57 protein-coding genes and 3 pseudogenes (1 of these 60 running past the window's edge) are annotated in these 57,671 nt (G+C 44.7%); 48 read left to right on the plus strand and 12 right to left on the minus strand.

From position 1 onward, the window contains the following. The first annotated feature begins 442 nt into the window (after positions 1-442). From BP97_RS41700 to BP97_RS0113990, 7 genes and pseudogenes are all read left to right on the plus strand, one after another. Positions 443-742: a GNAT family N-acetyltransferase gene (locus BP97_RS41700; protein WP_081824151.1), complete on the plus strand. Its 300-nt coding sequence runs from the start codon at positions 443-445 to the stop codon at positions 740-742. Positions 743-903: 161 nt separating this feature from the next. After that, complete coding sequence (locus tag BP97_RS0113965; protein ID WP_028549659.1) at positions 904-1,491, plus strand: GNAT family N-acetyltransferase; 588 nt, start codon at positions 904-906, stop codon at positions 1,489-1,491. Between the two features lie 296 nt (positions 1,492-1,787). Continuing rightward, positions 1,788-2,204: an NUDIX hydrolase gene (locus BP97_RS0113970; RefSeq protein WP_028549660.1), complete on the plus strand. Its 417-nt coding sequence runs from the start codon at positions 1,788-1,790 to the stop codon at positions 2,202-2,204. Between the two features lie 142 nt (positions 2,205-2,346). Further along, positions 2,347-2,903 (plus strand): annotated as a pseudogene (locus tag BP97_RS36240) (histidine phosphatase family protein). Positions 2,904-3,321: 418 nt separating this feature from the next. Continuing rightward, a complete protein-coding gene (locus BP97_RS0113980; protein ID WP_028549661.1) occupies positions 3,322-3,774 on the plus strand; it encodes a MarR family winged helix-turn-helix transcriptional regulator in 453 nt (150 codons plus the stop codon). A 27-nt stretch (positions 3,775-3,801) separates the two neighbouring features. Continuing rightward, positions 3,802-4,320 carry a spermidine/spermine N(1)-acetyltransferase gene (locus BP97_RS0113985; RefSeq protein ID WP_028549662.1) on the plus strand — a complete coding sequence of 173 codons (519 nt, stop codon included), beginning with the start codon at positions 3,802-3,804 and terminating at the stop codon, positions 4,318-4,320. A 138-nt stretch (positions 4,321-4,458) separates the two neighbouring features. Then, positions 4,459-5,076, plus strand: a complete 618-nt coding sequence (locus tag BP97_RS0113990) for an FMN-binding negative transcriptional regulator (RefSeq protein ID WP_028549663.1) — start codon at positions 4,459-4,461, stop codon at positions 5,074-5,076. Positions 5,077-5,276: 200 nt separating this feature from the next. Here the strand turns inward: BP97_RS0113990 and BP97_RS0113995 are convergent, their stop codons facing one another. Further along, positions 5,277-6,128, minus strand: coding sequence for an aldo/keto reductase (locus BP97_RS0113995; protein WP_028549664.1), 852 nt, complete (start codon positions 6,126-6,128; stop codon positions 5,277-5,279). Between the two features lie 463 nt (positions 6,129-6,591). On the opposite strand from BP97_RS0113995, the gene BP97_RS0114000 reads away from it, so the two are divergent. The 3 genes from BP97_RS0114000 to BP97_RS0114010 all read left to right on the plus strand — a co-directional run bounded on the left by BP97_RS0114000 (position 6,592) and on the right by BP97_RS0114010 (position 8,711). After that, positions 6,592-7,398, plus strand: a complete 807-nt coding sequence (locus tag BP97_RS0114000) for an SDR family NAD(P)-dependent oxidoreductase (protein WP_028549665.1) — start codon at positions 6,592-6,594, stop codon at positions 7,396-7,398. A gap of 89 nt (positions 7,399-7,487) precedes the next feature. Further along, on the plus strand, positions 7,488-8,222 hold the full coding sequence (locus BP97_RS0114005; RefSeq protein ID WP_028549666.1) for an SDR family NAD(P)-dependent oxidoreductase: 735 nt from the start codon (positions 7,488-7,490) through the stop codon (positions 8,220-8,222). A gap of 69 nt (positions 8,223-8,291) precedes the next feature. Beyond that, the gene (locus BP97_RS0114010) at positions 8,292-8,711 is read left to right on the plus strand and encodes a MarR family winged helix-turn-helix transcriptional regulator (RefSeq protein WP_028549667.1); all 420 of its coding nucleotides are present in this window, start codon (positions 8,292-8,294) and stop codon (positions 8,709-8,711) included. Positions 8,712-9,023: 312 nt separating this feature from the next. Here the strand turns inward: BP97_RS0114010 and BP97_RS0114015 are convergent, their stop codons facing one another. Continuing rightward, positions 9,024-9,935 (minus strand): AraC family transcriptional regulator, encoded by a 912-nt coding sequence (locus BP97_RS0114015; protein WP_028549668.1) that lies wholly within the window; start codon positions 9,933-9,935, stop codon positions 9,024-9,026. A gap of 293 nt (positions 9,936-10,228) precedes the next feature. Between BP97_RS0114015 and BP97_RS0114020 the strand changes: the two genes are divergently transcribed. Then, entirely contained in the window at positions 10,229-11,230 is a 1,002-nt protein-coding gene (locus BP97_RS0114020) for an aldo/keto reductase (protein WP_028549669.1), read from the plus strand. Positions 11,231-11,321: 91 nt separating this feature from the next. Then, on the plus strand, positions 11,322-12,302 hold the full coding sequence (locus BP97_RS0114025) for an aldo/keto reductase (RefSeq protein WP_028549670.1): 981 nt from the start codon (positions 11,322-11,324) through the stop codon (positions 12,300-12,302). A gap of 10 nt (positions 12,303-12,312) precedes the next feature. On the opposite strand, the gene BP97_RS36245 is transcribed toward BP97_RS0114025, so the two are convergent. Continuing rightward, a complete protein-coding gene (locus BP97_RS36245; protein WP_051620576.1) occupies positions 12,313-12,819 on the minus strand; it encodes a PIG-L family deacetylase in 507 nt (168 codons plus the stop codon). Between the two features lie 496 nt (positions 12,820-13,315). Here BP97_RS36245 and BP97_RS0114035 point away from each other — a divergent pair, with 496 nt between their 5' ends. Continuing rightward, positions 13,316-13,921: a DUF6630 family protein gene (locus BP97_RS0114035; RefSeq protein WP_231506304.1), complete on the plus strand. Its 606-nt coding sequence runs from the start codon at positions 13,316-13,318 to the stop codon at positions 13,919-13,921. A gap of 93 nt (positions 13,922-14,014) precedes the next feature. On the opposite strand, the gene BP97_RS0114040 is transcribed toward BP97_RS0114035, so the two are convergent. Further along, positions 14,015-15,154 carry a Gfo/Idh/MocA family protein gene (locus tag BP97_RS0114040; protein ID WP_028549672.1) on the minus strand — a complete coding sequence of 380 codons (1,140 nt, stop codon included), beginning with the start codon at positions 15,152-15,154 and terminating at the stop codon, positions 14,015-14,017. A gap of 236 nt (positions 15,155-15,390) precedes the next feature. Here BP97_RS0114040 and BP97_RS0114045 point away from each other — a divergent pair, with 236 nt between their 5' ends. After that, positions 15,391-16,272 carry an AraC family transcriptional regulator gene (locus tag BP97_RS0114045; protein WP_028549673.1) on the plus strand — a complete coding sequence of 294 codons (882 nt, stop codon included), beginning with the start codon at positions 15,391-15,393 and terminating at the stop codon, positions 16,270-16,272. Positions 16,273-16,337: 65 nt separating this feature from the next. Here the strand turns inward: BP97_RS0114045 and BP97_RS36250 are convergent, their stop codons facing one another. Continuing rightward, positions 16,338-16,616, minus strand: coding sequence for a hypothetical protein (locus BP97_RS36250; RefSeq protein WP_028549674.1), 279 nt, complete (start codon positions 16,614-16,616; stop codon positions 16,338-16,340). Positions 16,617-16,794: 178 nt separating this feature from the next. On the opposite strand from BP97_RS36250, the gene BP97_RS0114055 reads away from it, so the two are divergent. The 17 genes from BP97_RS0114055 to BP97_RS0114130 all read left to right on the plus strand — a co-directional run bounded on the left by BP97_RS0114055 (position 16,795) and on the right by BP97_RS0114130 (position 33,431). Next, complete coding sequence (locus BP97_RS0114055) at positions 16,795-17,346, plus strand: GNAT family N-acetyltransferase (protein ID WP_036745877.1); 552 nt, start codon at positions 16,795-16,797, stop codon at positions 17,344-17,346. Positions 17,347-17,383: 37 nt separating this feature from the next. Next, positions 17,384-17,893, plus strand: coding sequence for a GNAT family N-acetyltransferase (locus BP97_RS0114060; protein ID WP_028549676.1), 510 nt, complete (start codon positions 17,384-17,386; stop codon positions 17,891-17,893). A 198-nt stretch (positions 17,894-18,091) separates the two neighbouring features. Further along, positions 18,092-18,766, plus strand: a complete 675-nt coding sequence (gene pnuC / locus BP97_RS0114065) for a nicotinamide riboside transporter PnuC (protein WP_028549677.1) — start codon at positions 18,092-18,094, stop codon at positions 18,764-18,766. Then, positions 18,766-19,770 carry an AAA family ATPase gene (locus BP97_RS0114070; RefSeq protein ID WP_028549678.1) on the plus strand — a complete coding sequence of 335 codons (1,005 nt, stop codon included), beginning with the start codon at positions 18,766-18,768 and terminating at the stop codon, positions 19,768-19,770. Before pnuC ends, BP97_RS0114070 begins: the two co-directional genes overlap by 1 nt. Positions 19,771-19,804: 34 nt before the next feature. Then, entirely contained in the window at positions 19,805-20,695 is an 891-nt protein-coding gene (locus BP97_RS0114075) for an NUDIX domain-containing protein (protein ID WP_028549679.1), read from the plus strand. Continuing rightward, the gene (locus tag BP97_RS0114080; protein WP_028549680.1) at positions 20,695-21,255 is read left to right on the plus strand and encodes an NADAR family protein; all 561 of its coding nucleotides are present in this window, start codon (positions 20,695-20,697) and stop codon (positions 21,253-21,255) included. Before BP97_RS0114075 ends, BP97_RS0114080 begins: the two co-directional genes overlap by 1 nt. 1 nt (position 21,256) lies before the next feature. After that, on the plus strand, positions 21,257-21,457 hold the full coding sequence (locus BP97_RS41025) for a TIGR02452 family protein (protein WP_036745878.1): 201 nt from the start codon (positions 21,257-21,259) through the stop codon (positions 21,455-21,457). Positions 21,458-21,486: 29 nt separating this feature from the next. Then, entirely contained in the window at positions 21,487-21,825 is a 339-nt protein-coding gene (locus tag BP97_RS41030; RefSeq protein WP_051620577.1) for a TIGR02452 family protein, read from the plus strand. A gap of 192 nt (positions 21,826-22,017) precedes the next feature. Beyond that, complete coding sequence (locus tag BP97_RS0114090; RefSeq protein WP_051620608.1) at positions 22,018-22,995, plus strand: ABC transporter ATP-binding protein; 978 nt, start codon at positions 22,018-22,020, stop codon at positions 22,993-22,995. Continuing rightward, positions 22,992-24,119 carry an ABC transporter permease gene (locus BP97_RS0114095; RefSeq protein WP_028549682.1) on the plus strand — a complete coding sequence of 376 codons (1,128 nt, stop codon included), beginning with the start codon at positions 22,992-22,994 and terminating at the stop codon, positions 24,117-24,119. The genes BP97_RS0114090 and BP97_RS0114095 overlap by 4 nt, the downstream gene beginning before the upstream one ends. Positions 24,120-24,298: 179 nt before the next feature. Continuing rightward, on the plus strand, positions 24,299-25,849 hold the full coding sequence (locus tag BP97_RS0114100; RefSeq protein ID WP_051620578.1) for a response regulator: 1,551 nt from the start codon (positions 24,299-24,301) through the stop codon (positions 25,847-25,849). A gap of 6 nt (positions 25,850-25,855) precedes the next feature. Continuing rightward, the gene (locus BP97_RS0114105; protein ID WP_156043216.1) at positions 25,856-27,655 is read left to right on the plus strand and encodes a cache domain-containing sensor histidine kinase; all 1,800 of its coding nucleotides are present in this window, start codon (positions 25,856-25,858) and stop codon (positions 27,653-27,655) included. A 163-nt stretch (positions 27,656-27,818) separates the two neighbouring features. Next, positions 27,819-28,733, plus strand: a complete 915-nt coding sequence (locus BP97_RS0114110; protein WP_231506311.1) for an ABC transporter permease — start codon at positions 27,819-27,821, stop codon at positions 28,731-28,733. After that, positions 28,727-29,587, plus strand: a complete 861-nt coding sequence (locus tag BP97_RS0114115) for a carbohydrate ABC transporter permease (protein ID WP_028549686.1) — start codon at positions 28,727-28,729, stop codon at positions 29,585-29,587. Before BP97_RS0114110 ends, BP97_RS0114115 begins: the two co-directional genes overlap by 7 nt. 93 nt (positions 29,588-29,680) lie before the next feature. Further along, complete coding sequence (locus tag BP97_RS0114120; RefSeq protein ID WP_156043224.1) at positions 29,681-31,198, plus strand: extracellular solute-binding protein; 1,518 nt, start codon at positions 29,681-29,683, stop codon at positions 31,196-31,198. A gap of 24 nt (positions 31,199-31,222) precedes the next feature. Further along, the gene (locus tag BP97_RS0114125; protein WP_051620579.1) at positions 31,223-32,047 is read left to right on the plus strand and encodes a phytanoyl-CoA dioxygenase family protein; all 825 of its coding nucleotides are present in this window, start codon (positions 31,223-31,225) and stop codon (positions 32,045-32,047) included. A 277-nt stretch (positions 32,048-32,324) separates the two neighbouring features. Continuing rightward, complete coding sequence (locus BP97_RS0114130; protein WP_051620580.1) at positions 32,325-33,431, plus strand: response regulator; 1,107 nt, start codon at positions 32,325-32,327, stop codon at positions 33,429-33,431. A gap of 91 nt (positions 33,432-33,522) precedes the next feature. Here the strand turns inward: BP97_RS0114130 and BP97_RS38850 are convergent, their stop codons facing one another. Continuing rightward, the gene (locus tag BP97_RS38850; RefSeq protein ID WP_051620581.1) at positions 33,523-34,425 is read right to left on the minus strand and encodes a helix-turn-helix transcriptional regulator; all 903 of its coding nucleotides are present in this window, start codon (positions 34,423-34,425) and stop codon (positions 33,523-33,525) included. Positions 34,426-34,562: 137 nt separating this feature from the next. Here BP97_RS38850 and BP97_RS0114140 point away from each other — a divergent pair, with 137 nt between their 5' ends. The 3 genes from BP97_RS0114140 to BP97_RS36275 all read left to right on the plus strand — a co-directional run bounded on the left by BP97_RS0114140 (position 34,563) and on the right by BP97_RS36275 (position 38,681). Next, positions 34,563-35,399 carry a phytanoyl-CoA dioxygenase family protein gene (locus BP97_RS0114140; protein ID WP_028549690.1) on the plus strand — a complete coding sequence of 279 codons (837 nt, stop codon included), beginning with the start codon at positions 34,563-34,565 and terminating at the stop codon, positions 35,397-35,399. Between the two features lie 15 nt (positions 35,400-35,414). Then, complete coding sequence (locus tag BP97_RS36270; protein WP_051620582.1) at positions 35,415-36,356, plus strand: NHL repeat-containing protein; 942 nt, start codon at positions 35,415-35,417, stop codon at positions 36,354-36,356. A 138-nt stretch (positions 36,357-36,494) separates the two neighbouring features. Further along, complete coding sequence (locus BP97_RS36275; protein WP_231506305.1) at positions 36,495-38,681, plus strand: family 78 glycoside hydrolase catalytic domain; 2,187 nt, start codon at positions 36,495-36,497, stop codon at positions 38,679-38,681. A gap of 96 nt (positions 38,682-38,777) precedes the next feature. Here BP97_RS36275 and BP97_RS0114155 read toward each other — a convergent pair whose 3' ends face one another. Continuing rightward, positions 38,778-39,491 (minus strand): SDR family oxidoreductase, encoded by a 714-nt coding sequence (locus tag BP97_RS0114155; RefSeq protein ID WP_028549691.1) that lies wholly within the window; start codon positions 39,489-39,491, stop codon positions 38,778-38,780. Between the two features lie 437 nt (positions 39,492-39,928). On the opposite strand from BP97_RS0114155, the gene BP97_RS0114160 reads away from it, so the two are divergent. The 7 genes from BP97_RS0114160 to BP97_RS0114190 all read left to right on the plus strand — a co-directional run bounded on the left by BP97_RS0114160 (position 39,929) and on the right by BP97_RS0114190 (position 45,099). Next, positions 39,929-40,387 (plus strand): MarR family winged helix-turn-helix transcriptional regulator, encoded by a 459-nt coding sequence (locus BP97_RS0114160; RefSeq protein ID WP_028549692.1) that lies wholly within the window; start codon positions 39,929-39,931, stop codon positions 40,385-40,387. Between the two features lie 120 nt (positions 40,388-40,507). Then, on the plus strand, positions 40,508-41,464 hold the full coding sequence (locus BP97_RS0114165) for an acetylxylan esterase (RefSeq protein WP_028549693.1): 957 nt from the start codon (positions 40,508-40,510) through the stop codon (positions 41,462-41,464). A gap of 126 nt (positions 41,465-41,590) precedes the next feature. Further along, positions 41,591-42,184: a class I SAM-dependent methyltransferase gene (locus BP97_RS0114170; protein ID WP_028549694.1), complete on the plus strand. Its 594-nt coding sequence runs from the start codon at positions 41,591-41,593 to the stop codon at positions 42,182-42,184. Positions 42,185-42,425: 241 nt separating this feature from the next. After that, entirely contained in the window at positions 42,426-43,556 is a 1,131-nt protein-coding gene (locus tag BP97_RS0114175) for an MBL fold metallo-hydrolase (protein ID WP_028549695.1), read from the plus strand. A gap of 45 nt (positions 43,557-43,601) precedes the next feature. Continuing rightward, complete coding sequence (locus BP97_RS0114180; RefSeq protein ID WP_036745880.1) at positions 43,602-44,174, plus strand: sulfurtransferase TusA family protein; 573 nt, start codon at positions 43,602-43,604, stop codon at positions 44,172-44,174. A 23-nt stretch (positions 44,175-44,197) separates the two neighbouring features. Then, a complete protein-coding gene (locus BP97_RS0114185; RefSeq protein WP_028549697.1) occupies positions 44,198-44,596 on the plus strand; it encodes a DsrE/DsrF/DrsH-like family protein in 399 nt (132 codons plus the stop codon). Between the two features lie 119 nt (positions 44,597-44,715). Next, a complete protein-coding gene (locus BP97_RS0114190; protein ID WP_028549698.1) occupies positions 44,716-45,099 on the plus strand; it encodes a DUF302 domain-containing protein in 384 nt (127 codons plus the stop codon). On the opposite strand, the gene BP97_RS41705 is transcribed toward BP97_RS0114190, so the two are convergent. The 4 genes and pseudogenes from BP97_RS41705 to BP97_RS41415 all read right to left on the minus strand — a co-directional run bounded on the left by BP97_RS41705 (position 45,044) and on the right by BP97_RS41415 (position 48,487). Next, positions 45,044-45,328: a hypothetical protein gene (locus tag BP97_RS41705; RefSeq protein WP_442952366.1), complete on the minus strand. Its 285-nt coding sequence runs from the start codon at positions 45,326-45,328 to the stop codon at positions 45,044-45,046. The genes BP97_RS0114190 and BP97_RS41705 overlap by 56 nt on opposite strands. Positions 45,329-45,339: 11 nt before the next feature. Beyond that, positions 45,340-46,199, minus strand: a pseudogene (locus tag BP97_RS38855) (protoglobin domain-containing protein). A gap of 146 nt (positions 46,200-46,345) precedes the next feature. Beyond that, positions 46,346-48,013, minus strand: coding sequence for a putative bifunctional diguanylate cyclase/phosphodiesterase (locus BP97_RS36285; RefSeq protein ID WP_051620585.1), 1,668 nt, complete (start codon positions 48,011-48,013; stop codon positions 46,346-46,348). 30 nt (positions 48,014-48,043) lie between these two features. After that, on the minus strand, positions 48,044-48,487 hold the full coding sequence (locus BP97_RS41415) for an STAS domain-containing protein (RefSeq protein ID WP_081824163.1): 444 nt from the start codon (positions 48,485-48,487) through the stop codon (positions 48,044-48,046). Between the two features lie 243 nt (positions 48,488-48,730). Between BP97_RS41415 and BP97_RS0114210 the strand changes: the two genes are divergently transcribed. From BP97_RS0114210 to BP97_RS0114240, 6 genes and pseudogenes are all read left to right on the plus strand, one after another. Further along, positions 48,731-50,338 carry an extracellular solute-binding protein gene (locus tag BP97_RS0114210; protein WP_028549699.1) on the plus strand — a complete coding sequence of 536 codons (1,608 nt, stop codon included), beginning with the start codon at positions 48,731-48,733 and terminating at the stop codon, positions 50,336-50,338. A gap of 208 nt (positions 50,339-50,546) precedes the next feature. Then, positions 50,547-50,663: pseudogene (locus BP97_RS41035) on the plus strand (sugar ABC transporter permease); the annotation flags it as partial. Positions 50,664-50,833: 170 nt separating this feature from the next. Beyond that, positions 50,834-52,027, plus strand: coding sequence for an ROK family protein (locus BP97_RS0114220; RefSeq protein ID WP_028549701.1), 1,194 nt, complete (start codon positions 50,834-50,836; stop codon positions 52,025-52,027). Between the two features lie 455 nt (positions 52,028-52,482). Continuing rightward, positions 52,483-54,030 (plus strand): ABC-F family ATP-binding cassette domain-containing protein, encoded by a 1,548-nt coding sequence (locus tag BP97_RS0114230; RefSeq protein WP_028549702.1) that lies wholly within the window; start codon positions 52,483-52,485, stop codon positions 54,028-54,030. 278 nt (positions 54,031-54,308) lie between these two features. Continuing rightward, positions 54,309-54,878 carry a D-sedoheptulose-7-phosphate isomerase gene (locus BP97_RS0114235; protein WP_231506306.1) on the plus strand — a complete coding sequence of 190 codons (570 nt, stop codon included), beginning with the start codon at positions 54,309-54,311 and terminating at the stop codon, positions 54,876-54,878. Next, a complete protein-coding gene (locus BP97_RS0114240) occupies positions 54,878-55,858 on the plus strand; it encodes an ROK family protein (protein WP_028549704.1) in 981 nt (326 codons plus the stop codon). Before BP97_RS0114235 ends, BP97_RS0114240 begins: the two co-directional genes overlap by 1 nt. 107 nt (positions 55,859-55,965) lie before the next feature. Here the strand turns inward: BP97_RS0114240 and BP97_RS0114245 are convergent, their stop codons facing one another. Continuing rightward, positions 55,966-56,883, minus strand: coding sequence for a dihydrodipicolinate synthase family protein (locus tag BP97_RS0114245; protein WP_028549705.1), 918 nt, complete (start codon positions 56,881-56,883; stop codon positions 55,966-55,968). A gap of 231 nt (positions 56,884-57,114) precedes the next feature. Here BP97_RS0114245 and BP97_RS0114250 point away from each other — a divergent pair, with 231 nt between their 5' ends. After that, positions 57,115-57,671, plus strand: the 5' portion of a protein-coding gene (locus BP97_RS0114250) for an HAD family hydrolase (protein ID WP_028549706.1). It continues 226 nt past the right edge of the window; the window shows 557 of its 783 coding nt (coding positions 1-557); the start codon lies at positions 57,115-57,117; its stop codon lies beyond the right edge, outside the window.

The raw sequence follows: 57,671 nt of genomic DNA on the forward strand, positions 1-57,671 counted from the left end.
ATAGCTTCGCTTGTTATTCGAGATCATAGTCTCAACCAGCCTCAAACATGTTTCTACAAGTAGGGGGTGAACAGTTTAGCTTACGAGATCACGGTCCCACGGGCAGTTACGTTCGACCCCGGCTACCGTTTACTAAACCTCTTAAATGCAAAGAGGTCAACCAGTAAAAACTGGCTTATTTCATAATACGAACTGGCAGTTGAGCGCAAAGCGCAATGATTCTCTTAAATGTGTTACAATACCTCAAATAATGTAAATTAATGTAATAAGTGGGGGGTATAAGAAATGGATATTTCAATAAAACTTTACGAAAGACCAACTAGATTTGGTAACCCTATTGTGGAAAAGATCAATCAAATAATAAGTTCGTTGACAGGTGTTTGGTTTACTGAGGACACATATAAAGATTTAATGTTTCAAGATTTACTCTGTGCTGAGAGTGATGGAAGTTACATCCTTTATAGTCTTTACAAGTGTAGAGGGCTCAATTTCTATATCATTAATGGGCACTGATCCGATGCTTCATCGTAAGGGATTCGGTTCCGAATTATTGTTTCATTTGTTTGATCACGCAAAGAAGATGGGATTTAATAAAATCGTTGCATTAACGGTACCGCCAAGCACGAAGCCAGCGTACCAGCAAACTGTTGATTTCTATATAAAACATGGTTTTATTATTGAAAAGGAATACACCGAGCTATGGCAAAGTGGAACAATTCAGCTAATGAAGTTACTGAGCTAACGGGTACAATAGCGCAATAATCAGGGAGTAGACCGCCGTTGCATCTGCTTCCTTTTTCGTCGAAGTAACGGGAGGATAACAACAATCACATATAGAGTAAACGGTAGATTTTTTTGCAGGTTGCCCGTGCTAGATAACTCTAAATATAGAGGAGATATATAATGCTGATACATAAGGGAGCTGTTCCGCTAAAAACAAAACGACTGGTTTTACGTCAGTTTACATTGCACGACAAATACACGGTATACCATAACATGACAAGTGATGCTCATATGACAAAATATTTGTCGTGGGATACTCACGAATCGCTGGATACAACGATTGAAATGCTTACCAGATGGATAACAGGATACGAGAATCCTGAATTTTACCGCTGGGCGATTGAGTATGAAAATGAGGTAGTAGGTTCAATTCATTTGCTTGACATATCAAATAAGTCAAGCCGATGCGATTTGGGTTATTATATCGGTTCGAAATGGTGGAATATGGGTATTGTTACGGAAGCGGCTGATGAAGTTATAAGATTTGCCTTTGAAGAACTCGGCATGCATAAAATTGTTGCATGGCACCATTCGGATAATGCTGCATCTGGACATGTTATGAAAAAGCTTGGATTGATTTTAGAAGGGACACTAAGAAAGGATACACGATTGAAGAACGGTACATATAGCGATGTAAAAACCTACGGATTATTACTGGAAGATTGGAATACGGAGCGTAGTAACAGATTATACAATGATAAATTATAACAGAGCTTCATCACCTTAAGATAGGTCAAAAAGGTTTAGTTGTTTACAGAGGAACATTGATTATCGATTTAATAATTGATAATGATAAAAAAGATAAATGGTCTATAATGGATTAGCCTAAATGCTTCCATCCTCGTTAAGTGACATGACTAATCAAACAGGAAATAAAAGAGAAGTTCTATCAGATACATTATGGTGAACAGTACCACAAGTCATTGAAGTAACGTGCAAGATAGTTTAGTAAGATTATCGAATAATTGTATACTCGAAATTAAAGAAAAAAAGGGGATCGGCTCATGCAAGGGTACAACGTTCTAATGATATACAGTAAAGATATGGATCAGCTGCTAATGTGCAAACGATTAAAGAACCCCTATAAAGGTTTAAGTAATCTGGTTGGCGGCAAAATCGAGAGTGGAGAAACGGGGATTGAAGCTGCTTACAGAGAACTATTTGAAGAAACCAGCATTTCAAAAGAGGATGTTACTTTGCATCATGTAATGGATTTCAAATATTATTTGCATGATTGTTATGTGGAAGTTTATGTCGGTAAATTGAAGCTTGATGTCATGGTCTCTGGGGATGAAAATGAACTTTATTGGTCTGATTTGAATCAAGATTTTTTCGACATGACCCTATTTGCAGGTGAAGGAAATATAGGACATATGATTGAACAGGTGAAGATGAGCAAAAGTTTATTTCTAACTGATTGAACTCTTTCCGCTCAACTAACGGAGAACGTTAGTTAAAACAAATCAAAGAGCAGGTCACTGAGTTTTACACTATATCAAGAAGCCATATCAAATGTACTTCACAAAGGAGTAGATCATGGAAGAAGTTACAACAAAAATATATATGGTACGACATGCTGAATCAAAATATGTGCCGGGGGTAGAAAGGACTCGGGGGTTAACGGATAAAGGTATTTTGGACTCAAAAATAGTTGCTGACATTCTACAGGATGAGATCGACGTTGTGGTATCTAGTCCATATCAAAGAGCGATACAAACGGTAGATGAGCTAGCAAATAGATTGAACTTAAGATTGAATTATATGAAGATCTCAGAGAGCGCAGAATGGCGGAAGAAGGATATTTTGATAAAGAGGGAAGAAATATAATAAAATCAACTGAAGAATTATACATAAGCCCTGATCTGGCCTTCCAAGGAGGGGAGTCAAATAATACAGCACAGTCCAGGGGAGTCAAAGCATTGAATGAAGTTATCAATAAATATATGGGGAAACGGATCGCTGTAGGTACCCATGGGAACATAATGACGATTATGATGAGCTATTTTGATCCTAAGTACGATTTTACGTTTTGGAAAAGTACTTCTATGCCAGATATATATAGGATTGAATTTAAAGAAAATTCTTTAATTAATGTTGAGAGACTGTGGCCTGGAATGTGATGAAATTCCAAGTTCTTTCAGCTAGCGGGCCAAGATAGTTGAAAAGTAGCAGCGGTGGTGTAGGACATGATTCCATTGGATTCGATGCGATCTGGAAAGGTTGTTGATTTACATGTACACTGGAGAAAGTACCAATCGACCTAGAGATGAAAATCAATCTTGAACCGTTCGGTAAACAAACTCTGTTCCCTGTAATATTTAAAATCATTAATCGCTTCCCACATAAAAAGACCTTTCGCTAAAGCGTAGGGTCTTTTTTGTTGTTGTTCAAACGTATCGTATCCAGGCCATCCGAGGAACTTGTTAGTTGAACAAAATCTTTCTGTTAAGAAAGATTCTTATTTTGTTGTAAATGCAACAAAAATGTTATACTATTATTTAAAGTATCGGTTTATAAAAAATAGATGGAGCTGCATATATGAAGGAAATCCTACGCGAAATTGGAATGATTGCCAGGGCATTAGATTCTATAAGCAATATTGAATTTAAAGAATATGACCTTACAAAAGGGCAGTATTTATACCTTGTACGAATATGTGAAAACCCAGGAATAATTCAAGAAAAGTTAGCTGAAATGATTAAAGTGGACCGAACAACCGCAGCTCGTGCAATAAAAAACCTTGAAATTAATGGCTTTATTGAAAAGAGAGATGATGAACATAACAAAAAAATAAAAAAACTCTTTCCAACAGAAAAAGGGGAAAATGTATTTCCATTTATAAAAAAAGAACATGATCATTCGAATAGTGTAGCATTAGCGGGATTTTCCGAAAAAGAAGCAGAAACCATTTTTCATCTTCTTCAAAGAGTTAGAAAAAATATAGAAATTGACTGGGAATTTGTGAAAAAGGGAAACAAGAGAGAATATTAATTTTATATAAAGGAGCTATATATTAAAATGACTGTAAAAATAAAGAAGTGCAACCGTGAAGATGTACAAATCCTCCAGGAAATAAGTATTGAAACATTCAATGATACATTTAAAGATCAGAATTCACCTGAAAATATGAAAGCTTACTTGGAAAAAGCATTTAACTCTAAACAGTTGGAAAAGGAATTGTCCAATATCTCTTCGGAATTCTTTTTCATCTGTTACAATGAAGAACTTGCTGGATATTTAAAGGTAAATATTAATGATGCCCAATCCGAAAAAATGGGTGATGAGTCACTCGAAATTGAGAGGATTTATATTAGATACAAATTTCAAGGAAAAGGGCTAGGAAAATACCTGCTAAACAAAGCGGTGGAAATAGCCATTAGACAAAACAAAAAGATGATCTGGCTAGGCGTTTGGGAAAAGAATGAGAACGCAATTGCCTTTTATAAAAAAATGGGTTTTGTTCAAACTGGAGCTCACTCTTTTTATATGGGGGATGAAAAACAAATTGATTTTATAATGACCAAAACACTGATATAACGAGCAAGGATATTTTGGTGCATTGGTACAGTAATAATTATATAAATTGGATCTTCTACTATTCCACTCTCTTGCTATTATTGGTTTATGACAAAAAACACTTATAAATTTTTAAGGTATGAGGGGAGAGAATACCAAATGTATATACCATCGCATTTTGAAATTACGGATATATCAATTGCCTATGAGATTATTAGAGAAAATAGTTTTGCTACATTGTTTTCTCAACATGATGGGACACCATATGCTACCCATTTGCCGTTAATTCTCGATAAAAATCATATGTATCTATACGGGCATTTTGCTCGTCCAAATCCTCAATGGAAAGACATTAGCAATCAAATTGTGTTAGCTGTATTTCATGGTCCTCATTGTTATATTTCCCCTTCTTGGTATGAGACGAATAAGGCAGTTCCAACATGGAACTATGTGACCGTTCATGTATACGGGGAAGTCGAACTTATAGATGACGAAAATGAGTTAATGATTTCCTTAAATGATATGGTATTGAAGTACGAGACCCCCAATAGTTCCTACAGGTTGCAGGATATAGACCCCGACTTTCTAAGTGGTTTGAATAAAGGAGTTCAAGGCTTTAAAGTGAAAATTAACAGAATAGAAGGGAAAGCGAAGTTAAGCCAAAATCATTCCATACAACGACAGGAATTGGTTATTCAACAGCTAGAAAAGATCAAAAATACAGACGTGCAAAGAATTTCTTCTCTTATGAGACAAAATCTTAGGTCATTAAGCTAAAGGGATAACGTTAGTTAGATAACAACTAAGACACGGCTGCAGGCATGTATCGGAAGCCGCGTTGCGCTGCAAACGAAATAGGAGCAGATTGCCAAAGTGCATCTGCTCCTTATTTTATCATCAATTTGTTAAATTAATGAATTGTTTCCCGGTTCTATTGCGTAAACAGAATCTGCATTGGTCTTTCTAAATAGCAATTGTTAGATATCAAGTTTACGGTTACTGATCCATTTCACCATTTCAGGATCTTGATGTGAGAAGAAAAGACTATGTTTCGTATCTAACGTAGTAATCGAATTCATGTCCTCTTGGCTTAATTCAAAGTCAAAGATATTGAAGTTTTCTATAATTCTTTCTTTACGAACAGACTTTGGAATCACAACCACTTCTCTTTGTGTTAACCAACGTAAAACCACCTGAGCAACGGATTTATTATACTTTTCAGCTATGGATACCAATATCTCATTCTGGAATAAGTTATTTTTTCCTTCAGCAAAAGGCGCCCAGGACTCAACCTGAACTTTGTTCTCTTTCATGAATTTTGCACTTTCGATTTGCTGATTGAAAGGGTGCGTTTCAACCTGGTTTACGGCAGGAACAACTTCATTATGAATAATCAAATCGATCAGACGATCCATTTGGAAGTTACTAACACCAATTGCACGGACCTTTCCTTCACGATACAACTCCTCCATAGCTCGCCAAGAGCCATACACATCGCCAAACGGCTGATGAATCAAATACAAATCCAAATAATCCAATTGTAATCTTTCCAGTGATTTTTCAAATGCTCTTTTTGTGCGCTCATAACCAGTATCCTGAACCCAAAGTTTCGTAGTGATAAATAATTCTTTTCTTGCCACGCCACTCCGTTTGATCGCTCTGCCAACTGCTTCTTCATTTAGATAAGAGGCAGCGGTATCAATCAGCCGATAGCCTGCCATAATAGCGTCATAAACGCTTTGTTCACATTCATTTGCATCTGTAATCTGAAAAACACCAAAACCGAGTATAGGCATCTCAACACCATTGTTCAAAATTACTTTTTCCATATATAAGATCCTCCAATATTCAATAATTATGTGTAAATCGATGTATTTGTCCTTCACATCCTTATTATGCACCAGATGACAAAGCTAGCGTTATCCCATTCGTGTCAAATGCTTGCCTAATCCTCTCACTACTACTTTTGATAAAATATTACGGCTTGTGATAACCGATTGCTTCAGGATCTTCTGGTACATGTGAGTGAGCAGGTGCATCGCCTTCTCCATGCGGACGCGGCTTATATAAGTGGACAGACTGGTCTCTTTCTTTTACAAAAGGGAAAGGGACAAGTATGCGGATGTTTCGAATTTATATTCCAAGTTCCTCCGTTGCACTGGAATTAATATTTTGATATTATCTAGCATATAATATTTAGACGTCTAATAATTTAATATTTAATATTTAGATGTTTAATAGTATTGTGGACATACTACACTATCATGATCTATAAGAAAGGAGCCTACGAATATGGAGAGAATGAAAGACAAGGTGGCGCTTATCACTGGAGGCGCTTCAGGCATAGGCTTATCCACTGCTAACCTAATGGCAAAAGCCGGAGCTAAAGTAGTCATTGCGGATTTTAATACTGATGGGGCAATAGAAGCCGCCGAGAATATTAAAAGTCAAGGCGGCGAAGCAGTGGGCGTATTTCTTGATGCCGGAGATGGAGATTCGATCAGGGAAGCTGTTGAATTAACGGTACAACAATACGGTAAAATAACGACCCTATTCAACAATGTTGGTTCGACAAACCTTAAGAAGGATCTGGATATTCTTAACGTTGATCTTGATGAGTGGGATCGGCTCATGAATGTAAATTTAAAGAGCGTGTTATTGGGATGCAGATTCGCTATCCCCTATATGATTAATGCTGGTGGAGGCTCGATCATCAATACAGCTTCCATGGCGGGCTTTACTGGAGATGCTGTTCGGGTTGCATACGGGGCCTCGAAAGCGGCTGTCGTGAACCTTACTAAATATATCGCTACCCAATATGGGAAGAATAACATTCGTTGTAATGCAGTCGCGCCTGGATTGATTTTGACGCCGGCCGCTAAGCATAATATGCCTTCGGAGGTATTGGATATCTTCGGGAAATATAACGCGCTGCCTTATCACGGAGAACCGGACGATATCGGACATACCGTTCTTTTCCTGGCATCAGATGAATCCAAATTTATTACCGGACAGACGATACAGGTGGAGGGCGGACATTATATTGCCAACCCGACCGTCCCTGATTTCGAACAATTTATGAAAATGGCACAGCGTTAATAACAGCTGAAAACTACAACTGACATAGGAAGCGAAAAATACAAGTATAACTGGTCAAACAACATCAAATTACGTTAGGAGCATGTAGTATGGGAAGATTAGACAATAAAGTAGCCATTATTACTGGCGGGGCATCGGGTATCGGTGAAAGTATGGGTGATCTGTTTGCACAAGAAGGCGCCATCGTTATTGCCGCAGACATTAATGAGGCAGCGCTTGAGAAAGTAAGTCAGAAACATAATGTTTACGGAATGAAATTGAATGTTGCCTCTGATGAGGATTGGCAGGCACTGGCAAAGGAAGTAAATGATCGTTTTGGTAAAATTGATATTCTTGTCAACAACGCAGGTATCTCTTCTGAAAAACCATATGAGCAAATCAATGTTGAGGATTGGCAGAAAATGCTCTCCATTAATGGCTTTGGTCCATTCGCTGGGATGAAGCATGTTGCTCCCTATATGGCAGCCCAAAAGAAAGGCTCCATCATCAATATTTCTTCATACACGGCTTTGATCGGCCAAGGCTTTAATCACTACTCGGCATCCAAGGGCGCGGTACGCGCATTATCTAAAGCAGCTGCTACAACCTTTGGCCGTCAAGGCATTCGGGTAAACGCTCTATTCCCTGGGATTATTGAAACGCCAATGACTCAAGCTTTAAGTACTTCAAAAGAGCTGCTGGGCCGATTAATACAGGCAACGCCTTTGCAGCGTTTAGGTCAAGTCATCGATATTGCTCAAGCGGCGCTGTTCCTGGCTTCTGACGAATCTTCGTACATTACAGGTTCAGAAATAGTTATTGATGGTGGATACTCAGCTCAATAAAGTGTAAGATTATAGGATAGCCCTTAATATTAATTAAGGGCTATCGTTTATTTTACCCAGGAGGATTTTATGGAAGAACAGACTCTTTTCGAACTCATACATAATATGGATAAGTTTACTAATCAACTGATTATCCAGTGGAACAAAACATTCAGTGAGGACCTCGGTATCTCTCATGTTCTTGTGCTCGGCCATCTAAAGAAAAACGGAAAGAGCCGGCCTTCGGACATTGCAAAAATATTAGGACTTACCCCTCCTACGCTTAGTTATTTATCGGAAAAACTTGTCGCGAAGAAATTTGCCGTTAGAATGGTGGATGAGTCTGATCGTCGAATTATTTATTTGGGTATTACCGACATAGGGACAGATGTCCTTAAAAGAGCATCACTTGAGGGGCAAAGGCTGCGTAAAAATTTATTCGAAAAGTTAACCGAGCAGGAGCGGACACAGCTAGCAAACCTTTATAAAAAGCTGAATAGTGAAGATTAGAATAGGTCTGAACATTGAAGAAAGAGATGGTTTACATAACGATATTAAATACTTTGAATAAAGAATAAGGAAAATATTAACAATTATAGAATTGAATTTTGAATATAACTTAATCAAATTAAACAATAAACATAACTGAAGTATTTTTTTATAAAAATTGTTGGGCGACCTGTGCTGATTTCATACCACTTGCCAGTTTAGCTAAAGTAACTGAGTACCCTTGTAATAGAAATAAAATAGACCAAATTTATAGACGGGGGGAGTAACCCTCGTTACGCTAACTGGCAGGATAATTCAAAGGGAATTCATGTGTTAATCCGTTTGGTCATATTTCGCCCTCAGGCGCTTTATATCTTCCCTTGGCGGAAAACCAAACATTCGGGAATATTCACGACTGAATTGAGATGGACTTTCATAGCCTACATGGAATGCAACATCAGCAGCATCTGTTGGCTCAGATAATAACAGGCGCCGGGCTTCCTGTAGTCTCAGTTGTTTTTGGAACTGAATAGGGCTCATAGCAGTTACCTCTTTAAAGTACCTATGAAGTGAAGCAACACTCATATTCGCTTTTTCCGCAAGCTCCTCAATCCTCAAAGACCTATCATAGTTATTCTTTATTTGTTCGATAACATCTCTGATACGGTTGGTAGAGCTTCCTTCTATTGCAATTTGTTCCAGTGTCCCCCCATGCTGCCCTTGCAGAACCTTATAGAGAATTTCCTTCGTAAACAAAGGTGCAAGTACCGGAATATCCTTCGGGTTGTCTAACAAACGAGCTAATCGGATTACCGCATCTAGCATTGATAACTCTATCGGGCTGACAAACATGGCTCGCTTAGCATTCTCTTTCTTTCCGCCTCGAATTTCAGAATCACGTAAAACCTCTAAGATTTGACTCGGTGTAAAGACAAGATTGAGAGCCAAATACGGAATATCGGAAGAAGCTTCTACCACTTGCCCGGTAACCGGAAGGTCAACCGATGAAACAAGGTAATCAGCCGGACTGTACCTGAAGCGCTCCTGTGCAAGCCATACTTCCTTCGCACCTTGAACGATAATGCATAAGGAAGGCTTGTAAACACTGTGCTTTGGACCGGTAACATTAGAGCGGCGAATAAAAAATAAAGATGGTATCGCGGTCGCGTTAACACCATCCTTTACTGAATAACGCTCAATAAGATTGGCAAGCTCAGCCTGCTGTTTATATAGGGATTCAGCCATAACATCCTCCTTGCTCCTTCATCTTAATAGTCCCATTATAAAGTATATCCATCTGTCGTGTAAGTCATTGTGAGAGGATTAGGCAATCATTTGCGATAAATTGGATATCGGTCGCTTTTTCAATTGTTGCATACTTAGATAAGAAGCTCTCTTTCCTGATAGGGACCAAGTGGTGAGTGCCACTAAGTTCTGTTCCAGTATGACCTTAATCTGGACTTGATAGTTCAGAGTGTCTAAGTAAGTTGTCGAGGGTGTATCAGGGCTTTCACACTTTGCAGAGAGGAGAAATGATGATGGAGATTCGTTCTCTTGGAAGGACGGGCTTAAAAGTAACGAATCTGTGTCTTGGCACCATGACTTTCGGTAACCAGGCAGACAAAAATATCTCGTTCAAGATTCTTGACAAGGCATTTGATGCTGGTGTCAATTTTATCGACACAGCAGATGTATATCCGATCGGGAGGGCATCGTATGAAATTGCCGGGGCAACCGAGTCGATTATTGGGGGATGGTTAGAGGGGAAACGAGACAAAGTGGTTCTCGCAACAAAGTGTTTTGGGGTGATGGGACCTGGTGCCAATGACAAGGGGTTAAGCAGGAAGCACATCATAACAGCCGTAGAGGATAGTCTTCGCCGCTTAAGAACGGACTATAAAGACCTTTATCAAGCACATCAATTCGACCCAAGCACACCCGTGGATGAAACATTGCGCGCGTTTGATCATCTCATTGAACAAGGTAAAGTTCGCTACATAGGTGTATCCAATTGGCGTGCTTGGCAAGTAGCGAAGGCGAACGGAATTGCGGACAGAAAAAATTACGCACGAATCGTGAGCGTTCAGCCTCGCTATAATCTGTTATTTCGGATGATTGAGGACGACTTGGTTCCAATGGCACTTGATGAAGGGCTTGGTATTATCAGCTATAACCCGCTTGCGGCTGGTTTGTTAACGGGACGCTACAGCAAAAACGCAAGTATTGAAGAAGGGACTCGCTTCGGACTTGGAAACAATGCGGGTATATTGTATCAGGAACGCTATTGGCAAGAAGCGAACTTTGATGCTGTTAAAAAATACCAATATTGGTGTGAAGAGCACAACTATGATCCGACCACAACAGCTGTGCGGTGGGTCACCCATCAACCAGGAATCACCTCCGCCATCACTGGTGCGAGTCATCCAGAGCAATTGGAAGCTAGCCTGCGTGCTGCCGATAGGGGTGAATTAACTCAACAGGAGTTGGAATGGCTCGATGGGCTGTGGTTCTCATTGCCTCGTCGTAGAGAGTTTAGCTAACCAAAGATCGTTGAATTAATCGATGATATCATATTAGGTGATGTAAAGATTTGAAGGAAACCAAATCTATTAAAAAGTGAGGAGCAATGAAATGGAATATGTGAAACTTGGAAACACCGGTTTAGATGTATCTAGGCTTTGTATTGGCTGTATGAGTTTTGGCGTAGCAGAGCGGTGGCATCATCCATGGGTACTTAATGAGGAGCGTAGTCGTCCTATTATTAAAAATGCACTTGAATTAGGGATCAATTTTTTTGATACGGCGAATGTGTATTCAGACGGAACCAGTGAGGAAATTGTTGGGCGGGTTCTAAAGGATTATGCCAATCGGGACGAGATTGTCCTTGTGACAAAGGTTCATGGGCGTATGCATCAAGGTCCAAATGGTGCAGGCCTTTCTCGAAAGGCAATTATGAGTGAAATTGATAAGAGTCTTAAGAGACTGGGAACCGATTATGTGGATTTGTACCAAATTCACCGATGGGATTACAATACTCCGATCGAAGAGACGATGGAAGCATTACATGATGTTGTGAAGGCTGGGAAAGTAAGATACATTGGTGCTTCTGCCATGTACGCGTGGCAGTTTCTGAAGGCGTTACATGTAGCTGAGAAAAATGGTTGGACCCGGTTTGTATCGATGCAGAATCATCTCAACCTCATGTACCGTGAGGAGGAAAGGGAGATGCTGCCGCTTTGTAGGGAAGAAAAAATCGCTGTGATTCCGTATAGCCCGCTTGCAAAAGGGAGATTAACGCGTGACTGGGAGGAAGCGACACATCGTTCCGAGACCGATTCAGTGCAGAAATCCCAGTACGATCCGACAGCAAGTACCGATCGATTGGTCGTAGAGCGGGTTGCGGCCATCGCAGAAAAACGTGGTGTTCCCCGCGCTCAAATTGCGCTTGCTTGGGTACTGCAGAAAATACCGGTTACAGCACCCATTATCGGAGCTACGAAAATGTCGCATCTTGAAGATGCGATAGCTGCTCTTTCAATTACGTTAACACCTGAAGAAATTGCGTCGCTTGAAGAGCCGTATGTTCCTCATCCGATAATTGGTTTTCAGTAATGGTGATAATTCACCGTACTCGCGTAATGCACTCATACTGGATATACTTCTCCAACCATTGAATATCTTGAGTTTTATAGTATTGTAACAATTCTTGTTTCTTACTTAATAATGCTTCTTCCAGTTTTTCTTCCGAAGTATCAAACACATATAAGTTTTTGAATACCAGACTGTGAACGATTTGGGATAAAGCTTTATGCTGTGTGTGACCGTATTCCCCTGACAGGTTGTGGGTGACGACTTTTACTATAGACTTGGGATATCTAGCAAGCACTACAGCTAAATCCCACTTTAAACTATACCTATCAAAATCGCCATTCCATTCATCATTGTAATTCCATATTTCAAAATGGGCGTCGATCTTCTTCATTACTTTAGTAAACTCGCTGCACCTTTCTTGATTATCTCCATTTGTAACACAAATAACCAACCAGCCCTTTTCTTGTATTAACTGGGCTCCGCCAAAAATCGTTTCATCATCCGGATGGGCAACAATCATTATTTTATCGTAACTCATACACTCCCATCTCCTTTGCATCTTGTTTGTATAGCTGAAGGATTTTATTTGCTACAAAAGAAATGTCCTTGCTTCTGTGAACTGTTCTCCTTACGGGCCGCGTCCAGCATCAAGCTTCATAAGCAAACTTATATTAATCTATCAATGACCATCCCATGCTGCATGCTATCTTACTATTAGATGAAGAAAGATACTAGAAAGAAACGGCCTGTAGCTATGCCCATGCAAAATATATCTCTGTCCTTTACAAGTCCACTTGCTAATGCAAATAGGAGCAGTCTCAAAAGTCATAATGACTTCGACTGCCCTTTTTTTAATTAATTTTGGAACATATAATGAGGGGGTTATAAAATATTCGAATGGTATCAGGGGAGAGTCCAGGTAAATTTATACAAATGAACTGCAATATATTATAATAAGAACTTAAGCCTACTGTCAGGAGCATGTGTGACATAGTTCTATCCTATAACTGGTTGAAACGGAAAGGAGGGCAGCCTTGAAGCTGTTTGATTTTTTCAGGAAAAAAGCGCTGCAAGAACCAGGAGAGCAAGAGCAATGGAGCATTAGCGAGTTTCCAAACGAACAAATAGCGCGGAATGCAGCGCTGCTGGAGCTTAGCGGCAAGCTATCCGGATATATGGACGACATCGTGGCGGAAGTAAACGAGGCACTCCAGCAGCCTGAGATGTACGTGGATAAATGGCAGGATCGTCTCGATGAACGGGGAATTACGGAACCGATAGAGGAGCTTGCATGGATAGCCCTGGTGGATGCTTTAATTGAGGAACAGCTGGCAAGAGAGATTGATTGGAAAACGGACGGCGAGACGATCATTTATGTGATCGACAATTTGTTGAACCGCAAAAAGCTCTTGGACTATCGGATTAACTGGTCAGAGTACATAGAAGAAGAGCGGCTAACCACTTACGAGATTCTGTGCACCGCCCGATCCGTTCTACAAGAACATGATCTCGCTTTGGGATGCTTGGACATTGAAAGCGACTGTTATGTTCTGATCACGGTTCCGATTCAAGATATGGAAGCGCTCATTACCTTGGCAGGAAAGGCAGGGTATCGTATAGGAGAGTTTATACATGAATAAAACAGGGGCAGGCCGCTACCGGCTTGCCCTTGTTTCTCGATAAAGTAACGCCGCGGTGTACGTCCTTCAATTCGTTCTTCTGAATGTGACTTTTTAGCCCCATGCAATTTCTTGAAATGTGCCCGTGATCGAGGATTGCTTTGCTTTCAAGCATAGCAGTGCGCTAATCAGCCCGTCTTCGAGCGGAGAGACTGAATGCTCCATGCTGCCATCCATGAGCCCCAAAAAACAGCGTGCTAGCTCTGCATCGCCCCCGAAATGTCCCTTACCTCCGGTAAATTCATACGTTTCAATACGTGGCGAATGGTGCAAGTATACTTTTACTACCCCTGTGTAAAAATCGAATTCGAGTGTTCCTTTGTAGCCAAGAAAACGTGCTCCACGCGCAGCTGCTTTATTGCGGGCAAAGAAGTTCTGTGAATACGATACGTGCATACCGTTTGTATAACGAATCAGTGCGCTGCTGGAATCCTCATTGCCTGTATCTTTAGCGAAGCAGCAATGAGCCCATTCTTCTTTGAGGCTGTCGGTACGGAATGCCGTGCTTTCTGGACAGGCCCTATTCTCATCACAATCGATGCATTTAAGACCGGCAGGCTTGGTTCCTTTAAAAATTTGCTTGGATGTCATCGCAGCCACCGTTTCAGGCTTTGTTCCCAGCACATAGTTAATATAATCGAAATCATGCGTCGCTTTTTGCAAGAAAAGGCCGCCTGTTTCTTCCTCGTCCCGGTACCAGCTCTGAAAATAAACATTTCCATAGGGTACATTGTTAACGGCCTGTACGTGCTCTACGCTCCCGATTTTGCCAGAGTCAATTATTTCTTTGGCCAATTGAACAATGGAAGTGACACGTAAAGGAAACGACACGACAACCTTCCGGTTACCTGACTCCTCGTAGCCTTTTTTTAGCAGCTGCGCATCCTCCATGCTGGTTGCCACAGGTTTCTCCAAAAATAACGGTAAGCCGCTCGATAGCACCTTAAGTGCCATGGGTGTATGCAGTGAGCAGCGTGTGCCTATCATAATCCCATCCAGATCTGCTGCTTCCAGCATAGCTTCAGGGGTTTCAAAAATACGAACATTCTCTGATCCATCCTGCCGTACCTGCACATGTTTTGCGGGATTAATATCTACAAGACCTGAGATTTGAAAATTCGGATCTAGCTTTTTAAGCTCGTTATGGATAACCCCTCTAATTCGCAAGCCATATCCGATGACTCCAATTTTCATCTATAATACCTCCCTCATGAATTTAATTGAATCTTAACTTCAGTATAAGAGGGGGGCTTGATTATTTCTTTGTCCTGGAAGCCGCACTTTTTGTCAATTCGGTTAGTTATAGTCTTTGATGCTTCTGAGAAGCGCCGCTGACTATCCGGTACGCTTACAAAATCATGCTTTTCCCAGATGAAAACAAGCTGTATCATAAGGAAGGTTACAGAAAACGTTCAAGGGGCAAATGAAGCATGAAGGATTATAAAAGGACGAATCTGAATCAAACCATTGTCATTCAAAATCTAATAACGATGTACTATTTTGAATTTGGTAAAAATTATGTTTTTTCAGGAGAACGTCATGATTTTTGGGAATTCCTGTACGTGGACAAAGGCGAGGTTGAGGTACTGACGGATAATGAACGTCACCTGCTGGGGCAAGGAACCATAATATTTCATAAGCCCAACGAATTTCACAGCTTCTATGCACATAAAGAAAAAGCACCTAATTTGATCGTTGTAACGTTTGACTGCCAGTCCGAAGCCATGAAATATTTTGAGAACCGGGTGATTTCGTTAGGGGATATAGAACGGAACCTGCTTGCACAAATCGTGAAAGAGGGAACAGAGTCATTTTACTTCCCGTTTTCTTACCCTTTGTTCAATAGCCGGCGGAGTGATGCATTAATCGGCTCCGAACAGATGATCAAGCTATACCTTGAAACACTGCTAATTCATTTATTACGCAAAAATAATTTCAATGAAATGAAGCCCGTGCTGTCGTCAACCTCTCGAGAAAAAGAGAATCATAACTTGACGAGTCAAGTCATTCAGTTTCTGGAAAAGCATTTAGACCGCAATCTTACACTGGAGGAAGTTAGCGAATCTCTTCACATTGCCAAGACGCGGCTTAAGGAAATTTTCAAAAAAGGAACAGGCTATTCGATCATGGGGTATTTCGCCAGAATGAAAATTGAGAAAGCAAAGCAACTAATTCGCGAGGAATCTTGCAGCATAACCGAAATAGCCCAAGAGCTCGGATTCAGCAGCGTCCATTATTTCTCCAAAGCATATAAAAAGGCGACGGGTATGAGTCCAACGGAATATAGTCGAACCGTTAGAGCGCGCATGTGAACCTAATGGATAAAAAAGTGCCAAAGCCAATCTCTTCAGATTGATTAGGGCACTTTCTTTATTTTTTAATTCATGCCAGTCTTTAAACCGGCAAATATACTTCCAAGAAAAAGAACAGCAACAAGAAAGTAAAGAACAATGGCGATAGCTGCCCAAAGAAGACCGGCTTTGGCGTAATTTGCCTTGGATGGATTTGCTCCGCCACCAAAAGCCCAAACAAATAGCATGATGAGATTAACCACAGGAATTGCTAAAAGTAGCATCGTCAACATCCAGTCTTTTACAGTCAAGATGGGCGCAATTGGATTCTGTTGCTGGAGATTTTGATTCACATTCGATTCCATAGGATCTCCCCTTCAAAAGTATTCAGTTTATTAATTACTCCAAGCTAATCATATGGTACATAATTGGAAAATATGAGGCCCGTAGAGAATATTGAACAGGCGATCTAAAATAATGGTGTGGTTTGACGAGGATTCCTTTACTGGCTATAGTGTTTTTATACTGCAAAGGAGGTTTCCAATGAAACAACCAGTTACCATTAAAAATGATCAAATAAACGGAAAATTTACTATGAGTCAAGCACGACCAGAAGATACTGAAGCCATCATGGCGTTGCTATTGGAAATAGCAGAATGGCTGCGCAGCAAGGGTTCTTCTCAATGGAAGGGTCTCTTAGAAGGCTACGACTCACATGATACGGCTAATGCAATCCAACGTGGAGATGTCTTTATTTGCAAGTTCGAGGAGGATGTAGCGGGGAGCGTGATGCTGATTCAGAAGCCGAGTGATTGGGATTGTAACCTGTGGGGTTCAAAGGCACACCGGGAGGATCAGGCGATTTATTTGCACCGGCTGGCAGTGAAGCGCAAATATGCAAACACTGGGCTAGGAAAGGCTATACTGCAATGGTGTGACTCTGGTATCCGTTTTGAAGGGAAGACAGTGGTTCGGCTTGACTGCATTGCCAGCAGTTTGCAGCTAAACAACTTTTATAGTCACAATGGATATTTCTATATGGGAGAAAAAGACGGTTTCAGCATATATGAAAAGTCTATCGCACTGAATGAATGAATGAACTGGACTTTAGCAGAAAAGAAAGGGGAATTTCATGGAACTGGTTTTCACAAAGGTAGAGACCGAGGAAGTTGCGAATTTAGCTCAATTAGCATCAGAAATTTGGTATGAATATTTTGTAAGTATCATATCTAAGGAACAAATCGACTATATGGTAGAAAAATTTCAATCCACTAATGCAATTACTGAGCAGATTCAAAACCAAGGCTATGAATATTATTTCATGAACATGAGCGGTAAAAACATCGGCTATTTGGGTGTGAAGCAGGAAGAAGGCAAGCTGTTTCTAAGTAAATTTTATATATTAAAAGAACACAGAGGAAGGGGCTATGCAAGCCGAGCTATGGAGTTTTTGGTGGATATTTGCCAAAAGAGAAGATTGAGTACGATATGGCTTACTGTAAATCGCTATAATGATGCGACTATTGCAGTTTATGAGAAAAAAGGCTTCAGAACAGTACGTACTCAGGTTGCGGATATAGGAAATGGATTTGTGATGGACGATTATATTATGGAAAAAGAAATTGACTTGAATGAAAAGTAATTTGGTGGCCTGTGAGTGGATACTTTTGAAAAAGTTGCCGCTACCAGGTCATGTTTTATTATTACGGAAAAAAAGGCTTGATATTGGTAATCTTTTCTGGTAATTTTGTTATTAACAAAATGATATTATCAATTAATGACTAAGAAAGACTTAGAGCTGTAAGGTCTAGAGATTTGAATGAAAGCTGAGGGGATACGCATGAGAAAATCTTTGGGCGAATGGAACTTATACGAAATAGCTTGGTTAGGTTTATTCTCCGGAATCGCTATCGTGTTGACGGTTATTATGAAGGATACTTTGTTCGGATTCACGGTATTCCTTACGGGAGTGTTATGTGTGGTCCTCGCGGCCAAAGGCAACCTAATGACTTATGTTTTCGGTATGTATAATACATTAGGCTACGCATATTTGGCTTACTTGAACGGGTTGTTTGGGGAGGTCATGCTGAATCTGCTCTTCTTCGTTCCTATGAATGCGATTGGCTTCTTTATGTGGAAGAAGCACCGCGATGGTGGCAAGTTGACCATGCGGCAGATGGATCAGAGGAGTTTCCTCCTCGTTATAGTGGTTTGCGTGTTCGGCAGCCTGCTGCTCGGTTTCGGACTGTCGTTCATACCGGGACAGAATTCACCTTATATCGATGCCCTTACGACTGTGTTATCGGTTGTGGCTACCTTTTTGATGGTGAGAAGGTTTAAAGAACAATGGCTGATCTATATTGTGCTTAATATTTTCACTGTACTGTTGTGGGTGATTAGAATGCTGGACGGGAGTCCGGACGGCGTGTTGATGATCGTTATGTGGAGCGCGTACTTGATCAATGCATTATACGGCTACTACACATGGAATAAAGGGGTCAAGGAGGTAATGTGATGAAAACGTTGGGATTAACTTTGGGAAAGTTTGCACCGCTGCATAAAGGACATCAGTTCATGTTTGATACAGCGCTGCAGGAGGTCGATGAGCTGATTGTTGTCATCTACGAGACGAAAGTCATGACGGTTCCACTTCATATCCGGGCGAGCTGGATCCGCAAGCTTTATCCGACGGTTCGGGTCATCGAAGCCTGGGACGGCCCGGATGGATATTCTAACGATCGGGAGCACGAGATTCGGGAAGAGCAATATATTTTGGGATTGCTAAAAGGCGAGCAAGTGACGCATTTTTACTCGAGCGAGTTTTATGGCGAACATATGAGCATCGCTTTAGGTGCGGTGGATAGGAGAGTGGATGAAGATCGTAAGCTTGTCCCGATCTCAGCGACGATGATCCGTTGCGATCCTTATAAGTATCGGGAGTTTATAAGTGATATCGTGTACCGGGACTTAATTACGAAAGTCGTGTTCGTGGGTGCGATGTCAACCGGCAAATCGACCATAACTGAAGCTTTGGCGAGACGGTATCAGACCACATTCGCAAGCGAGTATGGACGGGATTATTGGACTGAGCATCAAGTGGACAGAAGAATCGGACTGGCGGCTTTTGATGAGATAGCGGTTGGGCATCTCGAGCGGGAAGAGCAGGCTTTACTTGAAGCGAATAGGTATCTTTTCGTCGATACCAATGCGATAACCACCTACATGTTCGCCTTAGACTATCACGGCCAGGCACCGGAGCTGTTAACTCGAATTGCGCTGGAAAATGCGCAGAGATACGACTTGTTTTTCTTATGCGACGATGATATTCCCTACGACGATACTTGGGATCGCAGCGGCGACCAGAAGCGGCATGTTTTCCATAAACAGATTATCGCGGATTTGAAAGAGCGCCGGATTCCCTACATAACACTGAGAGGGAGTCTTGAGGATCGGATAGGAATAGTAGAAGAGGTATTGGCAAGGTTCAAGCCCTATGACAATTATTTCGGAGAAAGTTAGTAACTAAAAATGAGATGAACAGGTGGCGAACATTGTGGATATGCTGGATCGCGATGGACTTACGGAACGCGAATTCATGGAACGATACCGGGCAGAAGATTACGAGCGTCCTTCGGTGGCAGCGGATATGGTCATCTTCACCGTCACGGACGCGGACGAGGACAATTACCGCAAGCTTCCGGAAAAGGAGCTGAGGATTTTGCTCATTCGACGGGGAGGGCATCCCTTTCTTGGCAAATGGGCGTTGCCGGGCGGTTTCGTGCGACCGAACGAGACGACGGAACAGGCTGCTGCAAGGGAACTGCAGGAGGAAACTGGCGTGGAGAACGTGTATTTGGAGCAATTATATACGTTCAGCGACATAGGGCGTGATCCCCGTACTTGGGTCATGAGCTGCTGTTATATGGCATTGATCAACAGTGGCCAAGTGCAGTTGAAGGCGGGAGATGATGCTGCCAATGCTGCGTGGTTCAAGGTATACTACCGACTTCTGCGGGAGCGGAAGGAGCTGATCGAGGGTGGATACGTAAGGACGCTGCAGTACGAGCTCAAGCTGAGTTCCGAGTACGGGGAGTTGACCGCCGTAGTGGAACGGACAGTGAAAGCGACGCTAGCTTCAACCTCAACGTCTTACACCATCGAATCCAATGACGGTTTGGCTTTCGATCATGCCAAAATTATTGCCTACGCCCTCGAGCGTTTGCGGGGCAAGGTTAACTATACCGATATTGCGCTTCACCTGATGCCGAAGTTGTTTACCTTAACGGAATTGCAACAGGTCTACGAGGTGATTTTGGATAAAGAGCTGCTGAAAGCTGCATTCCGACGCAAGGTGGTTGATCTCGTAACGGAAACCGATCACTATACCGAAAATGCGGGCCACCGTCCATCCCGCTTGTATCGAAGAAGTCTGGAGGAAAATTGATGATTTACGGAATAGAGGATTTACGCAACGCTTACCGCAAAGGAAAAACGTTCAAGTTTGTGTTCTTCTGGGGCCATACGCCGCCAACTGACGGAAGCGTGGATAAAAGCTGCTTCAGCCAGTGGTGGATGAGCCCATTCGTTGCAGACGGAACGGAGTACACCTGTGCTGAACAATATATGATGGCGGAGAAGGCACGGCTATTCAAGGATGACGACATGCTGTCAGCCATTTTGAAGGCCAAACACCCTAAAGAGATGAAGGCTTTGGGGCGTGCTGTGAGAAACTTCGACAATGAAGTCTGGGAGAGTCAATGCTACGGTATTGTCAAGCGAGGTACTTTAGCCAAATTCTCGCAGAATCCGGAGCTCGGAGATTATCTGAGGTCGACGAAAAATCGTATTCTGGTAGAAGCCAGCCCGCTAGATAGAATTTGGGGTATTGGTATGGGCAAAGCTGACCCAGACGCAGAGAATCCAATGAAATGGCGGGGTAAAAACCTGCTGGGTTTCGCGCTGACGGAAGTGCGAGACGAGTTAATGTTGAAAGAAGGGGTTTAAAATGAGTAGAAAGGAAATTGCGCTGGAGACCTTGAGGATTCAGCAGCAAGGCTACTATGAATACGACGGGCAGCGGATAGATTTTGCCACGGCGCAGAAACATTCGGAGGATAGCAGTCACCTGATCACTCCTGAACAGGGTGCGGCTTTGGTACGAGACTGTCATCCGTTGTCTAAGTCACCATTTATTCCCCTGATGTAGTCTTTTTCCGCGATGAGCGTTTTAACCTCATGAAACGGCCGATCATGGCATCGGTGTTGACGCTGCCCGCCGTGAACTATGGACAGGTGCTGCTAAAGGGGGAAGCCCACCAGAGAGCGGAACGAGTGATGAAAGACCGCATGCGTTTGGCCCTGGCGATATTCGCGCACAAGGAAGACAAGAACCTCGTTTTGGGAGCGTACGGTTGCGGCGTATTTCGGAATGATCCGGTGAAGGTGGCCGGATGGTGGCGGGAACTATTGAACGACGAAGGCTTTGGACAATTGTTCTCGGAAATCAGGTTCGCAGTACTGGATACTTCTAAGGACGGCAAATGCATACGTGCATTCGAAAATGTGTTTAATTGATTTTCCCAAACTCCCAAAAAAGCAATTGAAAAGAAACATAATACGCTGTAGCATGCTAAAATAGTATGGTGTGAATTTTTACCTTTGACTATATATCACATGAATAATTGCGGAGTTGCTGGGTAAGATCGAGTTTTACCTTAAGTCGGAATTTTGGAATTAGAAGTGAGGAGAGTGTTAATGAGAAGCGATATGGAATCGTTACAAGTTGCTGACGACACCGGAGAAGCGATCATCATTGCGGACGGCCTTGTGAAGAGGTATGGTGCCCACACCGCAGTGAACGGAGTTAGCTTTACCGTCAAGCGAGGCGAAGTGCTCGGTTTGCTTGGACCAAATGGCGCCGGTAAGACGACGACGATGGAGATGATTGAAGGCCTCCGACGCCCCGATGGAGGTGTTGCCAAGGTTGCCGGCTTCGATACGCAGAAGGATTTACGGAAGGTTAAGGAAGTGATCGGCGTACAATTGCAATCGACGTCGATGTTCGACCTACTGAAACTGAAGGAAATCGTGCGCATGTACGCAAGCTTCTATCCAAAATCGCTTCCTGTGGAATCGTTGCTCGAAGCGATGCTCTTGAAGGAGAAGATGAACGACCGTGTCAAGCATTTATCCGGAGGCCAGAAGCAGCGGCTCGCGATCGCTCTCGCCCTTGTCAACGACCCGCAGGTCGTGTTCCTCGACGAACCGACAACCGGGCTCGACCCACAGGCTCGTCGAACGCTGTGGGACATTATCCTTAAGCTGAAGGAGCAAGGTAAGACGGTTGTGTTAAGCACGCATTATATGGATGAAGCCCATGTCCTTTGTGATCGCATCTGCCTTATGGACCAAGGCAAGGTGATCGCCCTCGACACCCCTCAGCGGCTCGTGCGCAGCCTTCATTCCGACAGCGCCATCGAATTCCGAGCGCCTAGCTACGAAATCTTGCCGGAGTCTGAACGCGCAGGCCTATTGCAGCTTGTCCAATCTGTCGCTGAAGTGAAGCAGGTCGATACGCACAAAGATATTTTCATTCTTTATACCGATAATCTACAAGCCTCGCTTATTGATTTCATCGGCAAGGCTGGAGCGACGGGCTTAACTTATGCCGAACTGCAAACGAGGACGGCGACGCTTGAGGACGTGTTTATCCACATGACAGGGAGGAGCTTGAGAGAGGAATGAATTTCGCCGCATATATCCAGCTGACGCTCGCTCAGCTACGTCTCTTCGCCCGCAACCGTCAGATGCTGTTCTTCACCCTGCTATTCCCGTTACTTCTCATGATTATGCTTGGTTCTTTCGTCGGCAAAGGGGGCAGTGTGTCCCTTGACACCGTCATCGTCGATCAGGATAGCACGCCGCAGTCGCAGTCTTTGATTGCCACGCTGGAAGAACAATCCGTATCGCCACTGAAGGCAGTGGCTAGCTCTGACGAAACAGAAGCCCTTGACCTGCTTAAAAAAGGTGATAAGCAGTTCGTCATCGTCATTCCGAAAGGCTATGGTGAACAAATCGCCGCATTTTCCACCTCACCCGCTATCGCAGGGTCGAACGCTGGAAAGCTAGATGTCTATTACGACGAGACGGACGCGGCTAGAGCGAACGTAGGCCTTGCGGTGATCGGACAGCTTGTCGATGGCGTAAGTAAGAAAATCACGCAGTATAAGCCAGCAGTCACGATCGAAGGCAAAGGCGTCAGATCGCTCAACTTGAAATATATCGATTTTCTTGTGCCCGGTATCGTCGCGATGATGATTATGTCGAACAATCTAAACGGCGTCGCCGGTCAAATTTCCTCTTGGCGCGAGCGCGGCGTACTGCGCCGGATGCAGAGCACGCCGCTGCGGGCGCCGACGTTCATCGCCGGTCAAATTACAGCGCGCCTGCTGCTGAACTGTATTCAAGCTCTGCTAGTGATGCTGATCGCCAGCTTGTTTTTTAACACGCAAGTGAATGGTTCCTGGTGGCTGCTCATCTTGTTTGTCGTGCTCGGCACACTCACCTTCATGGCGATCGGCTTTATCATTGCCGGAGTGGCGAAAACCCCGGAATCCGCAGGTCCGATTGCCGGCGTAATCTCATTCCCGCTCATGTTCCTCGGCGGAGTATTTTTCCCGATCAATTCGATGCCGGAGGCTTTCCAAGCCGTCGTCAAGCTGCTGCCGATTTCACACCTGTCAACGGCACTTCGTCAAGTGATGAACACCGGTGCCAGCTTTGGTGAGTTGTGGCCGCAGGTGGCTTTGCTCGGTGGCTGGACGATTGTCGCCTTCATAGTTGCCAGCTTTACATTTCGATGGGACTAAAATGTGCAGATGAAAAAGGCATCAACCGTAATGACGGTTGATGCCTTTTTCTTACTGCTTCAGCAGGATATTCATTTTTTGTACTTTTTAACAAGTTTAATGTATAGGTTGCAGCCCTGCAATGTGCTATGATGTATAGCAATATTGAAAGCGCTCTTATGATGAAGGAGGCATGGATCATGCAGATGAATACAGAACCACTATCGGTTTTGATTGTGGATGACGAACTGCCACTGCGCGAGGAGCTCAGGCTTTTTCCATGGCAGTCTTGCCAGGCTGAGCTCGTAGGAGAGGCCGAGAACGGGGAAGAAGCATTGGAGCTGTGCCGGAAGCTAAATCCGGATTTGGTTATCACGGATATAACGATGCCAGTGATGAACGGTTTGGAGCTATTCCGCTGCATTAAGCAGCAATTCCCTCTTACTCAGGTCGTTTTGTTAACCTGCCATAGCGATTTCGATTATGCCCGTGAGGCGCTGCAGCTAGGTGCGCTGGAATATTTGATCAAAGTCTCACTGCTGGATACGGATATGGAGCAAGTGATCACCAAAGCCCGCCACGCCATAATGCGCGAGCGCAATCACATGCAGAGCGAGAAGCAGCGGCAGCGGTGGCAGCTCTCCAGAATGCTCGTCCAGCCCCATACATCGGAAGAAGCGGGTCAAGACATTGCAACGCTTTTACGACAATGGAACCTTGAGTATCCTTTGCTGATAGTCAGGCTGCACACGGATGCGAGGGAGGAAGATGAGGTTTACGTTCATCACGAACTTCAAGCGATACTGACTCAGCTTGAGAAAAACGAATGGATGCGTGCTCAATGGGTGCCTTATGGAAAAACCGGAGATTTTTTGCTGCTTATCAGCGATAGAACGGAGGTTGGCAGGACAGAAAGACTCGCTCAGATGGAGAGCTTGCTTGCCCAGCTGCAGGATGAACTGGAGAAGCGTTTACCTTATATCGGGGCGCCAGTTCGTCTATTCGCGGTATTAGGTCAACCATGCGGGATGATTGAGAACAGGCTTGCCTTGGATAATAGCATCCGTCTACCGGAATCAGCATTGTTCTACGATAATACCGGAACTGTCTATGACGGTATGGTGGAAGAGGTTGTGAATCCTCTCTGCTCAGTGGATAAAGAAGAACAGCAGATGCGCATCCGTCAAGCTTCAGCATCGGGGCATGAGCTGGTCCGCTATTTTCGTGAGGAATTGACCGACTGGGCTCTCGGGTGTCGACCGGAACCAGGACAATTGAAGGGGTGGCTGCTTTCACTTAGGAAAGAGTGGCTGAGAGCGGACGATTCTGGCTCGGACATCTCTTCTGCAAATAGGCTGCTCAGAGCAAGTACCATGATGGAGTTCGTCTCCTTAATGTCTCGTGAGCTGGAAGCTGAAGCGGGTCTTCAACCCAAATGCCGCAAAGAAGTCGTTCAGGCGAAGAAAATCATATCGGATCGGCTAGCAGAGCCAATTACCTTAACGCAAATTGCTGATGAAGTGGGGTTAAGCTCCTACTATTTGAGCCGTTTATTCCGGGAGGAGGCTGGGGAGTCCTTCAATGAATTCGTGACGCGCCTGCGGATGGATAAAGCAATAGAGCTGCTCCGAACAACCCAACTAAAGGTATATGAAGTGGCGGAACGGGTAGGGATTCCAAGCTATCGGTATTTTTCCGTATTGTTTCGCAACCGTACCGGAGTGGCTCCGACGGATTATAAGAAAGGTTGAGATGCGATGGTGAAAAGAACGATTCGCTGGATCAAAAGCTGGAGCATGGCCATGAAGCACTTTTTGTTCCTTTTTACAGGGACATCAGTGCTATTTGCTTTACTTGCATGGAATAACCTGCACGATGCCGAGCAATTGTTCCGCAAGCAGGTGCTCTCCGATGCACAGGTCATTATAGACCGCACCAATCTGTATTTGAACGCGTATTTGGACAACGTTCAGAACATTCTGCTTCTTTTGTCTACAAGAGATGATTTACTGGATGAAGCACATGAAGAGGAGGCAATCCAAGCTCTCCGCCAATATGCAGAGAAGAACAGCACGCTGTACAAAACGCTTTACCTGATAAGAGCGGACGGAAAGGTGATGTCGAACACGCAGGTATATCTCGACATTATTGGCAACCCGCATCTGGAGAAACTGTACGCCCAGGCCTCCAAAAGCTATGGCGTTATGATCAGTGAGCCTTATGATTCGCCGCTGTCTGGAAAGACGGTCGCTTTCCTGCTGCCCATCACGTCCAAGTATGGAGGAGAGATGAAGGGGATGGCGGTGATTGAGATCGATCTTGTCAAGCTGACCAACATGCTCGCCCAATTCATGAACTCCAAGAATCAAACCTTCACGATTATTACCAATAAAAATAACGTAGTCAATACATACGATTCCAGCTGGCCTTTATTTTATTATACGCTGCTGCCTTATAACACCACGTTGTTTCCTCCAGAGCTGAAGAATGATTTCGTTGCGAAGATTGGCGATCTTCCCATCGGGGTTACCCAGATTGACGGAGCCAAAGACAAACTGATAGCGGTCAAATCCGGGATGAACCGGCTAGGCTGGTATTTTATCGCGTTCATCGAGGATAGCTTCTTTTATCAGAATCTAATTATTTTATATAACAACTATAAAACGGCCGCAGTGGTGTGGATTCTGATCCTTTGTATCAGCACGTTCATGATGAGCCGCTACGTGACCTATCCGGTTCGAAAGCTGGTCGCCAAAATGGACCGGGTTCACGATATGGAGGTTCTGCCCAGCATTTCCGTACCGGGGGAAGACGAGATAGGGAAGCTGGCCAAGAGCTACAATGCGATGATGGAGCGCATCCACCATCTGCTGACCGAGACGAAAGAGATGGAGCAGCGCAAGAAGCAGTATGAGCTGAAAATGCTGCAAAGCCAGATTGCGCCGCATTTTCTCTATAATACCCTTGCTTGCATCAGCAGTCTGGCCAAACAGAGGAAGATTGAGGAGGTACGCGAAACGATCCGCTCGCTCGTCGGGTTGTTGTCGTTCAGCTTCGATAAGAGCCATGAATTCGTCTCTCTCGAGGAGGAGCTGGAAGGACTGCGGATGTACGCACATATCCAAACGGTCCGTTATGGCAATAAGTTTACTCTCGATATGGATGTCGACCCGGGTACTCTGTCCATCCGGATGCTCAAGCTGACCCTGCAGCCGCTGGTGGAAAACTCGATCTTTCATGGTATCGCTCCCCAAAAAAGCGTAGGTCATATCCGTGTCCGTACTCTGCTGCGCCGTGGCAATTTGATTATTTATATTAGAGATAATGGGGTTGGAATGGATATGAAGCAGCTGGAGGGTGTATTCACAGAAAGGCGAAAAGCGCCGAGCAAGCACAGGTTTACGGGGATTGGCATCATGAATGTGCAGGAGCGGATTCAACTACACTATGGGGAGAAATACGGTCTTCGGATCGCAAGCATCCCTCATACCGGAACGCTAATTCAGATCAAGCTTCCGGCCCATGTTCACGAAGAAAAGGACATTCGCAATAATTGAAACATTTTCGCAGGATCACTGCATAGAACCCGTTGTAAGCGCTTGCTATACTACAGATATAGAAGCTAATGCTTTCAAACGAGAAGAGAGGTGATCACAATTGGAGCAGCAGCTGACTACACAAGAGATGTCCGCAATCGACTCAACTACTGGGTCCAAATCGATGAAGTTCAAGCTAGGTATGAAAAAGGTCTGGGCGTTTCGCGCCTTTTATTTCATGCTGCTTCCAGGAGTTCTGTACTATGTCATATTCAAGTATATCCCTATGTACGGAGTCATCATTGCGTTTAAAGATTTCAATATACTCGACGGTATTTTGGGGAGTTCTTGGGCGGACCCTTGGTTCAAACATTTTCAAGTTTTTTTTAACTCCCCTTATGTTACATCCTTGCTCGTCAATACGTTTCTGATCAGCATTTACAAGCTCATTTTCGGTACGGTGCCGCCGATCCTTATGGCTCTGCTGCTGAATGAATGCCGGAATCGGTGGTTTAAGACCATTATCCAGACGCTGACGTATATGCCGCATTTTTTATCCTGGGTCATTATTTACGGCATATTGATCGCACTGCTCTCGCAAAGCTCGGGTCTGGTGAACCGCTGGATTGAAGAGCTGGGGGGGACATCGATCGGGTTCATGACCTCGATCAACTACTTCCGGGCAATTCTTGTCGGATCTGAAATATGGAAAGATCTCGGATGGGGAGCGATTATTTATTTGGCTGCGATGACGGGGATTGATCCGACCCTTTACGAAGCGGCTCGCGTTGACGGAGCTAGCAGGGTCAGGATGATCTGGCATATTACCCTGCCGGGTATCCGCAGTGTGATCGTTCTTCTCCTGATTTTGAAGCTCGGTCACATTATGGACGCGGGGTTCGATCAGATTTATATTTTGTACAACATTCAGGTGTATCAAGTTGCCGATATCCTGGACACCTGGGTATTCAGAACAGGACTGCAGCAGTTGAACTTCAGCATGGGCGCAGCAGTCGGGCTGTTCAAATCGATAATCGGCATGGTGCTGGTCATCGGTTCGAATCACTTGTCCAAAAAGTGGGGTGAAGGGATATGGTAAGACGCTGGGAGGAACGAGTCATCGATTCGGTTGTATACGCGATACTGGGATTAGCCGGACTTGCTGCGATCTTTCCGTTGATGTACGTCGTATCGGTATCGATCACCCCATTCTCGGAGGTGCTCAAAAACGGCGGTTTCCTGCTCATTCCGAGATCCGTTACGTTCTCGGCGTACTATCAGCTGTTCACGCAATCCAATATCCCGAGAGCATTCAGCGTCACCGTCTTCATTACAGTTATCGGTACACTGATCAATCTGGTGCTTACTGCCTTAATGGCCTACCCCCTCAGTCGCAAGCAGCTGCCAGGTCGCTCTATCTTCTTGATGCTAGTGGTATTTACGATGCTGTTCAACGGTGGAATCATTCCGACTTATCTTATTGTTAAATCTCTAGGCTTAATCGATTCCGTCTGGTCGATGATATTACCCAATGCCATATGGAGCTTTAATGTGCTCATAATGAAGAGCTTTTTTGAGAACTTGCCTGAGGAACTGTTCGAGTCCGCGCGCATGGATGGAGCCAAGGAGTTCCGGATCCTAATGCAGATTGTTCTTCCGCTTTCTGTGCCTTCTATGTTGACGGTCGGCTTGTTCTACATGGTTGGTCATTGGAATGAGTTTTTTCAAGCCGTCATGTATGTGACAGACCGTACGTTATTTCCGCTGCAGGTTGTCATCCGCGAAATATTGATGTTAACCCAGCAGCCTCTGGAGAACGCGGAAAACATGCTCCCTACGGAAACGATGCAGATGGCTTCGGTCGTCATGGCAAGCTTGCCAATTATTATCATATATCCGTTTATCCAAAAGCATTTCACCAAAGGTATGCTTCTCGGTTCCATCAAAGGTTGAACATTGGACAGCCTGCTACGGACTGCAGCCGGACTTGGGCTATCCGCTTTCATAAATGAAAGAAAGAAGGGGATTTCATTGACCAAAGCAAAAATGCTTGTTCTCGCTATGTCCGCTATATTGCTCACAGGCTCGTCCCTGGCCGGATGCTCGAGCACCAAGACAGAACCGGCAGCAGCATCCAAGAACGGTGCCTCCGGGGGCAAAGACAGCAAACCGTTGAAGCTCGACATTATCGAAACAGGCAATGGGCTGCCATCTCCCGATCAAGATATTATTAAGCAGGAGCTGGATAAAGCGCTGGGCACTGATTTGAACTTGACCGTGTACGCTTCCGGGGATGATTACAAGAATCAGCTGAATGTGCGGATGGCCTCTGCGAACTTTCCGGATATTTTCGGAGTGGACCGGCAGCAGCTTAAGCAATTTTCGGAACAGGGGCTGCTGCTCGATCTGACCCCCTATTTGGATAAGCTGAAGCCGACAAAGGATTTTATCGGTGAAGAAAGCTTGAAGAAGGGGATGATGAACGGGAAATTATTTGCCATAGCCAAATCGCCGACTATTCCTTACAATACTTATTTCATCCGGAAAGACTGGCTTGATAAATTAGGAATGCAGGTACCCAAGACGACGGATGAGCTGTTAGAAGCAGCCAAGGCATTTGCAGAGAAGGACCCGGATGGCAATGGGAAAAAGGATACGTTTGGCCTCACTGGACAAAAGCTCGATGCTTTCAGCTCGATATTCGGCGCTTATGGAGTCGGATTCGAGGCAGGAGCGCCCAGCTTGTACGTTCGGGACGGGAAGCTTGTTAACTCGCTGTATGATCAGGGCATGAAGGATGCGCTCAGCTTCATTAAAAAGCTGACGGATGCTGGAGCCGTCGATCCTGAGCTTATGGCTAATTCGGGTTTGCAGCATCAACAAAAAGCGATTAAAGGGCAAGCCGGGATCATTTATATCGATTGGCCGAATATGACGAAGGATCAATTCGTTGAGCAGATCAAGGCCGTTAATCCTAAGGCTGAATGGGTGCAGGTGGGTGCGTTAAAAGGTCCAGGCGGTCAATATACCAGCGCATGGGATATAGGAAAAACCGCCGGCTTGTATGCGATACCGAAGGCGCTTGAGAAAAATCCGGAGAAGCTGCAAAAAGTGCTCGATCTTTTGAATTATGTATCTACAAAGGATGGCTCTTTACTTGTACAATATGGGGTCAAAGGCAAGCACTACAATCTGGAGGGCAGCAAAGTCGTTCCAACTGATTTGATGGGTAAAGAGGGCGGCTATTTCTGGCTGTATCAATTCACTGGTCGCCCTGAGATGGACTATTTGCAGGTGAAATTTGCCAAACAATCGCCTTACATTGAGTTCGCCAACCAGCAGCCGCGCATTCAATCGCTTGTCGGCTTTGTCGATTATCCGAACGGCTACAATGCAACGGATGCTTCGCGATACATTGAAGAGGAGCTTGCCAAATTCGTTTACGGCAAACGTCCTATCAGTGAATACGATGCCTTCCTCAAAACACTCGAGGGCTCTATGAATTATAAAGTCTATATGGATGCTGCGCAAAAGCAGCTGAAGGATCTCGGCTATTTGAAATAATAACCATTAAGGAGAGTGCAATCCATGAATCTATCTTCTGTTCCCGAGCTGGTACGTCAATTTCATGAAGACGGTTATTTGCTCCTCAAGGGGATATTGTTACCGGAGAAGGTGGGGCGTCTGAATGCGGCTATCGACTCCATTATAGCCGAGCAGCCCGATTCGCTGGCCTACAACATATACAACAGCGTGGAACGACATGAAGAAATTGCATCGCTTATTGACGAACCGACGATTCTGCCGTTGATGGTGCAGCTGCTTGGATACAATATTCAGCTCCATATATCCCATTTGACGATCCGCCGGCCCAATCCGCAGGGGGAGACTACATCCTCGCAAAGCTTTATCAACTGGCATCAAGATGGCCCGCACCCTCAGTTTCCTCGATTGGGAGGAGTTACTTCCGCCTATTATATTAAGAGCTGCTATATCTTAAGCGATATGTCCGAGCCTAACCGGGGCAATACCAAGATCGTACCGGGTTCTCATAACAAGCCCTTCCAGCCTGACCATCAAAACGTAGACGATCTGCTGCCTGGAGAAATCCAGGTGTGCGGGGAGCCGGGGGACGTGTTCCTATTCCCGCAAAATTTGTGGCATGCCGGTGCGCCGAACCGTTCGAACTATACACGCAGGCAGCTGTTTCTTGGGTACAGCCCGATCTGGATGCGGCCGATCGATTACCGCACCGCTTCCGATAAGCTGCTGCAGGGCGCAAGCCCCTACCGTAAGCAGCTGCTGGGAGTCATTGACGACAATCCGTTTAAATATTACGTTCCAAGTGATTCCATGGTACCCTTAAAACAGCTTTATACAGGCGATCCGGGAACCGGAGGGTATGCACACTAAATTTTCGTAGGAACTTCGGTGAAGACGTAGCGCGAAGACGCAGCTACTACTGAATCCCGACTGTAGAGAAATAGCTTTGATAACAACCACGGAGATTATTCCGTGGTTGTTTGTTGTTCATAATAACTAATCATTAGATCGGATATTCATTAGTGTGAACTATATAGGGGCATTAAGTTTGTGTACTAACTATTGTGAGTTTCTTGTGAGAATGATTTAGTACAATTGGCAATGATTAGGATTTTTTCAAGAGGAGTGAATTGCAATAATACGCGCTATGTTGATTGATGACGAAGAAAATGCGCTGGATAGTTTGGCAAATTTATTGCGAGAGCTTTGTGATGCAACGATTGAACGTTATAACAATCCGTCTCAAGCATTGAAGGCTCTTGAAGCGGTTGATGCAGACGTGATTTTCGTAGATATTCAGAGATCGAGAACCAGGGGGATAGGGGCGGCGAGGAAGATTAGAGCGAAGAGACCGCAAGTGCAGATCGTCTTCACTAGCTCTTCCTCTGAATATGCGGTAGAGGCATTTGAAATAGGCTCGACCGATTATTTATTAAAACCGTTTACGAAAGGAAGGCTGAGAGACACCGTTTCTCGCATTGAGAAAGCCTTGCCGGCTCAAACATCCGGCGATGCAAAAGGCGCTGGACGAACCATCGTACAATGCTTCGGAGGCTTTTATATCCATACCGCACATGGAACCCTTTCATGGAAAACGAACAAAGAAAAAGAGCTGTGCGCATATTTGATGCAGCATGGAGGCAATGAAATTGCGCCGGATCATATTATCGAATCGATTTGGCCTGAATCTGACCTCAACAAAGCGAAGGCTTATTTGTATACCTGTATATCATTTTTGCGGAAAAATTTTCAAGCGAACGGTGTAAATATCACCGTCGATAAAGTGGGGGGAGGATATGTCTTGCAAGGACAAGAAATGGAAAGCGACGTGTCAGCATTTGTGAGTCTAGTAGAAATGGTATTATCGGAAGGTTTCATGGATGAGCGGCAGTATGAAAGGATGAACGCTCTGCATAAAGGGAAATATTTGGAGAATTGCGACTACCATTGGGCAGTTTGGAAGCGTGAACAGCTCACAATAAAATATATCGATGCGCTACGGGTCATGTGCAAATATTTTATTAAAAGCGGTAATATGCCTCTTGCGGCCGATAGCTTGCAGCGTATTCTTTCGCTGTCTCCTGATTCGGAGAAAGACGGTCGTGAACTGATCAAGCTGTACGTTCATGAGAATAAACGCAAAGAAGCTATAAAAGTGTTCCATCAGCTGGACCAGGAGGTCAGGGGAAATCTGGGCGTGGAGTTGGAAGCAGAGACGGTTCAACTATTTAAGAGTATTGTACAGAATGGTTGAGGAACAATTGAATAGATTGCCATACAAGTTATTACTCAATGAAAAGAAATGAGTTTGATACTGATCAAGCTCATTTCTATTTTTTTGGAGCCTAATTTGGATTCAATCCCGTAACTTCCATTTGAGGGTAGTTCACAATACCTTGCTGCTTGAACTCGCTGGGCGTTACTCCCGTCTCTTTTTTAAAATTTCTGCTGAAATAGTGAATGCTCATATAGCCTAGCCGTTCCGCGATACAATCGATTCTTTCGCCATTTAGAAGAGCCTGCTTCGCTTGGCGGATTCGCTCTGAAATGAGGTATGATTTTGGATTTTGCCCAACCTCATCGTGAAACAGCCTTGTAAAATAGCTGGAGTGATAGCCACATAGCTGGGCAAGCTCACTAACAGACCAGTTCTTGGCGGGATGGTCCCGCATTGCGCGAAGTGCGTTTTGGATTTTGAGCCCATGCTGCGAATGGCTTGGGCTTCTAAGCTGTCGCACTAATAGTGCGATCATTTTCATTAATAATGATCTTAGCAGATACGGGTGAGCTAGTTGCTGATACTGATATTCCACAACCATTTCCAGCAAGGTGGTTTCTATACCAGGAATGCAAGCATGATGGGGTAGGGTAAGCACTTTGCCTTCGGGCAGCACAAGTCCGTACGACGCTGGGTTAAGTGCCAGCTCTGACGGTGTGGCGGCACGAATTCCGTGTGCGGGGTGTACAGGCAGCAGAGAGGTTCCGTTCCAGGAAAAATGCAAGCTTATATAATCAGTAAGCTTCACTGCAGATAGCCGGTGAGGACTGTTAGCTCCATAAAAAACGCATTCTCCTGGCAAGACACGATAGCGATTCGGCCCAAGCTCCAACAAAGCCTCTCCGGAAATGACGTAGAATAATTGACAATCCGGGATAAGTCTAGGACCCCAGGCAGCTCCGGTGTCCCCTTTTGAACGAGTAACAAAGTTGACCGTCGGAGACATGCTGTACAATTCGTGAATAATCAACGCAAACCGCCTCCCTTAGCGGGAAAAGATTGAAAAAGTGCAAATAAGGTTTGAAAAATACCAAATACACGGAATTTAAAGGTAGGTAAGATTAACTCATGACCAAATCATTATATCATTGAATGGGGGACTGAAACATGTTAAACGCTGCTCAATTGCTTGAGTTTGAAACGAATGGCTTTCTGAAGAGGGATGTCATTCTCAGTAATGAGGAAGTGGAGAAGCTTCGTCAGGAACTAGATCTGGTAATGGAGGGGAAGACCGAAAGAAAGGCAGTTCTAAATCATAACAAGAATGAAAAAAAGAAAGACGGCCTATATGATGATATGAAGATGAGTGTGGACGAAAAGGTGGTCCAGATCGTTAATATTTGGATGGCCAGTGACCCGTTCTTTCAGCATGCTTCTCACCCAGTTATATGCGAAGAAATTGCACAGCTCTGCAAAACAGATACGGTACGTATATGGCATGATCAGGTTCAGTACAAACCACCTGTATCCGGGGGGCCAACGGGCTGGCATCAGGATCATCCGTTATGGCCGATTATACAGCCAGCTGATCTAGTTAGCGCTTGGGTTGCGCTTGACGATGCCATCATTGAAAACGGATGCATGTGGATGGTGCCTGGGAGTCACAAGTGGGGTGATCATCAGAAGTACTTAGCAAGTACCTCCGACTTTAAGCCATATCATAAACAGCCTGACCTGCTTCCCCAGGAAGCTGTTGTAGAAGCTGTTCCTTTCGAAATAAAGAAAGGTCAGGTGGGATACCATCACTGTCTAACTTGGCATGGAAGCCCGCATAACCGGTCACAGCTGAAACGCAGAGCAATAGCTGTTCACTACATGCCTGGTCATACCCGCTATGAGCCTCTAAAAAATCATGTTATGCATCAATACGTTTCTGTGAAGCCGGGGGAAATTCTTGTCGGAGAGCAATTTCCGGTTGTATACAGCCAGGCAAAATCCATTTAAAGTAAGGGAGCGCATATGACAAAAGAAACGGTTCTAGGCAATGCAGTATTGTCGTATGAAATAGCTATTGATTGGGGGAAATTGCCATCCGGTATTTCCTATGGTTATACACATGGTGTCTGCGTAGATTCTAAGGATAATGTGTACGTCCATAATACAGGGGAGCATGCTATTATCGTCTTCGATCGGGACGGCAACTTCCTTACATCCTGGGGACAGGAATTTAAGGGCGGTGCCCATGGATTTTATTTGCACAAAGATGCAGACGGAATGGAATATTTGTATATTACGGATACAAAACGGGGACTGCTTGTCAAAACAACCTTAAACGGAGAGGTTCTGATGGAAAGGCGGCGTCCAGAGCGCCCGGACCTGTATGACTCGGATCGACGATATGTCCCGACAGATGTCTGTGTAGCGCCAAACGGAGATGTTTATGTTTCTGACGGTTATGGACAGTATTACATTCATCACTATGATTCAAAAGGGACCTATTTAAGATCATGGGGTGGTCGCGGCTCCGGGCAAGGGCAGCTGATTGAGCCGCACGGAATTTCCGTCAATCTTCGGGGAGAAGAGGCGGAGCTTTATGTGGCCGACAGGAGAAATCACCGGATTCAGGTGTTCACTTTAAACGGCGAGCACAAACGCTTCGTGGAACACGACTTGGATTTACCTTGCAGCTTTTATTTTGCCGGAGAAGAGGTTTTCATTGCTGATTTAAACAGTCGTGTTACCGTCTTGGACAAAAACGATCTGTTGGTTACCCACTTGGGTGAAGACCAACAGGCATACAAGCAAAAGGGCTGGCCGAATCTGCCCAAGGACTACTTCCGTCCTAATAAATTCAGCTCCCCTCATGGGATTTGTGTAGACTCTAGAGGAGATGTCTATGTGGTTGAATGGATAGCGGACGGCCGTCTAACAAAGCTGATTAGGTGTATCGGTAAAACGTAAGATGAACAAGTTATCTTTTTGAGCGTGATGATTTGGGACTTGGTGAAGACTGGAATAGATTGACCATGTAGTAACCTCTTGGGATATAATGGATGTGATGAATTAACCAACTCCATTACAGAAAGTATGGTGCTTCGCTTGAATAACTTAGGGTCGGCAAAGTGGATTATGGACCAGCGATTTAATGGTCTGCAGCCTATTGATGTATATCATAAGGAATTGGCGCATGTGGAGCCTTCTGAACATAGCGAAGCACTTCAGAACGTGCATACGCTGGTTAGAAAGACGTTTGTGCTGGAGGAGCATGTATCGGAAGCACTGCTGCAGCTAACTGCCGACGATTACTACAAGGTGTATGTAAACGGACAATTTGTCGGACAAGGACCCGCTCAAAGTAATTATTATCATTATTACTATAATAAATATGATGTAAGTGAATATCTCCAACAAGGTGACAATATCATTGCAGTTCATGTGTATTATCATGGGCTCATCAGTCGTTCCTACAATAGCGGAGATTATCGGCAGGGCCTCCTTGCGGAATTGAGCGTTAATGGTTCAACTCAAGTACACACCGACAAAACCTGGAAATATACCACAGCTGAGGAGTATGGCCCAACAAGCGTTATCGGCTACAATACTCAGTTTCTTGAAAACATCGATAGTCGACTCCAGTTGAACGGCTGGCGAGAGAGGGGCTTTGATGATTCGGGGTGGTTATTCGCTTGGGAGCACTTGGAGGATGATCATCTACTGGTGTTGCAGCCGACTCCAACCTTGTCCGTATATGAGATCAAGCCACAACAAGTTAAGCGTATAGACGAAGGGTACTTGATCGATTTTGGTCATGAAATTACCGGACAGTTCACTATGAAGGCACATGGACAATCGGGACAAACGATAGAAGTTCGGTGTGGAGAAGAATTGCTCCCGGATCAAAGGGTTCGTTATCAAATGAGATGTAATTGTACCTATCAGGAAATCTGGACTTTATCGGGCGAACGCGATGAGCTTGAATTTTACGACTATAAGGCATTCCGTTATGTTGAGGTGATCGCTGAGGACGAGTCGGCGCTACAGCCCGAGACATTTGCCGCAATCGTGCGACACTATCCGCTGGATGAGAAGGCATGCCAGTTTGAATCTTCGAATCCGTTATTAAACTCCATATGGTCCATCTGTGCAAATGGCATTACGTATGGAACGCAGGAAAACTACGTCGATTGCCCGTCCCGCGAAAAAGGTCAGTACCTTGGAGATAACACGGTTATTACTCATGCCCATGCTTATGTGTCCGGAGATCTGAGGATGATTCGCAAGGCGATTGAAGATTTCGCTCTGCTGTCTTCCCGGGTATGTCCTGGGCTGATGGCTGTTGCTCCAGGACATTTTATGCAGGAGATAGCGGATTTCTCCCTACAGTGGCCGATGCAGCTGCTTCAGTACTACAAACTAAGCGGGGATCGGGAATTTTTGGAGTCCATGTACCCTGTTGCTGAACAAATGATGGATTATTTTGATCGGTACAAACGTCAAGACGGATTACTTGACTCAGTCAATGACAAGTGGAATCTGGTCGATTGGCCGGAGAATGCAAGAGATGGCTATGATTTTTCGTTGAAGAAAGGGCATATTGAAGGCTGCCATAATGTAATTAATGCATTTTACTATGGAGCTTTGCAGTCCATGTCAGACATCCGCGAGGAGCTGCAAATGCCTCGCCGTGACGATTTGGAGGTATTCTGTGCTTCATTCCGTCATGCTTTTTATCGACCGGACCAGAAGCTGTTCGTAGATGCCGAGGGCTCGGAGCATGCTTCCCTTCATGCTAATGTTCTGCCGCTTCTATTCGGACTGGCGCCTGAGGAGGCGGTCACTTCCATCGTAGGCCTAATCCGGACGAAACGTTTCAGCTGCGGCGTGTATATGGCTTATTTTGTGCTTAAAGCTCTGGCAGCTGCAAAGGAATATGAATTGTTGTACGATTTGATTGTTTCAGATGACCTTCATTCCTGGGGAAACATGGTGAAGGAAGGGGCTACCACCTGCTACGAGGCATGGTCGAAGGAATTAAAGTGGAACACCAGTCTATGCCATCCATGGGCTAGTGCGCCGATCCCGCTATTTATTGAGGAGATAGTCGGCTTAAAGCCTGCAAGTCCCGGCTGGGAGAAGGTGAGCTTCGAGCCGCATTTGCCCGATTCACTGCGTGAGATTCGACTAAGCTTTAGAGTTCCGGCAGGGGAAGTCCAGTTTGAGTTAAAAGATGGGTTGATAAGCCTAAATGTTCCTGAGGGAGTAGCGGTCGTTAAGCAAGTTGGATAGTAAAGTGATTAAGGCGTTAACGCTCCATCGCGATAATTATAGTGTAACAAAAAAGCTGTTCTATCCTTTTGGAGGAGAACAGCTTCTTTGTTTTGTTTAGGTTAGGATATGCCCGCCTTCCACATGGAGAACGGTTCCGGTTACAAATTGATTTTGGAGCAGGTAGAGTACGCTTTGTGCAACATCCTCAGCATTTCCAACACGTTGCACGGGCAGTTTATTAGCTATCGCTGTATAGAATTGATTGCGTGCCTCCTCAGGCATTTTACTGCGTGATGGCGTATCGATTATACCGGGTGAAATGATACTAACACGGATGGGAGCGAGTTCCAGAGCAAGGGTTTGGCCGAGATTCGCAACGGCTGCATTGGCTGCTCCTAATATAGAGGAGCCGACCATTGATTTAAAAGCAACGACGCCCGAAAATAAGGTAATGGATCCGTCGGGCGAAATATGGGGTGCTCCGTACTTTACCGCGTAATATTGGCCCCAAAACTTATTATCGAACAGCTGCCGGGCTTGGGCGGTGTCGGTTTGGAGGAATGGCCCACCAGAAGTCTCCGCTGCGCTTACGACCAGATGATCGAACGGGCCAATAGTACTGAAGAAGGACTGAACCTCCTCCTCATGTGTCGTATCCAATTGATAAGCAATAGCTTGATTGCCGAGCTCTTCTTTTGCTTTTTGCAGTTTGATTTCTGAACGGCTTGCGATGATGACTTCTGCTCCAAGGGCAGTGACTTGACGTGCAGTTTCTAAACCGATTCCTGAGCTGCCTCCGATAATGACTATTTTTTGATTTTGCAGCATAGTTGTACCTCCTAATATTTTGAGTGATGGGTTTAGAGAAGGATAGGAAGCAGTATCTCCTCTGTTAAGAAAAGAGTGTATCAAATTACATGAATATTATATAAATAGTAATTTCATTTTGGGAAGTAGTGATATTTATTTCATATAGTATCTTGAAGTAAAGTTTTGTGATATAGATAGGATTATCGTAAGAAAATATTTGTTTTTAATGCTGTGGAAAGCAAAATGGCTAGGGGAGCAGCTGTTACCGCCACATGTCTGGGGCGATACGTTGGAAGAAGTACAAGACTGCCAGAGACTCGGAGGCAATATATTTTGTGCTATTTTAATACCAAAAAGCAGCTATATTCAACGGCTTGACCTGTTATAATAGAAGAAACGTATTCATTTTTAGGAATGAACGGCATAGGAAATAATATAGAAAGGGAGGCACGGCTATGCACGATCTAAGTTCATATGCTCTTCGTATACGAATTGCTATGCATAAAACGCAGCGGGAAATAGCTAACATTATGCAGAGTCAGTTTCAGCTGGAGCTTACAAGGGCACAATTCTATATCCTTAAACTAATATCCGAGGATGGTCCGTGTACAATTACTCAACTATCCAAGAAGTTTGGCATCAATACAAGTACGGTATCGACAATGATTAACAAACTAGTTCTCGATGAATTAATCTCCCGTGAATATAGTAACGATGACCGAAGAAAAGTTTTTGTTTCTATAACCCAGCATGGAAGTGACGTGCTCAAGCAGGAGCTGCTGCATTACAGTCAAATATTAGAACGGTACCTATCTCCTTTAAACCAAGAGGAGCTTGAAACCTTTGTAAATATATTTGAAAAGATCGTCCAAGCGAACAATGACAAAGCGGAAACAGTAAGTGTAAAAACGTAAGCGTTTTAAGTAAACAGGGCTGCGAACTAATCAGCAGCTTATTTATACATTCATGATTTAAGGACAGCCAAGAGAAGCTTGCAATCATAGTTAGAGCCTTAAGAGGGGGAAATGGGTTGCATGGGATATTTGGATCGTAAAATAGCAGATTTATATCAGTACACTCCGGAGCTAACGGCTCCCGAGGATCTGCACCTTTATTGGAGCAAGACGCTGGAACAATTGTCTCAGCGCGGTTCGGTCGCAGCCGAGCGGCAGCAAGTGTCTACAACGATGCGGGGCGTACAGGCGTATCAAGTGAACTATCAAGGCTATGATGAAACGAAGGTCTCCGGATGGTATCTTATCCCGAGCATGTGGAAGGAGAATACGTACCCTTGTGTCGTCCTTTTTCATGGATATGCGGGAAGCAGCGGGCTTCCGGAAAGCTATGCCCCATGGTTGTTGGCAGGCATAGCGGTATTTGCAATCGACCTTCGAGGGCAGACGGGAAGTACCGGCGATTTGCTGCCTCAAGAAGGAGGCATGGCAAAGGGTTGGATTACCAAAGGCATTGATGACAAAGATAGTTGCTATTATAAAGCGCTGGTGATAGATTGTCTGCGGGCGGTAGATTGGGCTGCGGAGCAGCCGGAAATCGATCCGAGTCGTATTGGCGTAGCGGGCGCCAGCCAAGGGGGCGGTCTTGCCATGATCGTAAGCGCATTGAGCCGGAAGCCTGCCTTTGCTATTGCGGACATACCGAACATGTGTCATATGGATTGGGGAATCTTTCATTCTACAGGCTCGTTGACTGAGGCCGCGGATTATGTCTCTCAATATCCTGACCGTTGGGAGAAGGTCATGCGTACGCTCAGTTATTTTGATAATATGAACTTGGCTGATCGAATCGAGATTCCCATATTAGTATCGGTTAGCTTGAAAGACCCTGTCTGCATGCCAGAGACGGTGTTTGCAGCTTATAACCGGATCGAATCTGATAAAGAGCTGCATATATATCCGTTCAGAGGGCATTCTACAGGGGAGAAGCATTTGCGCAAAGTGCTGGAATTCGCTCAGCGGCAGGTTGGGCGTTAATGCTATTAGCGCCTACACTGTATTTAACTAAGCCGTTCTATCTGCCCACGAGGAGAAGGACGGCTTTTTTCAATAGGATAGAATAAGTATGACAAATGCGTTTGGACAGGAACGGGGGAGGCAACGATGAATTCGCTATTTAACAAATATTATGACAGGTTAATGCGTCCCTTGGAGAGCCGGGCATTCCACTCCATTCGGAAGGAGCTCATTGAGCAGGTGGATGGGACCGTATTGGAGGTTGGTTCGGGTACGGGGGTGAACTTCAAGTATTATCAGCATGCGGATAAAGTATTTGCCGTCGAACCGGATGAGATGATGCTGGGACAATCACTTGTGCATGTTGATCGGCTTACCGTACCTATCGAAGTTGTAAGAGCGGGTGCAGAGCAGCTTCCTTTTCAGGATGATTCGTTTGATTGTGTCGTATGTACTCTTGTGTTTTGTACGATACCAGATCCAGTGACAGCGTGGTATGAAATCAAAAGAGTATGCAAACCGGGAGGACGCATTTTTGTTTTTGAGCATGTGAGATTAAACAATCCTTTGTGGGGAACTTTGCAGGACTGGCTGACGCCCTGGTGGAAAAGATGCTGCGGAGGTTGTCATTTGAATCGTAACACATTGGATGACATACAACGAGCTGGATTTAATGTAACGAATATAGATCGGAGATATAAGGGACTGATATTGGTTGCAAAAGCCGTTAATAATAAATAATGCCGTATGTTGGTTAAATAAGAACACTTGACTAAAGCAAACGAAAGGATTATAGTGTTTACATACCCCATGGGGTATGATGTTTATAAAATACATGCTCGATAAGATTGGATTAACAAAGAGAGGATCGGTAAATGCCGACTCATTTTTTTTATCCTAAAGCATACCCCATGGGGTATTTAGTGGATTAAATGCCATGAGTTTAGACATGATGACGAGCTAGAGAATGGAGGATACTTAAATGCAAGGTATGACATCAGCACAATTAACTCAAAAATTGTTGTCCAGTGAGCCTTTGTTCATTTTGGATGTGCGCAATGAAACGGATTTTAACGATTGGAAGATCGAAGGGAAGCAAATCCAGCATATGAACATACCTTATTTCGACCTGCTGGATGGAGTTGAGGCTATCATAAATCAAATTCCTGATGACCGGGAAGTTCTGGTCGTATGTGCGAAAGAAGGCTCCTCGATATTTGTAGCGGAGCAATTGATCGGGCAGGGAAAAACCAATGTTTCTTACTTAATCGGTGGAATGAAAGCATGGAGCGAGCATCTGGAGCCCGTCAAGATCGGAGACCTTAAGGATGGGGGTGCCATCTATCAGTTTGTTCGGATAGGCAAAGGCTGTTTATCCTATATGGTCATTTCTCAAGGTGAAGCTGCGGTTATAGATGCGGTTCGCATGACGGATGTATTTGTAAGGTTTGCCGACGAGCATCGCGTGCAGATTAAGCATACGATCGATACTCACCTCCACGCGGATCATATTTCCGGAGGCCGACATTTGGCCGAACAAACAGATGCATCGTATTGGCTTCCGCCGAAAGATGCGAACGAAGTGACATTTCATTATGAGAAGCTAGAGGAAGGGAATCGGCTTGTTGTAGGTCAAACCGCGATTCAAATTCAGCCGGTGTATTCACCGGGGCATACGATAGGCAGTACATCTTTAATCATCGATGACCAGTATCTGATGTCGGGAGATATCTTATTCGTTGCTTCGATTGGACGTCCTGATTTGGCCGGTAAAGCTGAAGATTGGGTTAGCGATCTTAGAACCACCTTATATGATCGCTATAAACAATTGTCAGAGGATTTAATTGTGCTCCCTGCCCACTTTGGCAAAATAACGGAGTTGGGCAATCGTGGGCAAGTGACGGCCCGTCTGGGTGATTTGTTCAAGCAAAATCCAGGGCTGAATATTGCTGATGAAGCTGAGTTTAGAAACTCCGTCACGCAAAACTTACCCCCTCAGCCTAACGCTTATCAAGAAATACGCCAAACCAATATGGGGAAAATAACACCAACGGACGAGGAACAACGCGAAATGGAAATAGGTCCTAACCGCTGTGCGGTCCATGATGTGTAAAAGGCTTGAAGCAAAGCCATGATAATAAGGGGAGGTCTATGACTTATGACAGAACTGTCTGTAAATCAAACGTTGGATTGCAAAGGGCTTGCCTGTCCGTTACCCGTAGTGCGAACAAAGAAGGCAATGGAAGCATTGAACGCGGGCGAGGTTTTGGAAGTGGTTGCGACGGATAAAGGCTCCGTTGCGGATCTTAAGAGCTGGTCGGGCCGAACAGGCCATCAATATATAGGGTTGAAAGAAGAAAATGGCGCCTTCCGTCATTTTATTCGTAAAGCGGAAGCATCCGATACCAAAGAAGAAATGAAGCATGCGGTTATAGCGACAAACGATGAGGTTCACAGCAAATTGGCATCGGGTGACAAGCTCCATATTTTGGATGTACGGGAACCTGCTGAGTTTGCATTTGGCCGCATTCCTGGAGCAATTTCTATCCCTCTGGGTGACTTGGAGAAAAGGCTGAATCAGTTTGATCCGTGCGCTGAATATTACGTCGTATGCCGTACGGGCAACCGAAGTGATTCGGCATGCCAAATGCTATCGGCCAAGGGCTTCCACAACGTGAAAAACGTAACTCCCGGGATGTCGCAGTGGACTTATGAGATAGAGAATGACTAATAGATTAAGGAGATGAACTCATCATGACTAACAAAAAAGTAGCACTTATAGCATCATCCGGCGGTCTGGAGACAGCCTATAAAGTGTTGAATATTGCCACGGCGGCAGCGGCATTGGATGCGGAGGTAGCGATATTCTTCACCTTCGAAGGCTTGTCGATTATTCATAAAGATTCGGAGCAGCTGCTTCAGCTCAAGCCAGGCAACGAAGGTTTGGCGGAAGGATTCAAGCGTGCTAACGTACCTTCCATCCAAGAGCTGATGAACATTGCCAAAGAGTCGGGTGTGCGGCTTATCGGCTGTCAGATGACGATAGATGTCATGGGCTTGCAGCAGGAACATTTTATTGATGGAGTAGAGCTCGGGGGCGCTGCGACATTCCTCGATTTTGCCTTCGATGCTCAGGTGAGCTTAAATTTCTAGGTCCCTAAAAACATCATTGGCATTCGATTGCTAATGATGTTTTTATTTTTTACATAAATTCAATCGATTTAACACAACATGTTTTTATGAAAATTGGTCAAGAAACGAGGGGGACATGTATGTTTCATTATACAGTAGAAACAAGCAAGTCCGTCGATGAAGCTATTACTTCATTGGAGGATAGCTTGAAGCAAGAAAACTTCGGCGTACTGTGGCACTTAGATATGAGACAGAAATTAGATGAAAAAGGAGTCGGGTTTGACACCGATTATCATATTCTTGAAGTATGCAATCCTGTAGAAGCCAAAAGGGTATTAAGTGAAAACTCCATCGTTGGCTATTTTTTGCCTTGTAAAATAGCAGTTTTTGAAAAGAACAGTAAGACTCACATCGGTATGCCTAAGCCAACAGCACTAATCGGCATGGTTGAAGGAGCTTCACTTCAAGCTATAGCCACGGAAGTAGAAAGTAGATTAATTTCTTGCATTGATAAATGTACATAAGACTATTCGTAGGCAGCACCCTTTCAATATCTGTAATACTGCTGTCGTGAGAGGAGAATATTCTCGTAAACACCTCGTTAGTCTCTATCACTCCTTGTTGGCCGGAAGAAATCAATTGCTGGACTCCTTGAATAGCATCGATAACCTGAACGGTATAATGGTTCGTATGCTGAATTAGCTCATTAATTTGCTCTACGGATTGCCGGGCGTCCCCGGACAGCTTTCGGATCGCGTCCGCAACTACGGAAAAGCCTTTTCCATGTACGCCGGCTCCTGCACTTCAATAGCTGCGTTCAGCGATAGGATTTTGATCTGATTGGAAATTTGAGCGACGATAGAAACGATTAGCTTAATTTGCGTAGAGGTGAATTCAAGATGAGAGATGGTTTGGCTCATGCGATGCGAGCTTTCATGGATGGACTGCATCTGATCTGACAGCTGTTTAATCTTAGAGGTGACTGTTAGTGCAAGCGATTTGGAGGCAATGGCTTTATCGGCACTGTTCGTTGCGGAATCGTTGGCAGTATGACTGCTTGCCAGTACTTGCTGAACGGATGCACTCGTCTGTTCAGTCAGTGCGGCCAGCTCTTCTGTGACGAGAAGCATATTCCCCTTCAATTCCTTCTTGACTCGTTCGTACTGCAGCTGGCTTTGTTCCCTATGCTTCTGTTCATATGCTTCCAATACGAGCTGCTGCTCGAAGTTAAGTATTTTACTGATAGCCTTAAGTATGATCAAGCAGTCCTCATTACTTTGTACGTGGATATAGATGACATCCATAATAGCGGTTTGTAAATTATGAAAAGCACCCATATACCACTTGGGCTCCAAACCGATACGATGATGAATCTCGCAATACGAAGTCTTTTTTGAATAAATGCATTGTCGATGTGACCGTCGAAGATCTCGATAAGGTGACACTGGAAGGTGACTCTTAGACGATCCAGAGTGCTGTTGTCCGTAATAATGTTCTCTAATTCTTCGACTGAGAGAATGGATTCATAGAATGTTTGTACAATTTTGTCTATATGCTCGATAATAAGGGGCTGTACGGTACGAAGGATAGATAATTCGGCAGACATCAAGTTGATCATTTTCATTTGTAAAGATACCGCGGCGAATGGCTGCGAACTGATTTCTAGTGATGCAATACCTGAGTTCGCTTGCTGAGGCGGGGGAGCGGCTTGATGAGGATTCGTCCTCCATGATCGCCCGAACAGGCTTGCAACTGCGTGATAGGGGCCTCTTATTTTGCTATAAATTCCTTTTCTACGATCTCGGGTGGAAGAGGCTTAGACAGCCAATATCCTTGGATATAGTTGCACTGCAGCTCCTTTAATAGGCCCAATTGATCTTGTGTTTCCACTCCTTCCGCTATGACCCGCAAATTCAAGCTGTGCGCCAAGTCGATAATAGCTTTAATAATAGCTCGATTCGGAGAATCATCGGCATCAATGCCATCTACGAAGCATTTGTCTATTTTTAAAATATGAACCGGGTATTGTTTCAAATAGCTTAATGAAGAATAGCCTTTTCCGAAATCATCAATTGCGACCTCGACCCCTAGCTGCTTAAATTGACTTAGAATCGAAACGATAGACTCTATTTGATGAATACTGACAGTTTCCGTGATTTCTAGAATAAGATAATGAGGGTCCAGCCCCGTGTCTTCCAAAATGCTAGCAACGGATTGAACCAAATTATGTTGAAGAAATTGACGGGCGGAGAGATTTACGGCCATTTTGACAGGAGAGTAGCCCTTGGATTGCCACTTTTTATTGAGCAGACAAACCGAGCGTAATACCCATTCTCCGATTTCAACGATGAGTCCGCTTTCCTCCGCAATCGGTATGAACTCGGCAGGAGAGATTACTCCCAGTTCGGAGTGCTCCCATCTCAGCAGGGCCTCTAGTCCATAAACTCGACCTGTGGAGAGGTTCATTTGAGGCTGATACACAATCGTGAGCTGTTCGCGATCCAACGCTTTGCGCAACCCATTCTCCAGATGAATCCGTCTTAGAAACGTATCGTTCATGTTAGTGGTGTACAGCTGATAATGATTTTTTTGTTTTTTCGCGTGATACATAGCAATGTCGGCATGTTTGATTAACGTTTCCGTGTCTTCTCCATCAGAGGGGTATAAGCTGACTCCAATGCTAACGGTAACAAACAGCTCTTGGTCTTTACATTTAAAGGGAATGGTTAATTGCTGGCAAATGGTTTCAAGCTTGCTGATAACAGGCTCCAATGAATGTCTATAGGGGATAATGACCGTGAACTCATCCCCTCCTAAGCGTGCTATTGTATCATCCGAACCTACGCACTCGCGCAACCGAATTGCAATGTGCTGAAGCAGCTGATCTCCGATCATATGACCGAGCGTATCGTTGATTATCTTGAAATGGTCAAGATCCATGAACAGGAGGGCAACCGTTTGATCGCTAATTTGAGCCTGTTCTATAGCTTGCTGAAGCCGTTCCAAGAACAAAACGCGATTGGGTAAGCCGGTTAACACATCATAATGCGCTAAATAAGTAAGCTTGTCCTCATACTGCTTGCGTTCGGTAATATCCGAGAAAATGCCAATGTAATGCGTAATTTTGTTATGCCTGTCCTTGATAGTGTGAATAGTAATCCATTCAAGGTAGATTTCGCCGTTTTTACGACGATTCCATATCTCTCCCTGCCAGCTTCCTGTCTCATGAATGCTTGCCCACATATCGGCATAGAACGCTGAATCCTGCTTTCCGGAATGCAAAAGGCGCGGGTTTTGACCGACAGCTTCCTTTTCCGTATAGCCTGTTGTTTTAGTAAAAGCCGGATTGACGGTTAAAATAACGCCTGCGGTATCGGTAATCATAATGCCTTGACTTGCCGTTTCAAAAACCAGGGAGTGAAGATGATGTCGGTTCATATGTGTTTCCCTTCATTCGATAGTATGTTTCTAGTCCTCAAACAAGGACGAGAAGTCGAATCTAGCTTCAAACTCGTGCCGAAGTCCATAAATGCGTATACCGCCGCCTTGCTCTTTTGCTTTCTTTCGAATGGCAAGCAGGATGCCGAACCCGGAGCTGTCGATGGATTCAATTTCTGTGAAGTCAAAACTAAACCGGCAATATGCTTGTTCAAAATAAGGAAACAGTTCCTCCCTTAACCAGGTCGCCTCAGTCATCCGAAGGCTCCTTTTTAATTCAACATGCACCGTTCTATCCACAGTCCAAACCTTGGGATTCAATAGTTTCCACCTCACATCTGACAAATTTACACAACAAAGCTCGTCTGTCTCTAAGCATGGTGAAAGATATCCCAAATATTTCATATCATAAAGGAATTGGAAAAATGAAGTAATGATAAAAATCACAAAATACCTCTTGAACTTGGTATACATTAATTGGGTATTCAACTATAATTATATTTACTTAATGAATAAAATAATTGGGTTACCAAGATATTAGAAAAGTGCTTAGGGTGATGCTGGAAGAAATAGGATACATGGATGGAAAAATGAATCATGGGCTCGAATTGCTCCTATCGGTTCGTAATGTGAGGTTTTGGTCATAGGCGTTACTCAAGTCTGGCTTCTATACTGAAGGTGCAATGATCGAGCAAAACATGATTAAAGGGGGCAAGGATGCAAATGACTACAAAGGGCAGCATAGTATGTTCATCCTTGTTGGTGCTGGGTGTGCTTGCAGGCTGCAGTGGAGGAGGGGCAAAGCCGGCGGAAGGGAACCAGCTTGCTGCTGACAGTAAAGCGGCTCAGCCATTGAACTTATCCTGGATGCGTTATGAGAATCCGTCACAGCCATTTATTCAAAATCCCGTCCTTCTTCAAGAAATGCTGAAACGAAAAAATGTACAGCTGCAGCTCCAGAGCACTCCACAGAGCAATTATGACGACAAGAAGAAAACGCTGATTGCTACGAATACGATACCTGACGTTCTGCTAGTGAAGCAGGATGACATATCGAACTTTTCCGACACCGGAATTTTCCTCGATCTGACCCCTTATTTGGATAAAATGCCGAATTTCAAAAAAGTGGCACAGGATTTCCCTGAAATTAACAAAAACAAAATCGACGGCAAGCTCTTTGGGTTTCCATTAACGCAAAAGTATGCCGCATCGCAATCCGGTCAAGTACCTGTCATCCGTGTTGATTTGTTGAAAAAGTTAAATTTATCGACTCCAACTACGTATGAGGAGTTATATTCCGTATTCAAAAAATTAAAGGAAGCTTACCCCGACACCTATCCTTTCACAAGCCGGGCGGCCAACGGTTTAACAGGAACGGAAAATTTGATCAATCCGATTGCATTTGGATTTGGCAGCGGTTACACGAATACGACAGGTGCCAAGGTATACTATGATCCTGCCTTGAAGCAGTATAAGTTCGGTCCATTTGCCCCTGAGTTCAAGGAAGCCATTGGTTATCTTCATAAGCTGTATAAGGAAAAGCTGCTTGATCCCGATTATGCAACCGCTACATCGCAAATATGGCAAGAGAAATTAAGCTCCGGCAAATCATTGTATTATCAGGACAATACAGGGTTCGGCGCCAATTTCAATGCTGTATTGAAGAAGAGGGAACCGGAAGCAAGCTTCGACATGCTTCCGATACTTGCTGGAGGCAGCAAGGGTACCAAACGTGTTCAATTATACCAGCTCGATCATTTGCAGGAATCGTATGTGATTAGTGCCAAGACGAAGGACCCTGAAAGAGTGATCCAGTTCATGGATTGGTTGTATTCAGAAGAGGGACTCCGATTGACCTCTTGGGGGATAGAGGGACAACATTATGCGATAGATAACGGCAACTATAAAATCAACGAGCCGTTCTTTAATCCATTTAAAGATAAGCCGGACCCGTACGCTGCTATGAAATCAACGCTTGGGACTGGATATAACGGCCTTGCTTTATATACTGACGATCAACCGAATGTAGCCGCTCAGCCTAAGGAAGCGTTGGAATGGACCGAGAAAAACTATCAATATGTGAAAGACGGGCTGGCATTCAGAATGGCGTATGATCCTCCATTTACCAAATACGAACGTGAAAAGCTTAAACAGCTAAGAACTCAGCTGGATGCTTATTTGACCCAAACGATGGATAAATTCATTATGACAGACGGCGCCCTGGAGAAGGATTGGGACAGCTTCTTGAAGCAGTGCAGAGATAAAGGAGCACAGGAAATCGAGAGCATATTCAATGCTGCTTTAGCGCGCGTTAAATATGCTTGAGCTTAAGGAGGGTGCTGTCCGATAAGGAGGTTAGTGTCCTCTTCTACAGAAAGGTTAGAGGAGGGATTGTTATTACGGCTGAAGCTGCCAAATGGCTTGACGTGAAGAGGAAGCTGAACCGAAGCAAGTTTCTATATATGATGCTTGCACTGCCGATTCTGTATTTTCTCATATTCCATTACGCGCCGATGGTCGGCAATTTGATGGCTTTATCAGCTCAGAAATATGGCAAGGCATCGGATGGAATTCAATCATTTATTTGGCTGCGCTAGCTTCCATTGATCCCGGTTTATATGAAGCTGCAACGATAGACGGAGCGGGTCGCTAGGGGCGAATCCGCCATATTACGGGAGCGGTGAAAGGATAAGTCCTGAAATAATGAGACGTGCTTTGTTACGGATAAGGCATGCGGGAAGCTGTTCTCAATTCTTGTAATTGCCTATGTGGAGGTTTACAATAAATCTAACTATTACGCCTCCCGAGGAGAGTCCATTCATGTTGGAATCAAAAGCAATCTACTTGCAAAAGGTGAAGCTTCAGAACATGTCGCTTATTTTGCAAAACATATGGAGATTAGAAGCTGTGTCAAGAATTGAGTTAGTCGACATGACCCGACTTACCTCCGGCACCATTACCAATTTGACCCAAGAGCTTATTCAGAGGCGAATCATTCGGGAGTCCGAGTCGAACTCAGAGTCCGTCGGTCGCAAAAGAGTCAATCTGCGGTTTGACAATAGTCTCTATTCCATAATTGGATTGGATATAGGAAGAACAACCATTGGTGCTGTGATGACTGATTTAATGGGGAATATATTAGGGACAATCGAATACGGAACGGTTGGAATTAATGATCCTGAGGCAGTCCTGTCACTTATTGATCCGTTCGTACGTAAATTGATAGCGACGGCAGAGTCGCAAAGAAGGACGATTATTGGGATGGGTGTAAGCATTCCGGGACCGATGGACCAATCGACAGGGAAGCTGAGATATCCGCCGCATTTCCCAGGTTGGAACGAATACCCCATCCGTTCGACGCTAGAGCAGCGCTACGGTATTAAGGTGTGGATCGAGGACGATGCCAGAACCTCTGCTTTGGCGGAACGCTGGTTCGGCATCGGTCGAGGCGGCAAAGACCTCCTGTTCGTATCCATGGGCATGGGCATTGGCGGCGGGGTCATTCAGAACGGAAGTATCCTGCGGGGGGCCAACGGCTTATACAGCCAGATTGGACATATGAGTCTTATGCTGGACGGTCCTGTGTGCGACTGCGGTAATATAGGCTGCTGGGAGGCTCTCGGCTCCATACCGGGTATTCTCAAACGATGGTCGGGAGAAGGCGGCTTCAGCGAATTTATCCAAGAGGTTAGGGAAGGAAAAGCCCGTGCGGTTCAGTGCATGCAGGAGACCATACGGATGGTAGAGATGTCGCTAACTTCCTTATTCAACCTTTATGATCCGGATGTTATTGTGCTTGGCGGTAAGCTGTATCCTTATCTCACCCCATACATGGAAGAAATTGTTGCTAAAGTCCGCAACCGGGTATTTGATGGTGCAAGTGAGCGGGTGTTCATCGAGCCTTCTACTTTCGGTGATATGCAGAGCCTGATGGGAGCTGTGGCGCTCGTCTTTGGGCGTGTGCTAGAACAGCCTCAGCTGGTAATAGAGGGTTCGCAAAGCTTGCGGCAGTAAAGGTTCTGGACCTTGTGTGAACCATGAATTACTTGACAAATAGATATTAACATAATAAACTGTCACCAATTGAAAGGAAGGTTTCAAATGGATCGCTTGAAAACTGTTAAACGTACTGCGAAAAGCTGCTCCGTACAAACGGATAAAAACGATGCAACGTTGTCCGGAGCTTAATCAAAAAGCGTATTGCTTTTTTTCATCGACTGACAGCCGTTAAAAATTGGTGTGATTCATCACGCTTATTTCGTTGTGCTATTGGTCGATGTTACGGATTAAGAGGCTGTAGACAAGGTTTTGTCTGCAGCCTTTTTGTGATATAAATTTCAGTTTTCATCGCTGAAGTTATATTGCTGTACATCCATGAAATGTACAGGTAAGCAGAAGGCTGGCACCAAAGGGTGCTGTGCTTTCTGCTTTTTTGTTTTCAAACTAACCGTAGAAAAGGGGAATACAAGATGAGTTTGCTTGAGGTTTATGACATGTCGCATGCGTATGGGGATAGAACGTTATATAAACATGTTCAACTGGAGCTGTACAAGGGAGAACATTTGGGGGTTGTCGGACAAAACGGAACAGGTAAAAGTACGTTAATTAGCATCTTGACGGGCGAGATTATTCCGGACGGTGGATCGATTAAATGGCAGTCCAACATTAAGATAGGTCATCTCGACCAGTATGCAGAAATCAATGGCAATGACACGGTGTACCATTACCTGCAATCCGCTTTCACTAAGGCATTTAACCTGGAAAAAGAGATCAATCGGCTCTATGAGCAAAGCGCCAAAACGGGAAATGAAGCCTATTTGCTGAAAGCTGCGGAGGTTCAAGAGCAGCTCGATGCACTCGATTATTTCTCCATTGAAAGTAACATCAATAAGGTGGTTCATGGTTTGGGGATTGATGCGATAGGTGTAGATCGACCTATTCAAAAACTGAGCGGCGGGCAGCGTGCCAAAGTCATACTGGCTAAGCTTCTATTGGAGAAGCCGGATGTACTTTTACTTGATGAGCCAACCAATTTTCTGGATAAGGAGCATGTGGATTGGCTGTCCGATTATTTATCTCTCAGTAAGCAGGCGTTTATTGTAGTGACACACAATTATGAATTTCTTGAATCCATTGCGACCAGCATATGTGATATTGAGGGGGAGACCATAAGGAAATATTATGGGAAATTCTCAGAATTTCTAAAGCAGAAGGCTCATTTGCGGGAGGATCATATTCGTCAGTTCAACGCGCAGCAAAAGAAGATTGAACAAACCGAAGCCTATATCCGTAAAAATAAAGCAGGTGTCAATTCCAGAATTGCACGAGGACGACAAAAACAGCTAGATAGGCTGGAACGAATTGCGCCACCGAACTTTGTCTCAGGTCCGTCGATCCGCTTCCGTGAAGTTCCGCTTACAGCACAAGTAGTGCTTGAGGTCCATCAATTGGAGGTAGGGTATGAGAAGCCTTTGCTCCCTAAAATGAATTTCGCTGTTACAGGTGCACAGAAGGTTGTCATAACAGGATTTAACGGGATTGGGAAATCGACTTTACTAAAAACGTTAGTTGGAAGGTTGCCAAGTCTATCGGGTAGATTCCGGTTTGCGGAGCAAATTAGAATCGGATACTACGAGCAGGACTTAAAATGGGATGACGATGACTTGACACCGATACAAATCATATCCGAGAAATATCCAAGAATGAGTGTGAAGGATATTCGTCGGCATTTGTCACAATGCGGGATCAAGGATGCTCATGTCATGCAGTCCATCCGCACATTGAGCGGTGGTGAGCAATCGAAAGTCAAACTATGCCGCTTGATTCTTTCCGAATACAATGTTCTGATTATGGACGAACCGACCAGTCACCTGGATGCGGAAACAAAAGTTGCGCTCCAAAAAGCTTTAATGCAATTTGCAGGCAGCATCATTTTAGTTTCACATGAGCAAGACTTTTATCTGGAGTGGGCAGACCGTGTGCTTAATATTGAGCAATTAATGAATGGAAAAGGATGATTACGAGGAAGTCTGGGGAAGGCACTTTGCTAAGTGTCTTCTTCGGGCTGTTCTGAAGGTGCAAATAGTCATTTACAAATACAAAAATGCATATTAAACTTAATGAATAAATTACTATAAACATCATGTATACTAAGTATTCTTAACAAAGTCATGCCATTTTATTTTATTCATTAAATTAAATATTGGAAATCCATTAGGGGAGGGATACCATGCATTCTGTTATCAAAACGCTCATAACTAGATATCCGGATTTGTCATGCTGTGAGGAGAGTGTGATGTCTGCATTTGAGGAGTTGAAAGCCTGCTATGAGCAGAGCGGCAAGATGCTATTATGCGGGAACGGAGGGAGTGCTGCCGATTGTGAGCATATCGTGGGTGAACTGATGAAGGGCTTCACCCGAAGACGGCCTGTTCCACAGCAAGTGAGAGAAAGGTTACAGGAAGTTATCGCCTCAGATGAAGAACCAAGTATTGCAGACCGCCTTCAGGGAGCACTACCGGCTATCTCTCTTGTCTCCCAATCCGGTATTATGACCGCTTATGCTAATGATGTGGATGCGGAAATGGTTTTTGCGCAGCAGGTGTACGGCTATGGGACAAAAGGAGATGTGCTGTTAGGAATTACAACCTCGGGCAATTCCCGAAATGTGCTGCAAGCACTAAAGGTAGCCAGGTCGCTTGGTATGCGTACAATTGGATTGACCGGACAGACGGGGGGACGAATGGCAAGCTTGTGTGATGTTTGTATTTGTGTGCCGTATGTATCCACGGCTGATGTACAGGAGAGGCATTTGCCGATTTATCACTCTCTATGTACGATGCTGGAGGAGGCGTTCTTTGCCTAATGTCTATTCTAGCGGGAATCGATATTGGAGGTACGAAATGTGCGGTAAGTCTGGGAAAGCCCGACGATAAAGGAACGGGAATCAAGCTGATCCATAAGGACATCATAGCAACGCCCCGTGAGCCTGAGAAAGCGATCGAACAGCTTATCACGATAGTAGAGGGGATGCTCAACCGGTTTGACCTGGCTTCGCCCGGGGCCATAGGCATTAGCTGTGGCGGACCGCTGGATTGCAAAGCTGGAGTCATTGTGTCACCGCCTAATTTGCCCCATTGGCATGGTCTGAATGTAACGCGGCCGTTCCACGATCACTTTCATACGGATGTAGGTTTGCAAAACGATGCCAATGCTTGCGCACTTGCCGAGTGGCAGTGGGGTGCGGGTAAAGGGTCACGAAACATGATCTTCCTTACATTCGGTACAGGAATGGGAGCTGGATTGATACTGGACGGCAAATTGTATTCAGGCACCAACGACATGGCTGGGGAAGTAGGGCATATGAGGATGACATCTACTGGTCCATACGGCTACGGCAAATGGGGTTCCTTCGAAGGCTACTGCAGCGGTGGAGGCATTGCACGGCTCGCCCAGTCCATGGTGCTTAACCATCTTCATGCCGGGAGGTCGCCTTCATTTTGCGCTAATATCGAACAGCTGAAGGACATCACAGCGGAAGCGGTTGGAGTATCCGCACAGGCAGGGGATCCGTTAGCTCTTGAGATTATGGGCATCGTTGGAGAGAGGCTGGGAGAAAGCATCTCGTGGATGATAGATATGCTCAATCCTGAGCGTATCATTGTGGGCAGCATCTACGGTCGTCAGCGGTCCATTCTGGAACCGATCGTCTTGGACAAAATACAAAAGGATGCCCATCCGTACAGTGCTTCGGTGTGTACGGTGGTGCCGGCGGGTTTAGGTGAGCGTATAGGAGATTATGCGAGCTTATCGGTAGCGTTACATCAAATGAAGCAGCAGGAGTAGAAAAGGAATAGGCACAATCAATCGCTAGCCTTTGACAGGGAAGCTTCCTCCTATCATTGGCTAGCGTTTGGTTGTGGAGCAGCTTAGAATGAAACAAACGTTTACCTTCAAATTCCGAGTTTCGCAGCGTTCATAATTTGTTGGCGAACAGCCCATTCATACCAGACCTGCAACGCTCTGTACTGCTCTGAGCTGAGCTCTGCCTTTGTACGAGTGACGGTGGTCATGGGTATGCCTTGGCAGGAGACGAGGTATTTGGCTGTTGCCGGAAACGAGGAGCCTATCATGGCGCTTAAACTGACCAGTTGGGCATGCGTGTCTTCGGCGGCGTTTGAGCCGGAAGAGGCTTCATCCCACAGCTTACGATGCAGTCCTGCAGCAGCGGTACTAGGGGTAGCCATAATACCCCCGGCACCAGTGCGGAGTGAATCGAGCAGCCACGGGATATTGGCTTGCAGCACAACGCTGTCCGGAGCCACATCGATTTTGGATTGAATCCCTTCTTGCGTGCAGGTGGTATCCTTAATCCCGACGAACCGGCCGGATTCGATAAGCTTCCGATACGTCTCGGGATGCATATGATGAGGTTTGTGGCCTGGAAATTCATACATAAGGATAGGAAGGGAGGTATGGCTTGCAAGCTCGAATAAGTAGCTCAAAAGTTGGTCCTGATCGTTACCCATTCCTTTAGTCGTCAACACGAGGCCCGTTACACCGGTTTGCTCCATTTGCTGGACCTCTTCTATTTGCTCTTCGAGCGATCCTTCCAAATTAGCTGTTACCACGACAGGGGTTGATCCTGCTTGCTGTACAGCGGTTTTGGCTAGCCTCAGACGTTCGTCGAGGTGAAGTGTAAGCATCTCCGAGCTGCCACAAACGGCAAAAAGATGATGCGGATGCTGGGCAAGCTGCCAATCGACGTAACGCTCGTAGACATCCCAATCAATAGAACCGTCAGAGGCAAATGGGGTGAGAAGCAGGGCATAGACGCCTTTAAAAAAAGATAAGTTGTGGGGGTTAGGCATTTCCGATACACCTCTTATTCAATTTAGTTTAAAATAATTAAATTAATGATTAAGAAAATGTTTGACCGCATTTCATACCCGCTCTATAATATATTTAATTAGATCTCCTCCTCCGTAGATCGATAATCAAATTATAGTCCAGTTTTAATTATGAGTAAATAACTTAATGAATAAGAAATAAGTTTTTCCGGAGGGCGGACTTTATCATCATATTGGAACGAGGGATGGACCATGGGGAACATCAAGGCGGTTTTATTTGATTTTGACGGTACTATATCGACGCTTCGTGCCGGATGGGAAGAGATTATGAGACCATTGATGAAGGAAGCGATTGCGGGTCAGATGCAGCTGACCGTTGAGCAAGAAACAGCATTGGAGCACGAGATTGACGCATATATCGATCAATCCACTGGAATTCAAACCATCTATCAAATGCGATGGCTAGCCGAAGCCGTGCGTCAACAGGGTTGGAATCACAATGTGCTGGATGAATGGGAATATAAGGCGGAGTATAACAAACGACTTCTTGAATGCGTGAATGGCAGGATTGAAAAATTACAGAGCGGAGAATGGACGCCTGAGCAATTTCTCATTCGCGGAGCGGCAGCATTCATTCAAGAGCTGCATCAACGTGGAATCGATCTGTATGTAGCCAGCGGAACGGATCATCTCGATGTCGTGAATGAAGCAAGAGTGCTTGGTTTAGCGAACTATTTCCAAGATATCATGGGCGCTCCCGTAGGCAAGGCCGATTGCTCCAAAGAGAAGGTGCTGCAGCAGTTAATTCA

The organism is Paenibacillus sp. UNC451MF (assembly GCF_000686845.1).
Lineage (GTDB): Bacteria > Bacillota > Bacilli > Paenibacillales > NBRC-103111 > Paenibacillus_S.

Bases quoted from the DNA above. Each gene is read 5' to 3' on its own strand.
- BP97_RS0114235 (WP_231506306.1), top strand. From the start codon at position 54,309: ATGTCTGCATTTGAGGAGTTGAAAGCCTGCTATGAGCAGAGCGGCAAG.
- BP97_RS41030 (WP_051620577.1), top strand. From the start codon at position 21,487: ATGAAACGGCCGATCATGGCATCGGTGTTGACGCTGCCCGCCGTGAAC.
- BP97_RS0114060 (WP_028549676.1), top strand. From the start codon at position 17,384: ATGGAACTGGTTTTCACAAAGGTAGAGACCGAGGAAGTTGCGAATTTA.
- BP97_RS0114095 (WP_028549682.1), top strand. From the start codon at position 22,992: ATGAATTTCGCCGCATATATCCAGCTGACGCTCGCTCAGCTACGTCTC.
- BP97_RS0114020 (WP_028549669.1), top strand. From the start codon at position 10,229: ATGGAGATTCGTTCTCTTGGAAGGACGGGCTTAAAAGTAACGAATCTG.
- BP97_RS0114180 (WP_036745880.1), top strand. From the start codon at position 43,602: ATGACAGAACTGTCTGTAAATCAAACGTTGGATTGCAAAGGGCTTGCC.
- BP97_RS0114070 (WP_028549678.1), top strand. From the start codon at position 18,766: ATGAAAACGTTGGGATTAACTTTGGGAAAGTTTGCACCGCTGCATAAA.
- BP97_RS0113990 (WP_028549663.1), top strand. From the start codon at position 4,459: ATGTATATACCATCGCATTTTGAAATTACGGATATATCAATTGCCTAT.
- BP97_RS0114005 (WP_028549666.1), top strand. From the start codon at position 7,488: ATGGGAAGATTAGACAATAAAGTAGCCATTATTACTGGCGGGGCATCG.
- BP97_RS0114165 (WP_028549693.1), top strand. From the start codon at position 40,508: ATGGGATATTTGGATCGTAAAATAGCAGATTTATATCAGTACACTCCG.
- BP97_RS36270 (WP_051620582.1), top strand. From the start codon at position 35,415: ATGACAAAAGAAACGGTTCTAGGCAATGCAGTATTGTCGTATGAAATA.
- BP97_RS0114190 (WP_028549698.1), top strand. From the start codon at position 44,716: ATGTTTCATTATACAGTAGAAACAAGCAAGTCCGTCGATGAAGCTATT.
- BP97_RS0114210 (WP_028549699.1), top strand. From the start codon at position 48,731: ATGCAAATGACTACAAAGGGCAGCATAGTATGTTCATCCTTGTTGGTG.
- BP97_RS0113995 (WP_028549664.1), bottom strand. From the start codon at position 6,128: ATGGAAAAAGTAATTTTGAACAATGGTGTTGAGATGCCTATACTCGGT.
- BP97_RS41415 (WP_081824163.1), bottom strand. From the start codon at position 48,487: ATGTATACCAAGTTCAAGAGGTATTTTGTGATTTTTATCATTACTTCA.
- BP97_RS0114230 (WP_028549702.1), top strand. From the start codon at position 52,483: ATGAGTTTGCTTGAGGTTTATGACATGTCGCATGCGTATGGGGATAGA.
- BP97_RS0114125 (WP_051620579.1), top strand. From the start codon at position 31,223: ATGAATCTATCTTCTGTTCCCGAGCTGGTACGTCAATTTCATGAAGAC.
- BP97_RS0114155 (WP_028549691.1), bottom strand. From the start codon at position 39,491: ATGCTGCAAAATCAAAAAATAGTCATTATCGGAGGCAGCTCAGGAATC.
- BP97_RS0114175 (WP_028549695.1), top strand. From the start codon at position 42,426: ATGCAAGGTATGACATCAGCACAATTAACTCAAAAATTGTTGTCCAGT.
- BP97_RS0113965 (WP_028549659.1), top strand. From the start codon at position 904: ATGCTGATACATAAGGGAGCTGTTCCGCTAAAAACAAAACGACTGGTT.
- BP97_RS0114170 (WP_028549694.1), top strand. From the start codon at position 41,591: ATGAATTCGCTATTTAACAAATATTATGACAGGTTAATGCGTCCCTTG.
- BP97_RS0114130 (WP_051620580.1), top strand. From the start codon at position 32,325: ATGTTGATTGATGACGAAGAAAATGCGCTGGATAGTTTGGCAAATTTA.
- BP97_RS41700 (WP_081824151.1), top strand. From the start codon at position 443: ATGGAAGTTACATCCTTTATAGTCTTTACAAGTGTAGAGGGCTCAATT.
- BP97_RS41025 (WP_036745878.1), top strand. From the start codon at position 21,257: ATGAGTAGAAAGGAAATTGCGCTGGAGACCTTGAGGATTCAGCAGCAA.
- BP97_RS36245 (WP_051620576.1), bottom strand. From the start codon at position 12,819: ATGAGTTACGATAAAATAATGATTGTTGCCCATCCGGATGATGAAACG.
- BP97_RS0114080 (WP_028549680.1), top strand. From the start codon at position 20,695: ATGATTTACGGAATAGAGGATTTACGCAACGCTTACCGCAAAGGAAAA.
- BP97_RS0113970 (WP_028549660.1), top strand. From the start codon at position 1,788: ATGCAAGGGTACAACGTTCTAATGATATACAGTAAAGATATGGATCAG.
- BP97_RS0114240 (WP_028549704.1), top strand. From the start codon at position 54,878: ATGTCTATTCTAGCGGGAATCGATATTGGAGGTACGAAATGTGCGGTA.
- BP97_RS0114245 (WP_028549705.1), bottom strand. From the start codon at position 56,883: ATGCCTAACCCCCACAACTTATCTTTTTTTAAAGGCGTCTATGCCCTG.
- BP97_RS0114220 (WP_028549701.1), top strand. From the start codon at position 50,834: ATGTTGGAATCAAAAGCAATCTACTTGCAAAAGGTGAAGCTTCAGAAC.
- BP97_RS0114010 (WP_028549667.1), top strand. From the start codon at position 8,292: ATGGAAGAACAGACTCTTTTCGAACTCATACATAATATGGATAAGTTT.
- BP97_RS0114040 (WP_028549672.1), bottom strand. From the start codon at position 15,154: ATGAAAATTGGAGTCATCGGATATGGCTTGCGAATTAGAGGGGTTATC.
- BP97_RS0114015 (WP_028549668.1), bottom strand. From the start codon at position 9,935: ATGGCTGAATCCCTATATAAACAGCAGGCTGAGCTTGCCAATCTTATT.
- BP97_RS0114100 (WP_051620578.1), top strand. From the start codon at position 24,299: ATGCAGATGAATACAGAACCACTATCGGTTTTGATTGTGGATGACGAA.
- BP97_RS0114160 (WP_028549692.1), top strand. From the start codon at position 39,929: ATGCACGATCTAAGTTCATATGCTCTTCGTATACGAATTGCTATGCAT.
- BP97_RS36250 (WP_028549674.1), bottom strand. From the start codon at position 16,616: ATGGAATCGAATGTGAATCAAAATCTCCAGCAACAGAATCCAATTGCG.
- BP97_RS0114185 (WP_028549697.1), top strand. From the start codon at position 44,198: ATGACTAACAAAAAAGTAGCACTTATAGCATCATCCGGCGGTCTGGAG.
- BP97_RS0114045 (WP_028549673.1), top strand. From the start codon at position 15,391: ATGAAGGATTATAAAAGGACGAATCTGAATCAAACCATTGTCATTCAA.
- BP97_RS0114090 (WP_051620608.1), top strand. From the start codon at position 22,018: ATGGAATCGTTACAAGTTGCTGACGACACCGGAGAAGCGATCATCATT.
- BP97_RS0113980 (WP_028549661.1), top strand. From the start codon at position 3,322: ATGAAGGAAATCCTACGCGAAATTGGAATGATTGCCAGGGCATTAGAT.
- BP97_RS0114000 (WP_028549665.1), top strand. From the start codon at position 6,592: ATGGAGAGAATGAAAGACAAGGTGGCGCTTATCACTGGAGGCGCTTCA.
- BP97_RS36285 (WP_051620585.1), bottom strand. From the start codon at position 48,013: ATGAACCGACATCATCTTCACTCCCTGGTTTTTGAAACGGCAAGTCAA.
- BP97_RS0114110 (WP_231506311.1), top strand. From the start codon at position 27,819: ATGAAGTTCAAGCTAGGTATGAAAAAGGTCTGGGCGTTTCGCGCCTTT.
- BP97_RS0114140 (WP_028549690.1), top strand. From the start codon at position 34,563: ATGTTAAACGCTGCTCAATTGCTTGAGTTTGAAACGAATGGCTTTCTG.
- pnuC (WP_028549677.1), top strand. From the start codon at position 18,092: ATGAGAAAATCTTTGGGCGAATGGAACTTATACGAAATAGCTTGGTTA.
- BP97_RS0114120 (WP_156043224.1), top strand. From the start codon at position 29,681: ATGCTTGTTCTCGCTATGTCCGCTATATTGCTCACAGGCTCGTCCCTG.
- BP97_RS0114105 (WP_156043216.1), top strand. From the start codon at position 25,856: ATGGTGAAAAGAACGATTCGCTGGATCAAAAGCTGGAGCATGGCCATG.
- BP97_RS0114055 (WP_036745877.1), top strand. From the start codon at position 16,795: ATGAAACAACCAGTTACCATTAAAAATGATCAAATAAACGGAAAATTT.
- BP97_RS0114025 (WP_028549670.1), top strand. From the start codon at position 11,322: ATGGAATATGTGAAACTTGGAAACACCGGTTTAGATGTATCTAGGCTT.
- BP97_RS0113985 (WP_028549662.1), top strand. From the start codon at position 3,802: ATGACTGTAAAAATAAAGAAGTGCAACCGTGAAGATGTACAAATCCTC.
- BP97_RS0114115 (WP_028549686.1), top strand. From the start codon at position 28,727: ATGGTAAGACGCTGGGAGGAACGAGTCATCGATTCGGTTGTATACGCG.